Origin of the sequence: Paenibacillus tyrphae, assembly GCF_027925525.1 — a bacterium.
GTDB lineage: Bacteria > Bacillota > Bacilli > Paenibacillales > NBRC-103111 > Paenibacillus_G > Paenibacillus_G tyrfis_B.
The window spans coordinates 1-57,671 of the sequence record NZ_BSDJ01000024.1 but is presented as its reverse complement, the minus strand read 5'-3'; the positions used below and the strand labels follow the sequence as shown (position 1 = coordinate 57,671).

Annotated in this window: 43 protein-coding genes (1 of these 43 running past the window's edge); 33 read left to right on the top strand and 10 right to left on the bottom strand. The window is 50.7% G+C overall.

Translation table 11 applies throughout. The features are described 5' to 3' along the window. Together QMG93_RS24440 and QMG93_RS24435 are read left to right on the top strand one after the other, a co-directional pair. Positions 1-506: the 3' portion of a hypothetical protein gene (locus QMG93_RS24440; protein ID WP_281941125.1), read on the top strand. Its footprint begins 46 nt before the window's first position; the window shows 506 of its 552 coding nt (coding positions 47-552); the start codon falls outside the window, past its left edge; it ends in the stop codon at positions 504-506. 39 nt (positions 507-545) lie between these two features. Then, entirely contained in the window at positions 546-1,106 is a 561-nt protein-coding gene (locus QMG93_RS24435) for a hypothetical protein (protein WP_216793805.1), read from the top strand. 63 nt (positions 1,107-1,169) lie between these two features. On the opposite strand, the gene QMG93_RS24430 is transcribed toward QMG93_RS24435, so the two are convergent. After that, positions 1,170-1,655 carry an SMI1/KNR4 family protein gene (locus tag QMG93_RS24430; protein WP_281941122.1) on the bottom strand — a complete coding sequence of 162 codons (486 nt, stop codon included), beginning with the start codon at positions 1,653-1,655 and terminating at the stop codon, positions 1,170-1,172. Positions 1,656-1,873: 218 nt separating this feature from the next. Between QMG93_RS24430 and QMG93_RS24425 the strand changes: the two genes are divergently transcribed. Beyond that, entirely contained in the window at positions 1,874-2,263 is a 390-nt protein-coding gene (locus tag QMG93_RS24425; protein ID WP_281941120.1) for an HAD domain-containing protein, read from the top strand. Between the two features lie 98 nt (positions 2,264-2,361). Further along, positions 2,362-2,706: a hypothetical protein gene (locus tag QMG93_RS24420; RefSeq protein ID WP_281941118.1), complete on the top strand. Its 345-nt coding sequence runs from the start codon at positions 2,362-2,364 to the stop codon at positions 2,704-2,706. A 103-nt stretch (positions 2,707-2,809) separates the two neighbouring features. Here QMG93_RS24420 and QMG93_RS24415 read toward each other — a convergent pair whose 3' ends face one another. The 3 genes from QMG93_RS24415 to QMG93_RS24405 are packed head-to-tail and all read right to left on the bottom strand — an operon-like array spanning position 2,810 to position 3,888. Next, positions 2,810-3,280, bottom strand: coding sequence for an SRPBCC family protein (locus QMG93_RS24415; RefSeq protein ID WP_281941116.1), 471 nt, complete (start codon positions 3,278-3,280; stop codon positions 2,810-2,812). A 30-nt stretch (positions 3,281-3,310) separates the two neighbouring features. Then, positions 3,311-3,517, bottom strand: a complete 207-nt coding sequence (locus QMG93_RS24410; RefSeq protein ID WP_413789332.1) for an SRPBCC domain-containing protein — start codon at positions 3,515-3,517, stop codon at positions 3,311-3,313. Next, entirely contained in the window at positions 3,421-3,888 is a 468-nt protein-coding gene (locus tag QMG93_RS24405; protein WP_413789329.1) for a MerR family transcriptional regulator, read from the bottom strand. The genes QMG93_RS24410 and QMG93_RS24405 overlap by 97 nt, the downstream gene beginning before the upstream one ends. Before the next feature lie 760 nt (positions 3,889-4,648). Between QMG93_RS24405 and QMG93_RS24400 the strand changes: the two genes are divergently transcribed. From QMG93_RS24400 to QMG93_RS24360, 9 genes are all read left to right on the top strand, one after another. Continuing rightward, entirely contained in the window at positions 4,649-5,461 is an 813-nt protein-coding gene (locus QMG93_RS24400; protein WP_281941226.1) for an enoyl-ACP reductase, read from the top strand. A gap of 89 nt (positions 5,462-5,550) precedes the next feature. Beyond that, entirely contained in the window at positions 5,551-7,011 is a 1,461-nt protein-coding gene (locus QMG93_RS24395) for a class I adenylate-forming enzyme family protein (protein WP_281941114.1), read from the top strand. Between the two features lie 49 nt (positions 7,012-7,060). Beyond that, entirely contained in the window at positions 7,061-8,284 is a 1,224-nt protein-coding gene (locus tag QMG93_RS24390; protein WP_281941112.1) for an aldehyde dehydrogenase family protein, read from the top strand. Beyond that, entirely contained in the window at positions 8,281-9,966 is a 1,686-nt protein-coding gene (locus QMG93_RS24385) for a thiamine pyrophosphate-binding protein (protein ID WP_281941110.1), read from the top strand. The genes QMG93_RS24390 and QMG93_RS24385 overlap by 4 nt, the downstream gene beginning before the upstream one ends. Before the next feature lie 33 nt (positions 9,967-9,999). Beyond that, positions 10,000-11,244 (top strand): beta-ketoacyl-ACP synthase II, encoded by a 1,245-nt coding sequence (gene fabF, locus QMG93_RS24380; protein ID WP_281941109.1) that lies wholly within the window; start codon positions 10,000-10,002, stop codon positions 11,242-11,244. Between the two features lie 22 nt (positions 11,245-11,266). After that, positions 11,267-11,674: a 3-hydroxyacyl-ACP dehydratase FabZ family protein gene (locus QMG93_RS24375; protein ID WP_281941107.1), complete on the top strand. Its 408-nt coding sequence runs from the start codon at positions 11,267-11,269 to the stop codon at positions 11,672-11,674. 46 nt (positions 11,675-11,720) lie between these two features. Continuing rightward, on the top strand, positions 11,721-35,462 hold the full coding sequence (locus QMG93_RS24370; protein ID WP_281941106.1) for a non-ribosomal peptide synthase/polyketide synthase: 23,742 nt from the start codon (positions 11,721-11,723) through the stop codon (positions 35,460-35,462). 320 nt (positions 35,463-35,782) lie between these two features. Next, a complete protein-coding gene (locus QMG93_RS24365; RefSeq protein ID WP_281941104.1) occupies positions 35,783-36,322 on the top strand; it encodes a hypothetical protein in 540 nt (179 codons plus the stop codon). Positions 36,323-36,760: 438 nt separating this feature from the next. Then, entirely contained in the window at positions 36,761-37,243 is a 483-nt protein-coding gene (locus QMG93_RS24360) for an NUDIX hydrolase (protein ID WP_281941102.1), read from the top strand. 119 nt (positions 37,244-37,362) lie between these two features. On the opposite strand, the gene QMG93_RS24355 is transcribed toward QMG93_RS24360, so the two are convergent. Both QMG93_RS24355 and QMG93_RS24350 read right to left on the bottom strand, forming a co-directional pair. After that, entirely contained in the window at positions 37,363-37,851 is a 489-nt protein-coding gene (locus QMG93_RS24355) for a histidine phosphatase family protein (RefSeq protein ID WP_281941101.1), read from the bottom strand. Between the two features lie 100 nt (positions 37,852-37,951). Then, positions 37,952-38,275, bottom strand: a complete 324-nt coding sequence (locus tag QMG93_RS24350; RefSeq protein WP_281941224.1) for a dihydrodipicolinate synthase family protein — start codon at positions 38,273-38,275, stop codon at positions 37,952-37,954. Between the two features lie 205 nt (positions 38,276-38,480). Between QMG93_RS24350 and QMG93_RS24345 the strand changes: the two genes are divergently transcribed. From QMG93_RS24345 to QMG93_RS24320, 6 genes are all read left to right on the top strand, one after another. Further along, on the top strand, positions 38,481-39,068 hold the full coding sequence (locus QMG93_RS24345) for a DUF4375 domain-containing protein (protein WP_281941099.1): 588 nt from the start codon (positions 38,481-38,483) through the stop codon (positions 39,066-39,068). 65 nt (positions 39,069-39,133) lie between these two features. Continuing rightward, complete coding sequence (locus tag QMG93_RS24340; protein WP_281941097.1) at positions 39,134-40,336, top strand: MerR family transcriptional regulator; 1,203 nt, start codon at positions 39,134-39,136, stop codon at positions 40,334-40,336. After that, positions 40,333-41,295 (top strand): GDP-mannose pyrophosphatase NudK, encoded by a 963-nt coding sequence (gene nudK / locus QMG93_RS24335; RefSeq protein ID WP_281941096.1) that lies wholly within the window; start codon positions 40,333-40,335, stop codon positions 41,293-41,295. The genes QMG93_RS24340 and nudK overlap by 4 nt, the downstream gene beginning before the upstream one ends. A gap of 36 nt (positions 41,296-41,331) precedes the next feature. Next, positions 41,332-41,916 (top strand): hypothetical protein, encoded by a 585-nt coding sequence (locus QMG93_RS24330; protein ID WP_281941094.1) that lies wholly within the window; start codon positions 41,332-41,334, stop codon positions 41,914-41,916. A 132-nt stretch (positions 41,917-42,048) separates the two neighbouring features. Next, positions 42,049-42,606 (top strand): O-acetyl-ADP-ribose deacetylase, encoded by a 558-nt coding sequence (locus QMG93_RS24325; protein ID WP_413789331.1) that lies wholly within the window; start codon positions 42,049-42,051, stop codon positions 42,604-42,606. Next, a complete protein-coding gene (locus QMG93_RS24320) occupies positions 42,603-43,097 on the top strand; it encodes a hypothetical protein (protein WP_281941091.1) in 495 nt (164 codons plus the stop codon). The genes QMG93_RS24325 and QMG93_RS24320 overlap by 4 nt, the downstream gene beginning before the upstream one ends. A gap of 29 nt (positions 43,098-43,126) precedes the next feature. Here QMG93_RS24320 and QMG93_RS24315 read toward each other — a convergent pair whose 3' ends face one another. Next, on the bottom strand, positions 43,127-43,723 hold the full coding sequence (locus tag QMG93_RS24315; RefSeq protein ID WP_281941089.1) for a pentapeptide repeat-containing protein: 597 nt from the start codon (positions 43,721-43,723) through the stop codon (positions 43,127-43,129). Positions 43,724-44,057: 334 nt separating this feature from the next. Here QMG93_RS24315 and QMG93_RS24310 point away from each other — a divergent pair, with 334 nt between their 5' ends. The 4 genes from QMG93_RS24310 to QMG93_RS24295 all read left to right on the top strand — a co-directional run bounded on the left by QMG93_RS24310 (position 44,058) and on the right by QMG93_RS24295 (position 47,434). After that, a complete protein-coding gene (locus tag QMG93_RS24310) occupies positions 44,058-44,387 on the top strand; it encodes a hypothetical protein (protein ID WP_281941087.1) in 330 nt (109 codons plus the stop codon). Positions 44,388-44,910: 523 nt separating this feature from the next. Next, positions 44,911-46,404 carry a hypothetical protein gene (locus QMG93_RS24305; protein ID WP_281941085.1) on the top strand — a complete coding sequence of 498 codons (1,494 nt, stop codon included), beginning with the start codon at positions 44,911-44,913 and terminating at the stop codon, positions 46,402-46,404. A gap of 132 nt (positions 46,405-46,536) precedes the next feature. Next, positions 46,537-47,025 (top strand): cysteine hydrolase family protein, encoded by a 489-nt coding sequence (locus QMG93_RS24300; RefSeq protein WP_281941083.1) that lies wholly within the window; start codon positions 46,537-46,539, stop codon positions 47,023-47,025. A gap of 4 nt (positions 47,026-47,029) precedes the next feature. Beyond that, the gene (locus QMG93_RS24295) at positions 47,030-47,434 is read left to right on the top strand and encodes a RidA family protein (RefSeq protein ID WP_281941081.1); all 405 of its coding nucleotides are present in this window, start codon (positions 47,030-47,032) and stop codon (positions 47,432-47,434) included. Between the two features lie 64 nt (positions 47,435-47,498). Here QMG93_RS24295 and QMG93_RS24290 read toward each other — a convergent pair whose 3' ends face one another. Then, positions 47,499-47,831 carry an antibiotic biosynthesis monooxygenase family protein gene (locus QMG93_RS24290; RefSeq protein WP_281941079.1) on the bottom strand — a complete coding sequence of 111 codons (333 nt, stop codon included), beginning with the start codon at positions 47,829-47,831 and terminating at the stop codon, positions 47,499-47,501. Between the two features lie 132 nt (positions 47,832-47,963). On the opposite strand from QMG93_RS24290, the gene QMG93_RS24285 reads away from it, so the two are divergent. From QMG93_RS24285 to cyoE, 5 genes are all read left to right on the top strand, one after another. Beyond that, the gene (locus tag QMG93_RS24285; RefSeq protein ID WP_281941222.1) at positions 47,964-48,857 is read left to right on the top strand and encodes a LysR family transcriptional regulator; all 894 of its coding nucleotides are present in this window, start codon (positions 47,964-47,966) and stop codon (positions 48,855-48,857) included. Positions 48,858-49,106: 249 nt separating this feature from the next. Then, the gene (locus tag QMG93_RS35235; protein ID WP_309299685.1) at positions 49,107-49,382 is read left to right on the top strand and encodes a hypothetical protein; all 276 of its coding nucleotides are present in this window, start codon (positions 49,107-49,109) and stop codon (positions 49,380-49,382) included. Continuing rightward, entirely contained in the window at positions 49,383-51,176 is a 1,794-nt protein-coding gene (locus QMG93_RS24280) for a HelD family protein (RefSeq protein ID WP_309299684.1), read from the top strand. Between the two features lie 90 nt (positions 51,177-51,266). Further along, the gene (locus QMG93_RS24275) at positions 51,267-51,959 is read left to right on the top strand and encodes an MOSC domain-containing protein (RefSeq protein WP_413789328.1); all 693 of its coding nucleotides are present in this window, start codon (positions 51,267-51,269) and stop codon (positions 51,957-51,959) included. 28 nt (positions 51,960-51,987) lie between these two features. Continuing rightward, positions 51,988-52,854 (top strand): heme o synthase, encoded by an 867-nt coding sequence (gene cyoE, locus QMG93_RS24270; RefSeq protein WP_281941077.1) that lies wholly within the window; start codon positions 51,988-51,990, stop codon positions 52,852-52,854. A 35-nt stretch (positions 52,855-52,889) separates the two neighbouring features. Here the strand turns inward: cyoE and QMG93_RS24265 are convergent, their stop codons facing one another. After that, positions 52,890-53,474, bottom strand: coding sequence for a LysE family transporter (locus QMG93_RS24265; protein ID WP_281941075.1), 585 nt, complete (start codon positions 53,472-53,474; stop codon positions 52,890-52,892). 201 nt (positions 53,475-53,675) lie between these two features. Here QMG93_RS24265 and QMG93_RS24260 point away from each other — a divergent pair, with 201 nt between their 5' ends. Beyond that, positions 53,676-54,206, top strand: coding sequence for a PadR family transcriptional regulator (locus tag QMG93_RS24260; protein WP_281941073.1), 531 nt, complete (start codon positions 53,676-53,678; stop codon positions 54,204-54,206). Next, positions 54,203-55,468, top strand: a complete 1,266-nt coding sequence (locus QMG93_RS24255; protein ID WP_281941071.1) for an acyl-CoA thioesterase/bile acid-CoA:amino acid N-acyltransferase family protein — start codon at positions 54,203-54,205, stop codon at positions 55,466-55,468. The genes QMG93_RS24260 and QMG93_RS24255 overlap by 4 nt, the downstream gene beginning before the upstream one ends. 147 nt (positions 55,469-55,615) lie before the next feature. On the opposite strand, the gene QMG93_RS24250 is transcribed toward QMG93_RS24255, so the two are convergent. Continuing rightward, positions 55,616-56,176, bottom strand: coding sequence for an NAD(P)H oxidoreductase (locus QMG93_RS24250; RefSeq protein ID WP_281941069.1), 561 nt, complete (start codon positions 56,174-56,176; stop codon positions 55,616-55,618). Between the two features lie 210 nt (positions 56,177-56,386). Here QMG93_RS24250 and QMG93_RS24245 point away from each other — a divergent pair, with 210 nt between their 5' ends. From QMG93_RS24245 to QMG93_RS24235, 3 genes are all read left to right on the top strand, one after another. Then, on the top strand, positions 56,387-56,755 hold the full coding sequence (locus tag QMG93_RS24245; RefSeq protein ID WP_281941067.1) for a winged helix-turn-helix transcriptional regulator: 369 nt from the start codon (positions 56,387-56,389) through the stop codon (positions 56,753-56,755). Then, complete coding sequence (locus QMG93_RS24240) at positions 56,742-57,161, top strand: DUF2809 domain-containing protein (protein ID WP_281941065.1); 420 nt, start codon at positions 56,742-56,744, stop codon at positions 57,159-57,161. Before QMG93_RS24245 ends, QMG93_RS24240 begins: the two co-directional genes overlap by 14 nt. A gap of 141 nt (positions 57,162-57,302) precedes the next feature. Continuing rightward, a partial coding sequence (locus QMG93_RS24235; RefSeq protein ID WP_281941063.1) for a helix-turn-helix domain-containing protein occupies positions 57,303-57,671 on the top strand: 369 nt, incomplete at its 3' end.

Sequence of the window (57,671 nt, the reverse complement as noted above, 5' to 3'; positions counted from 1 at the left end):
ACCCATTTCAAGCGTCAAGCATGTTTCCTAATGGCAGCGTCGCATCTGAAGATATTTCTGAAATTTTGATCACCCGATGTCCTCCCGAAGTCAGATTGAAAAGCGGCGAAGTCCTTTTTGTCTCGGCCGTACATAAAGAAAGCCTGGAATTGTTTGCGAAAAGCAATAAGATCCCTATCGTTTCGAGGGTGGATACTTGGAGCTTCATCTGCGAGGAGTTTCTGGATACGGAGTTTTCAGACGAGGATAAAGAAAGAGTGTATCGGCTCTTAGAAACTGAAGGGCTGGATCGAAACTTTGTCAGTGAAACGAGACAAATTTTGTACATCCCTATGATGGCCTACAATTCGATTATGTGGGATTGGGCGCACCTGGGTTTATATGACGTCTTGACGGCCATAAGCGGACAATTTCCGTATGGGGAAAAGGTTAAGTTCACGGAAGAGGCCTTTCATGATTTTTATTGGAAAGCGATGAAATTGGCCATGCGCGAGAGGAATAGGTAAGGTTGGTAATAAAATTGATCCTAGAAAGGAAAGCAGCATATGTCTAACCAAAAATCGCATCGCTCTGGACCAGCTTATCTTGAAGGAATTACCATAGCAGAAAACCCGGAAACATGGATGGAGCAAGAATGGACAGGTAAATTGCAGACAAAAGAAGGCCGGACCCAGTTTCGTATTTATTATTACGGAGAGCTGATGGATGACCTGATTGCAGTGACCGATTTCGCTCCTCAACTGATTGTTGCCGAGGATCCGGTTGACGGTGAACGTTACCTTTTGTTCGACGGTTGCAAACACGGTTATAACGCCATGTTATGCGATACCTATACGGCCGAGCAGCAAAACAACCGGACGCCCTTATTGCCCTATCTGGGCAAGGATGGTGAGGATACCTTTGAGGTTTACATCACGGCTTTCTATAATGTCGATTGGGACGAAGAATTTGCGGATGATGTGGACGAAGACGGGCTGCTTGAATTGATTAACGGCGAACGAGTCGATTTTGACGAGGCGAAGCGCAACGGATATGATGCGCTGGGGATAAATATCGTAAATAACAAGGGAGAAAAAATCGAAATTGTGCAGGAAGAGCTTGCCTGAATGCACGCGGGCCCAATTTTTTGATGAAATTGGGCCTTTGCTATTTATTGGCCAAGCTGGCGACTAATCTTCCTGCAGCTGCAAGGCGCCGCGCAAGATTTCAAATGAGCCGCATAAAGCGGTCAAATTTTCTTCTAACACTTCTTCTACCGTTTTATTGACTTCCCTTGCGCATTCTTCTGCATCCTCTTTAACTACCGCGATTTCATGATCAATATACATAATCGGGGGCTCCGTATCCGCCTTTCGGTAGTCGAACACGAGCCAGTTGCCGCTGCTTACGCTCCAAGCGAAAGGAATGATTGTATAAGGTTCCGGGACCAATTCGTTCACCATCTCGATACTATCCATGTAGGACAAGCACGGCCGGATGAAGCGAATCGACCACTCCGTGTACCCGTTAAAGTCCTCCAACCGGTACTCTTTCAGCCAGCCGTTATCGCTGTTTTCGAGGTCCTGAAGCATTTGTTTATAGCTAGCGGGGAATACGATTCCCAATTTCGATTCGATTTCTTCGATCGACAAGGACTCTTGCGCTGATTCCGTCATCGGATTTTTTCCTCCCGTTTTTCATGTTCGTTGTTATTATACTCCAGAAGTCTGTCCTAGAAAAATAAGGACTTTCATCGAAAAAAAATGTGCTAGAATGGGAGAAGAAGATTTTGGAAAGGCAGCGGCGAACCTTAAACATCCGGTAGAAATTCGAGGTAAACAATGAAAATAATTTTTTTGGATATTGATGGGGTGTACTGGTTACTTCAAGACATATGGTGCAGAGCAAGAAATATTTTGGACATGAGTTTGATCCGGCATGCGTCAGGAGTTTACAAGAGATACTTGAAAAAACTGAAGCTAAGATTGTAGTCAGCTCGTCCTGGAGAGAAGGTAGGACTTTAAAACAATTACAATCTATTTTTGAAATCAACGGAATAAAGAATGTGGTTGGCATGACGCCAATTATCGAAGGGGCAATACGGGGCAAAGAAATTAAAGAGTATTTAAACCAAATTTTGAATATTGGTTTGGAAGTCGACAGGTTTGTGATTATTGACGATGAAGAAGAGATGGGGGAGCTAGACGATCACCTGGTGGAAACAAGTTTTGAGACCGGGATAACCAGGGAAGTAGCGGACAAGGTCATTCATTTTTTAGTTTAATGGCAGCTCGTGAAAGTCGTATCAAGCAGACAGTGTTTCAAGATAGGACTAATAGGTAAACAAGTTTTTGAATAAAATTAGTTAAGGAAATATAATCGATGAGCACTATTTTTGAAGAATTAAAAATCGAAGTATCTAACTTCTTAAATTGGTCTAAATCGTTTGAGTATGATGAAAATGAGTGGGAGATAGGATATCCTCATTGGTTTAGAGTATTTGCATTAATTGGTAAACTATTGAGCAGCTACAAATTTATTGAACTTACTCCTGAAGTAAAGGAAAATATTTTCTATTTACTTGCAAGAGATAACGAAGTGGAGGAAATAGCTGCTTTGTTATCAGAATATCCAGATTACATAATTTCGCTTGCCAAAGAGGGATTAGACTATCATGATTATGAGGCAAGATGGCAGTCAGATAAGAAATTCGTTATTCTAGCATAGCGTAACACTGTGGTCCTGCTGTTTTACGTTCTTTGGTTTATCTGCACATGAAAAAAACGGCCTTTCGGCCGGCCATGATCTCGCGGAAAAGGTACTCAGGTTCTCAGACGGACATCTTCTGCAAATGCGCTTCGAGCCGATCAAGATTTTGCTCGTTGGCTGGAACTGCGATTTTCTTGATGGCGTTGAATACACCAGCGTTTTCGAAAAGCTGGCGCCAAGTCAGTCTGGTTTTACTGCCAAGATCCTCGAAGGTTGCCGTGAGCTGATAATGAGGTGCACAAAGATGCCGCAGCACGATCCGTTCAGGCCCAATTTCGACAAATTCGCTTTTGTTGTCATAATTCATTCCGTTCGGTCCGTGCATCACAAACTCCCATATTCCTCCCGGCCGTAAATCAAATTCGTGAAACGTGTTCGTAAACCCGTTCGGACCCCACCACTGTGCCAAATGCTCGGGTATTGTCCAGGCTTCGCAAACGAGAGTAGAGGATGCATTCATCAGCCGCGTTGTTACCAATTCGTATTCTTCCGTTGCGATGATTTCGTTGTTTGCCGCATGTTTTTCCGTCATGCCCGTTCCTCCTCTGCATGTTAAAGTAGGTTAGCCGATCTCCAACTGCACACCCAGCTTGCCCAGCATCTCCTTGGTACCGTGTTTGCGCAGAGCCGGCGTGTCGTGGCCGTCCAGGAAGACGCCTTGCTCGGTGAAAATCATTTTTGTGCCTCCGCCTTCCGGCTTGAACTCGACGGTCGTCGCGGAAACGGAAATACGCGTCTCGCCCATATCCAAAGTATAGGTATAAACGATGCGTTCGTCCGGCACAATGTCGTGGTACCGGGCATCGAAGGTAAACACCGGTCCACCGGGAGGCCCTCAGACAAGAGCTTTTGCTGCATCCGGATAGTTTCTTTCAGACGGGTGATTTGCAGTGACACGATTTCTAGCGGACTGAAGTGCCCGCCGGTTACGACGGACTTAATCTCCTCCAGCGATAAGCCGAGCTCTTTTAACGACAAAATTTGCTGCAATCTCGACAGGTCGGCTTCGTTATACAGCCTGTGCCCCGAATCGGAATGCGCCGACGGAGAAAACAGGCCGATCTGGTCGTAAAACCTCAATGTTCGTATCGTGAGTCCCGTGAGCTTAGCAAGCTCTCCCACCTTCCAAAGTCGTTTCATAATCACCTCTTTTTTGTTGCGCATCTGTTTACCGGTAACTATATATAAAACATGACGTTACGTCATGTGCAAGTGTTAAAATGCATGAGAAAATATCAAGATGAGAGGAAGTCATATTATGCTCTCAAAAGTTTCAGATAGACAGTAAAACGGACCGCGAATAAATAATGATAATCTTGCAAACAGGCTGCTCCTTATACAATAGGATGCAGCTTTTTTTGTCTAAAAAGGTCGATTAAAAACATGATTTTCTTTATTTATTGCTTTTAGATCAAGCCTTAAGTCCTTGAATTTATAAACTTTTATATTCATTTATTTGCGTTTTAACTACCTCATACCATGATGGTAAAAAATATTTCAAAAGGTTTATTATGGTAATAATTCAAAAGTCCGGGTTTACTTGTGGAAATCGTGTTCGCTCAAGAAGCGATCGCTATGAAAGCCTTCTTACCAAAAGCTGCTGGACTGTATGATTTTGCCATACTGGAGCTTTAGTACGGGATGTTTTGAAATAATTGTAAATTATAGTCTGAAATTTTCATAGGTCCTAGGCTTCAATTGAGCATCGCATGATTACCTAATTACTTTCAAAGTGAATCTATAGACCTAATATTTATTAAAATTAACAAAAACTATAAAAAAAGATGCATATCAACAGTTTTCAAATTAATTTCCTCATGCTATTATGGTAAATATTATTCCAAAAGGTTCATGGTGGAAATAATTCAAATCATTGAATTATGGTTCTCTACTCCTTGAAATGACAAGGATATCATCTCAACATTGGAAGGTGAGTCGTTTGGCTTCTCAACTGTTAACTGGAAAAAATATTTTGATTATGGGTGTCGCCAATAATCGAAGCATCGCTTGGGCAACGGCGCAATCCTTGGCAAGTCAAGGGGCTAAACTTATTTTCACCTATGAAAACGAGCGGGTGGAAGAGCGGGTCCGCAGTCTGATTGCGGCCTTGCCAGGAGCCGAGGCCTATCCCTGTAACGTAACCGTCGACGAAGAAATTGACGCTTTAGGGCAAATTTTGCAAGAAAGTGTCGGTGTCCTGCATGGGTACGTTCATAGTGTGGCGTACGCCAAGGGCGAGGATTTGGACGGGATGTTTGTCGAAACATCGCGGGAAGGCTTTGGCATAGCGCATGAAGTAAGCGCTTATTCATTGGCAGCCGTCGCCAAAAGAATTTATCCGTTAATGACGGAAGGCGGAAGCATAGTCACGATGACCTATATCGGGGCTGAACGCGCCATTAAAAATTACAATGTCATGGGGGTGGCGAAAGCGTCGCTGGAAGCTTCGGTACGCTACCTCTCCAACGACCTGGGGCAATTTAACATTCGGGTTAATGCAATTTCCGCGGGGCCGATTCGTACCTTAGCCGCCTACGGCATAAAAGATTTCAATACGATGTTGAAAAAGATCGAAGAAATAACGCCGCTCCGTAAGAGTATCGACGCCTCCGAAGTTGGCGATACGGCACTATTCCTGCTCTCCGGGCTTTCGAGAGGGATTACGGGAGAAGTGATCCACGTCGACGCCGGTTACCATATAGTCGGCATGTAATACGAAGAAAAGGAGGGATACTCGAAAACCGTCGAAGACAAAGTCCGGTCATTCGTCCTACCGACAAAAGATCATAGGAGTGAAATATATTGATTGTTGCCCAATCCGAAAGTCAGATCATTACTTCTGGCCATACTTATAACAAGGATCGGTTTGAAAAAGATGTTCAAGTGTTCTCTCGAATGTTAGGTGTTCGAGGACTCTCCGCGGGTGACAGAGTTATTCTGAAATCGGAAAATTCGTATTGGTTCGTTGTGACGTTGTTTTCCTTGTGCCAGCTTGCGGTTTCTATCGCCGTGGTGGATGAGCAAGTCCAAGCGGACGAGCTGGGTCAAATTTATGCAGATATCGGGGCCAGCTGCATCTTGACCGATGTGGCTACGGATATCCCGGACGCGACGATTTTAATCATCGAAAGTATGATTCAGGAGGAGGCGATTTATGAATATTGGGCCGGGGAGGTAAGCTCCTCGCCGATACATATCGATAAGTGGACGGAAATGAAGGATGCGCTGATTCTTTTCTCTTCGGGAACGACAGGCAAGCCCAAAGTCATAGTGAAATCGGGCCGATCCTTTATGGACAATATCAAGTTAACTGTAGAGGCCATGAACTATGTGTCGAGCGATCGTTTGCTCCCCATTGTTCCTTTCTCCCATTTTTACGGAATCTCCCTTATTTTTTCATGGTGGTTGACGCAATGCTCCTTGATCATTAGCAACCAAAAAAATCTCTGGAGTATCGTTACCAGTGTTATCAAAGAAAAAGCTACTGTTGTTGATGCAAATCCCTCTGCTTTTTACGCCTTTATTCGTATGTTATTAAGAAAACCGGATCAATTGGAACAAGTGAAAAATACCTCGGTGCGCATGTGGTGTGTAGGCGGTTCGCCTCTGACGAAGGATTTGGAGGAGAAATTCGCGGAAGTATTCGGACACCGCCTGCTGAACGGCTACGGATTGTCCGAGCTTGGCAATGTCACCTTGGGGACGTTGGAAAATCCCGAAGGCTGCGGCAGGCCTCTTCCCGGAGTGGAGACTAGCGTCCGGGATCAACAAGGTATCGAGCGCAATGAAGGTGAAGTCGGCGAGGTCTGGGTACGTACGCCCGGATGCATGGAGGGGTATCTCCATCAGGAGGAGTTTACCCGCTCGGTCATTCAAGACGGCTGGTTCAAGACGGGCGATCTGGGCTTTCTGCAAGAAGGGAACCTTCATGTGATCGGCCGGAACGGCAAGTCCATCAACCGAATGGGATACACGTTCTCTCCGGTTTATATTGAGAATCAAATCAGCCGGTTAGGCTACCGTTCTTGTGTCGTTCCCTTGGACGATGAGAAAAAAGGCACGCTGCTCGTCGTATTTGTAGAGAACGAATCGACGCAAGAATTGCCCCAGTTCCGCAAAAATATAAACCGAATGCTTCCCACTTACATGTATCCCGATTTGTTGCTGCTTGTCACCCAGTTCCCTTTGAACCGGAACGGAAAGCTCGACCGGCTGGAACTTGAGCGTATGGCGCAGGAACGGGTTATAGCACAAGAGGTGTGATTCACAAAATTATTTTCATACCCCAAAAAACAGGAGGAAAAGCGAAGCGATGACGATCAATCTGGGAACGAAGGAAAATACTTTTTTTGCCGAAAGATACGAAAGCATTGAAAAGTGCGTGGATTATTTGACGACCCATCGAAGCGAAATTTTAAGCATTTTATCCAATATCTCGTCCTATCGTGCGGCCAATGCCGAGATCGATTCCACGATTAAAACCTTGCAAGGCGCTATGCGGGAAGTGGAGACGTATCGTCCGGCTTGCCAGGATTCGATGGCCGTCTTTATGCCTTCCAACGTAATTTTATATTCCTATGCGCTGTATTTGCTAATTCCTTCCTTGTTTGTGAACCGAATTGAATTCAGAGCTTCCTCGCACGTCGCGGAATATGTCAGCCTGCTGCATGATAAGCTGAAAGAGGTGCATCAGCTGCCGATCAGCAATCTTAAAGTAAGTCAAAAGGCTTTTATGACGAATTCCGTTAGCCAAGCCAATATTGTCGTGTTTACCGGTACCTATCAGAATGCGGAACAAATCAAGAAGCAAATGAGTAGGGAGCAGCTCTATATCTTTTTCGGACAAGGCATCAATCCGTTCATTATCGGTCCTGACGCGGATTTGTCGCTGGCTGCCGACGATGTGATTCGGATGAGGCTGTTCAATTCGGGACAAGACTGCTTGGGACCGGATATTATTTTGACCCACGAAAGCATTGCGGAAAGCTTCAAAAATCTGCTGCTGGAAAAAGTGGAAGTACTGACCTTCGGAGCCAATGACGATCCGAACGCCAACTATTCGCCTATTTTTTATAAAGATATTCTGACGGCCATGTCGGAGTATTTTAACAATAACGACAACTACATCATTTATGGCGGGGGCATTGATTTTCGCACGAAGAAGATGGAGCCGACAATTTTATACAGCAAGCTGGAAGACCGGCTGGAAATTGCGGAGTATTTCTCCCCGGTATTCAATGTCGTCAGCTACCCGAACGATGAGCAGCTCATGAAATTGATCGGTTCCAGCTACTTCAGCGAACGCGCCATGGGGTGCAGCTTGTATGGCTCGGAGCATTTGGCCGACAAGCTGCGCAGAAAACATACGCTTACGATCAACCAAACGTTGGAGGACGTGGAGCAGGGTAATAAAGCTTTCGGCGGGCACGGAACGATGTCGAACTATGTTTTCTACGATATGCAGTTGGTCTCGAAACCGATTCTGATTTCCGAGGTTGTTGCGGAATTCCTTTCCGAAAAGAGGATCGAAGTATGAAAACACGAATGGGGGCCTGGGACGTCATCGTCCGTTATCTTCAATTTCTAGGCCTGGAAACGATATTCGGTCTGCCGAGCGACGATTTGAAAATACTGTCCTCGCTTCAATCATCGGACATTCGTTTGATCATTTGCAAAGACCAAAGGAACAGTTTATTCATGGCCTCCGGTTATGCGCTGACATCCGGTCAATTGGGTGTATGCGTTGTAGGGAAAGGGCCGGCTCTCACCAATACGGTAACGGGATTGCTGGAAGCTCATCATCTGGGAGCCCCCTTGTTGTTGATCGCGCTTGGAACCGGCAGCGATAAGCTGGGAACGAAAGCTTTTCAGGAAGCGGATCAGCTTTCGTTGGTCAAGCCTCTGGTGAAATGGGCGTATCGGGTCGAGCATCCGGACCGGTTGGTATGGGCATTGGAGAAAGCGGCGTTTATGGCTGTTAACGGGGGAAAAGGCCCGGTGTATCTTGAACTGCCGGAACACATCGCGGATCAAGCCGTGGAGGTAGACTTTCCGTTCCAACCGCTGGAAAGATTGAGCAGTTCCCCTTCGGCGAGCGATCTCAACACGGCTTGGGACGTGATTTCGCAAGCAAGTAAACCGGTGCTTCTGGTCGGCGGAGGGATGAAACCGGGGGCACAAGGGCTTATTGAGTCGTTGGCCGTCAAATGGGGTGCGGCCATTTTTACGACCGCATCGGGCAGAGGAGCGGTCGATGAGGAACATCCTTTATTTTGCGGAGTAGCGGGTCTGTATACGGATAAAAGCATGAGAACCATTTGGCAAGAAGCCGATGTCGTCGTATCGCTGGGCAGTCGGTTGGAGGAAACTGCGACATTCGAGTGGGATGTGATGTTGGCGCATACGCCGATCGTTCAGGTGAATGTCCATTTGGACGACTTCTCGCATCAGTACCGTGGCGTAAAGGTGCTGGGAGACGGGTACTTGGCGGTCGAGCACTGGTTGTCGCGATTCCATCGTCAGCCCGATCGGGATTGGCTGGCTCGAATCGCAAGCTGTAAAGAAGAAGCGTTCCGCAGCAAAGAGGCGTATATCCGTCAAGTCGGGACGATGCCCCATATTCATGTATCGGAAGTGCTGGATGTCATGCAGGCGGAATTTCCGGAGGATTGCATCCTGGTGCAAGAAAACGGTCTTCAGGATATGTGGTCGTATTTTTACCCGTATTACCGGTTTACGGGGAACCGCTTTTCCATCGTCCCCAGCGATCAAACCAGCTTGGGGTTCGGCGCAGCCGCAGCTGTCGGGGCAAGTCTGGCTGACCGCCGTCCGGTCGTGGCGCTTGTGGGGGACGGAGCCTTCAACCTGTTCCAGTCCGATCTGATTACGGCTGTCCGGTATCGCATCCCGCTCATCTACATCGTGATGAACAACGGAGGCTACGGCTGGCTGCAGTATCAACTGAATCAACTGGATCTTGCAGGAGAGCCGTTTCGGTTCGTATCGGAAACGCCACTCGAGCACATGAACGTCATGAAGCATGACTATGTGGAACAGATCGTCATTCAAGAGAAGCAAGAGTTGATCGAGAAGTTGCGGTTGGCTTTTGCCCAGTATCAAGCGAACAAGCTGGTCGTGGTGATCGTTCCTGTGGCGATTGAGGATGTGCACGATAAGATTCAGCATATTTACGGCGATTTTCCGGTTTACGAAAAATAACGGGCTAGAATACTGCAACAGAAGGTGGGGATCGTGTTGAAGAGACGCGTAGTGGTAACGGGACAAGGGGTAATCAGTCCGGTAGGACTGAATGTGAATGAATTCTGGACATCGCTGATTGAGGGGAAAAGCGGGATCGGTCCTGTCACCGTGTTCGATACGAAAGACATACCGACCAAAATTGGAGCGCAAGTCAAAGGATTCGATCCTTTGCAGTATATGAGCAAGAAGGATGCGAACAAAGTAGCGCAGTTCACCCAGTTTGCTTTGGCGGCCGCCAAGCAAGCCGTGGAGCAGGCGCAGCTGCGCATCGATGAAACCAATGCTCCGCGCGTTGGCGTCGTGGTCGGATCGGGAGCCGGGGGCTTGGATGTGGTGGAAGAGAATTACAATAAGCTCAATCAGAGCGGTCCCAAGCGGGTGAGCCCGTATTACGTTTCATCGATGATGATCAATTCCGCACCAGGAGAAATTTCGATTGCACTGGGGGCAAAAGGCCCGTCTTATGCTGTCGTTACGGCGTGCGCGACCGGAAGCAATGCGATCGGCGAGGCGCTGCGTACGATTCAGTACGGCACGACGGACGTCATGATCGCAGGCGGCTCGGAAGCTAATTTCAGCCTGCTGGATTTGGCGTCGTTCGCTAATATCCACGCTCTGTCAAGACGAAACGATGAACCTCAGAAGGCGAGCCGTCCGTTTGACCGCAATCGCGACGGATTTGTCATCGGCGGAGGCGCGGGAATCGTGGTGCTTGAAGAGCTGGAGCATGCGTTGAAGCGCGGGGCCCCTATTCTGGCCGAATTGGTGGGTTATGGCTGTACGACGGATGCGCACCATATCACCGCTCCCGATCCGACGGGGTTCGGCGCTGCGGAAGCCATCCGAATCGCATTGAAGGACGGAGGAGTGCCCCCGCAAGAGGTCGGCTACATTAATGCGCATGGGACGAGCACTCCGTTCAACGATCAAATGGAAATCAATGCGATCAAGACGGTGTTCGGCGAGTATGCTCCGGACTTGGCGATTAGCTCCATCAAATCGATCACCGGGCATTTGATGGGCGGTGCAGGCGGCGTCGAACTGATTGCCACCGTATTAAGCATCGTTAACAGCAAAGTGCCGCCAACGTTAAATTGCGACGATCCGGAAGATCCGGAATTGAATTTTGTGCCACATGTTGCTCAGGAACGGGAAATCGAGGCTGCCATAAGTAATTCGTTCGGATTCGGCGGCCACAACGTATGCTTGGCTGTTCGCAAATGGCGGGGACATTGATTCGCAAGGAGTTGAATAATACATGTTCCATATTCCTGATGTGCTGCCTCATCGCGCTCCTTTTCTTATGATCGATAGGATTGTCGAAGCTGAGCAGTCCGTCTATGTCAAAGGCTACAAACATATCACGTGGAATGAATGGTATATTTCTCAAGATTGCCCGTACATGCCTTATACGCTTGTCGTTGAAGCATTGGCACAGTTGAGCGCTTTCGCTGCGATCGATGAAAAAGGCATTTCCTTTTTATCCTCGCTTAACCAAGTCGAGATGCATTCCTTGGCACGACCTGGGGACCGGCTGGATCTATATTTCGAGGTGACCAAGCGAAGAAAAGGGTATCTTCTTGGCAAGGGATTGGCCACTGTGGGGGAACGGGTCATTGTCAAGGCGGAAGAAATCGTAGCATTCACCCAAAAAACAGGAAAATGAACTCAACCAAATTGATTGTAATACTAACATGGGGAGTTGAAGACGCATGGATGACAAACAGTTGTTTCCTTTAACGAACGCTCAACAGAGGATTTGGTATACCGAACTGCTTTATCCGAACGCGTCCGCATCGCTGCTCTCGGGCACTGTAAAGATGAAGGGCAAAATGGACATCGATGCGTTCAAGCGGTCCATCAATATGGTGATTGAGCAATACGATGCTTTCCGGATCCGCATTACGTCTGAGGACGGCATACCTAAGCAATATGTCGTGCCTTACGAGGAGAAGGAATTCGAGGTCCTGGATCTGTCGGATTTTGATAGTTTGGCCCAAGCGGAGGAATGGTTGGAGCGTCACAAACAGACACCTTTCGAGCTGTTTCATTCGGAGCTCTTTCACTTTCTGTTTCTTAAAGTCAGCGACGAAGAGTATTGGTTGAATACGAAGGTCCATCATATCATTTCCGACGGTATTTCCATGGTGCTGTTCGGAAACCAGTTGACGGAATATTACATCGATATGATTCGCGGACAGGAACCCAAACTTGGCGAAGAACATTCTTATATCGAGTATATCCAGACCGAGCAAGCTTATGAGCAATCCGAACGTTTTCAGAAAGATAAAGCGTATTGGGTCGATAAATTTTCCGATTTGCCCGAGCTTACCGGGCTGAAGTCCTATAATCCTTTGTCGTTAAGCACTGCAGCGAAAAGGGAGCATTTTACCGTCCCCGACGGTCTTTATAACGAAATTCAATCGTACTGCCAAGAAAATAAAATCAGCTTGTTTCAATTTTTTATGGCTGCGACGTACATTTACATGTACAAAGTCACCAACCAGCAGGACGTGGTCATCGGCACTTCCTTCGCCAACCGGGCATCGAAAAAAGAAAAAAATACGGTCGGCATGTTCGTGAGTACGGCGGCAGCCCGGGCTTTCGTCGAACCGGAAACCGGCTTGACCGCTTTCTTGCAAAGCGTGGCGAAAGAGCAGCTTTCCATTTTGCGCCATCAGAAATACCCTTACAATCAATTGATTCAAGACTTGCGGGATATCCACCGCAACAAGGATATTCAGCGGTTGTTCGGCATTTCGATGGAATACCGGCCGGTAAGCTGGGTCGACTTGGACGACGTCCGAATTCATACGGACTACGATTTTGGCGGAGATGAAGTAAACGATTTCGTTCTTCATATCGTTGAAATGTTGGACGACCGGCAGCTCGTGGTGCATGTCGATTACCGGATTCATTTGTTCGAACAGCAGGAAATACAAAGAATGGTCCAGCAGCTGCTCACCGTTGCTGAGCAGATCGTTCGGGCGCCTCACCAAACCATTGCGGACGTATCTCTTCTGCTAGAGGAAGAGAAGCAGATGATTCTGACGTCCTTTAACGATACATCAGCGGACTATCCGCGCGAGAAGACGATTCATGGGCTGTTCGAAGAACAGGCCATGCGGACGCCGGAGCATATCGCGGTTGTTATGGATGACAAGCAGCTGTCCTATCAAGAATTAAACCGGCGGGCCAACCGGCTTGCCTGGACGCTGCGGGCCGAAGGGGTGCAGGCCGATCAACTCGTCGGCATCATGGCCGACCGTTCCTTGGACATGATCGTCGGCATCCTGGGCATCCTGAAAGCCGGCGGTGCGTATGTTCCCATTGACCCGGAATATCCGCAGGAGCGCATTCAATACATGCTGGCCGACTCCGGCGCGGGGCTGCTGCTGACGCAAAACCATCTGCTGGAGCGGATCGACTTTGCAGGGAAGCTGCTGGACCTGAATAACGAGGCGATTTACCAGGAGGACGAGTCGAACCTGGGTACGGCTGTCCGTCCGAATCACTTGGCGTATGTCATCTATACTTCGGGAACGACCGGGAAGCCGAAAGGTACGTTGATTGAGCATAAAAACGTTGTCCGTTTATTGTTTAACGATCGAAATGTATTCGATTTCGGGGCTTCCGATACGTGGACGCTGTTTCACTCGTTCTGCTTCGATTTCTCGGTGTGGGAAATGTACGGGGCGCTGCTCTACGGCGGGAAGCTGGTCATTGTCCCTCCACTGACGGCGAAAAGCCCGGAGCAATTCCTGCAACTGCTGAAAACGCAGCAGGTGACGATTTTAAACCAAACGCCGACTTATTTTTATCAGCTACTGCAAGAAGAACTGGGCCACGCCGGAGCGGAGCTGCAGCTGCGCAACATTATCTTCGGCGGAGAAGCGTTAAGTCCGGCTTTATTGAAAGACTGGAGAGCGAAATATCCGCACGTCAAGCTGATCAATATGTACGGTATTACGGAAACGACCGTACATGTCACCTATAAAGAAATTACGGAAACGGAAATCGCGCAGGGCAAAAGCAACATCGGGACGACGATACCGACCTTGCGAGCATATATTTTGGACGAGCAGCGCCGAATTCAGCCGGTCGGGATCGCGGGAGAGCTGTATGTTGCCGGCGAAGGCTTGGCGCGAGGCTATTTGAACCGGCCCGAGCTGACGGCCGACAAATTCGTGGACAATCCGTTCGAAGCCGGAGAGCGGATGTACCGTACCGGGGATTTGGCCCGCTGGCTGCCGGACGGCAATATCGAATACTTGGGCCGGATCGACCATCAGGTCAAAATCCGCGGATACCGGATCGAGTTGGGCGAGGTGGAAGCGCAGTTGCTGAAGGTCGCCTCCGTACAGGAGACGGTCGTGCTCGCGCGTGAAGATGGCAGCGGGCAAAAGTATCTCGTCGCGTACTTTGTGGCGGACCAGGAGTTTATGGTGAGCGAGCTGCGCGGAGCATTGGCGCAAGAGCTGCCCGGCTACATGATTCCGTCCTACTTCGTCCAGCTGGAGTCCATGCCGTTGACTTCGAACGGGAAGCTGGACCGCAAAGCGCTGCCCGAGCCGGAAAGCAGCCTGCAAACGGGCACAGAATACGTGGCCCCGAGAACGCCGGCCGAAGCGCAATTGCAATTGATATGGAAAGAAATACTGAAATTAGACGGTATTGGTGTTTTGGAAAACTTCTTTGAAATCGGCGGTCACTCTTTACGGGCAACGCTTCTGGTGTCCCGGATTCAAAAAGAGATGAACGGCACGATTTCCTTGCGGGACGTATTCCAGTCGCCGACGATCGGCCAGATGGCCGAGCTGCTGGCGAACCGGTCTGAATCGGGCTACGATTCCATTCCGCGCGTGGAGGAGCGGGCGTTCTATCCTGTATCTTCGGCTCAAAAACGGTTGTATATTTTGAGCCAGCTGGAGGGCGGAGAGGTCAGCTATAACATGCCGGGAGTTCTGACGATTGAAGGGGCGTTGGACCGGGATCGTTTGGAAGAAGCATTCCGACAGTTGATCTGGCGCCACGAAACGCTACGGACGAGCTTTGAAATGATGAACGGAGAGCCGGTCCAGCGGGTGCAGCGGGAAGTGCCTTTCGCGGTGGAGTATGCCAAGGGGCGGGAAGAGGAGGTGGCCGAGCGGATTCGCAGCTTCGTGCGCCAATTTGATCTTTCACAGGCACCGCTGCTGCGAATCGGGCTGTTCGAGCTGGAAAAGCAGCGCCATCTCTTGTTGTTCGATATGCATCACATTATTTCGGACGGTGTGTCCATCGATATTTTGGTCACGGAATTTTCCCGGCTGTACGAGGGGGCGGAACTGCCGCCACTGCGGATTCAGTACAAGGATTACGCGGTATGGCAGCAAGCGGAAGTACAAAGCGAACGCCTGAGCAAGCAGGAGGCGTATTGGCTGGACGCTTTACAGGGCGACATCCCGGTGCTCGATCTGCCGACGGATTATGTAAGACCGGCGGTACAAAGCTTTGAAGGGAACACGGTTGCCTTTGCGATCAGTGAACAAGCAACCGAAGCGTTAAAGCGGCTTGCGGCCCAAACGGGATCAACCTTATATATGGTTTTCATGGCGGCGTATACGACTTTGCTGCATAAATATACGGGGCAAGAGGACATGATCGTCGGCTCTCCGATCGCAGGCAGACCACATGCGGACTTGGACAGCGTGATCGGCATGTTTGTCAACACACTGGCGATCCGGAATCGTCCGTCGGGCGACAAGACGTTCCTGCAGTATGTGCAGGAAGTGAAAGAAACGGCGTTAAAGGCGTATGAAAATCAAGATTATCCGTTCGAGGAATTGGTTGAAAAGCTTGATTTGAAACGGGATCTGAGCCGCAATCCGTTATTTGATGCGATGTTTGTCCTGCAAAATACGGAGCAGGGGGAGCACGAAATCGCGGGGCTGCAGTTTAAGCCATACGAGCATGGGCATCACGTGGCGAAGTTTGATCTGACGTTAATTGTATCGGATGAAGCCGATGGGCTGACCTGCCGTCTGGAATATGCCACTGCGCTGTATAAGCAGGAAACGGTGGAGCGGATGGCGCAGCATCTGGTGCAGCTGATCGGCGTTATTGCGGAGGAGCCTCAGACGATATTGTCGTCGATTGAGATCATAACGCCGCAGGAAAAAGCGCAGATTGCGGAGCGGTTCAATGCAACTGCAGCCGATTACCCGCGCGACAAGACGATCTCGCAGTTGTTCGAGGCGCAGGCAGCACAGACGCCGGATCACGTGGCGGTCGTATTCGGGGATGCGTCGCTGACTTACCGCGAGTTGAACGAACGTGCGAACAGACTGTCCCGGACATTGCGGAACCAAGGCGTTGTTCAAGATCAGCCTGTTGCGATTATGGCCGAGCGCTCGATCGAGATGGTCACAGGCATGGTCGCGATCCTGAAGGCCGGAGGCGCCTACGTGCCGATCGATCCCGATTATCCGGAGGAGCGTATCGCTCTCCTGCTGGAGGATTCGGGCGCTAAGCTCTTGCTTGTGCAGCGGAAAGAGCTTGTGCAGGTTGGCTTCGCCGGCAGCGTCGTCAATCTGAGTGACGAAACGATTTACGCCGAAGACGGTTCGAATCCGGGCTGGGCCGGTACGGCAAGCGACTTGGCTTACATCATGTATACGTCGGGAACGACCGGCCGGCCGAAAGGCGTCATGGTTGAGCATCGCAACGTCGTCCGGTTGGTGAAAAATTGCAACTATGTTGCATTGGATGAAACTACACGCATTTTGCAAACGGGCGCGGTCGTTTTCGACGCCTCCACGCTCGAAATTTGGGGAGCGCTGCTAAATGGCGGCCGGCTGTATCTCGTGAACAACGAGGTTATTTTGAACGCGGATAAATTGAAGGAGGCGATCCGGAGCTGCGGGATTACGACGATGTGGCTCACCTCGCCGCTCTTTAATCAATTGTCGCAGCAGGACAGCAGGCTGTTCGGCGGCTTGCAAACGCTGCTTGTCGGGGGAGACGTCCTCTCCGTGCCGCACATCAACCTTGTGCTGCGCGACAATCCCGGGCTGGCTATCGTGAACGGTTACGGCCCGACGGAAAATACGACGTTCTCCACGACGCATCTGATCGAAGGCGAGCAGACGGATGCGGTGCCCATCGGTCGGCCGATCAATCATTCGACGGCTTACGTGACAGACCGTTCGATGCAGCTGCTTCCGATCGGGGTATGGGGTGAGCTGATCGTCGGCGGAGACGGTGTCGCGCGCGGGTATTTGAACCGTCCGGAGCTGACGGCGGAGAAGTTCGTCGAAAGCCCGGTTCGCCCGGGAGAGCGCTGTTACCGCACGGGGGACTTGGTCCGCTGGCGCGCCGACGGTACGCTGGAATACAAAGGACGGATCGACGAGCAGGTGAAGATTCGCGGGTACCGGATTGAATTGGGCGAGGTGGAAGCGCAGCTCGCGAAAGTGGAAGCGATTCGGGAAGCCGTGGTGATCGCCAGGGAGGACGAAAGCGGGCAGAAACAGCTTTGCGCTTACTTTGTGGCGGAACGCACGCTCGCCGCAGGCGAGGCGCGAAACGCCTTGGCGCAGGAGCTGCCCGGCTATATGATCCCGTCTTACTTCGTCCAGCTGGAGCAAATGCCATTAAACGCAAACGGGAAGGTAGACCGCAAAGCGCTGCCGGCTCCGGAAGGAAGTATGCAGACGGGAACGGCATACGCGGCGCCGAGGACGGCGGCCGAGCAGGCGCTGGCGTCCGTTTGGGAAGGTGTGTTGGGCGCTCGGCCGATCGGCATTTACGACAATTTCTTCGAGCTTGGCGGCGATTCGATCAAATCGATCCAAGTGTCTTCGAGGCTGTTCCAAGCGGGCTACAAGCTGGAAATGAAAGACTTGTTCAAGCATCCGACGATCGCGGAGCTAAGCCCGCATCTTCAAGCGGCCACCCGCATGGCGGAGCAGGGAGAAGTAAGCGGAGCGACGAAGCTGACGCCGATCCAGCATTGGTTCTTCGCGCGGCAGACGGCGGATCTCCATCATTTCAACCAAGCGGTGATGCTGTACCGGGAGGAGAGCTTCGACGAAGCGGCGCTTCGTCAAACGATCCGCGCCATCGCCGAGCATCATGACGCGCTGCGTCTGGTATTCCGTCAGACGGAACATGGCATCGAAGCATGGAACCGCCAGGTAGAGGAAGGCGAGCTCTACAGCCTGGACGTCTTCGATTTTACGGAGGAGGTGGATTGCGCTGCCCTCGTGGAAGCCAAAGCGTCGGAAATTCAAGGCGGCATCAGCCTGAGCGAAGGACCGCTGATGAAGCTCGGATTGTTCCGCTGCGCGGACGGAGACCACCTGCTGATCGTCATACACCATTTGGCGGTCGACGGGGTATCGTGGCGTATTTTGTTCGAGGATCTTGCCGCCGGTTATGAACAAGCCGTAAGCGGGCAAGTCATTCGTCTTCCGCAAAAAACGGATTCCTTCCAGCTCTGGGCGCAGCAGTTGTCGCTTTATGCGGGCAGTCCGGCGATGGAAAGCGAGCGAGCCTATTGGCAGCACATCCGGGAGCTTGCAGTCGCAGCGCCGCTGCCGAAGGATGACGCTCAGGAGCAAGTTTTGGTTCGGGATAGTAAAACAATTACGATCCAGTGGACCCCGCAGGAAACGGAACAGCTGTTGAAGCAGGCACACCGCGCGTATAACACGGAGATGAACGATCTGCTGCTGACCGCCCTGGGGATGGCGATTCACACGTTGACCGGAATCGGGCACGTACCGGTCAACCTGGAAGGACACGGCCGGGAGCCGATTATTCCCGACATCGACATCACCCGTACCGTAGGTTGGTTCACGAGCCAATATCCGATCGTTTTGGACATGGGGGCGGATCGGGACGTATCGCGCCGAATCAAGCGGGTGAAGGAAGGCCTGCGCCAAATTCCGCATAAAGGAATCGGCTACGGCATCCTGAACTATTTGTCTGCACCGGAAGAGAAAGGCTCCTTGGAAGTAAGGCCGGACATCAGCTTCAACTATCTGGGCCAATTCGACCAAGACCTGCAAACGAATGCGCTGCAAGTCTCGCCTTATTCGACCGGTACGGCGGCAGGCGAAAGCGCGGAGCGGCATTATGCGCTGGATATCAACGGGTTGATTTCCGGAGGAGCGCTGACGCTGACCATCGGCTATAACGGCAAGGAGTATCGCCAAGAAACGATCGAGCGATTCTCAGGGTTATTCCGGACAAGTCTTCAAGAGATCATTCAGCATTGCGTAACGAAGGAACGGGCGGAACTGACCCCAAGCGACGTTCTGCTGAAGGGACTGACCGTTGACGAACTGGATGATTTGGTCGAACGGACGGGACATCTTGGCGACATTGAGAATATATACAAGCTGACGCCGATGCAGAAAGGCATGCTGTTCCACAGCCTCCTAGAGCCCGATTCGGGATCGTACTTCGAACAAGCGACGTTCGATCTGCGGGGAACCTTCGATGTGGAAGCTTTCGCTACAAGTTTAGACGCCTTGGTGCAAAGACATGCCGCCTTGCGGACAAACTTTTACAGCGGTTGGAAGGACCTGCCGGTGCAGATCGTCTATCGCGACAAAAAGAGCGGATTTGCTTATGAGGATTTGCGCGGGCTGGATGAAACGCAGCGGAAGACGCATATCGAGACGTACGCCGCAAAGGATAAAGCCAGAGGATTTGACTTGACTCAAGATGAGCTGCTGCGCGTATCGATCCTGCGTACAGGAGAAGACAATTATTACCTCCTGTGGAGCTTCCACCATATTATTATGGATGGCTGGTGCATCCCTCTCATTACCCGGGAAGTATTCGAGCACTATGCGGCCGTCATGCAGCAAAAACAACCGGAGCTTGCCTTGGCCTTACCGTACAGCCAGTACATCGAATGGCTCGATCGGCAAAATGACGATGAAGCCTCCCGGTATTGGCGCGAGTATCTGGAAGACTATGAACAGCATACGACGCTGCCGTTAGCCGACACTTCCGGCAAGGCGAAAGGCCATGTTTCGGAGCAGTTCGTTTATGATCTGGACAAGGACCTGACCCTGCGTATAGAACGCATGGCGAAGCAGCATCAAGTGACGGTCAGCACGTTGATGCAAGCGGTATGGGGGATTGTGCTTCAGAAATACAACGGTCAGCGGGATGTCGTCTTCGGAAGCGTCGTATCGGGAAGGCCGACGGAAATACCGGGCATCGAAAGCATGATCGGGCTTTTCATTAATACGATCCCGGTACGTGTCCGGACGGAAGAGCATGCAACTTTCGCGGAAGCGGTCAAAAAGCATCAGGAGCGGTATTTGGCTTCGCATGCGTACGATACGTATCCGCTCTATGAGATTCAATCGCAAACAGGGCAAAAGCAAAATTTGATCACGCATATTATGGTGTTCGAAAACTATCCTGTCGAACAGCAGATACAGCAGTTGGGAAGCGGCGAGCAAGCTGCGTTTGAGATTACGGACGCCGAATTGTTTGAGCAGACGAACTATGATTTTAACCTGATTGTCATGCCGGGCGAATCGTTTAAGATTGTTTTCCGTTACAATGCAATCGTTTATGATCGGGCAAGCATCGAACGGATTCAGGGACATCTGGTTCATATGCTGGAACAAGTAGCGAACAATCCGCAAGTCCGATTAAGCGAGCTGGAGCTGATCACGCCGCAAGAAAAAGCGCAGATGCGGCAAGTATGGGACGATACGACGACCCGTTATCCGAAGGACAAGACGCTTCAGCAACTGTTCGAGGAGCAGGTGGAGCGTACGCCGGATGCCGTGGCGGTGATATTCGGGGACGAACAGCTGACGTATGGCGAGCTGAACGAACGGGCCAACGGGTTGGCGCGCACGCTGCGGACCGAAGGCGTAGAGCCGGATCAGCCTGTCGGCCTCATGGTGGAGCGTTCCTTGGAGATGATCGTCGGGGTCTTCGGCATCTTGAAAGCCGGAGGAGCTTATGTGCCGATCGATCCGGAATATCCGGAGGAGCGGATCCGTTATATGCTGGAGGATTCGGGCGCGAAGCTGCTGCTGACCCAGCCGGAAGTGCGGAAGAAGGTACAATTTACCGGACTTGTACTGGATTTAACGGACCGGCAGATGTATGAGGGAGGCAAAGATAACCTTATGCCGGTTCATGGCTCCGAGGCGCTGGCATGCATCATCTACACTTCCGGTTCTACAGGCAAGCCGAAAGGCAACTTGACGATGCATTACAACATCAGCCGCGTGGTCAAGGAAACGAACTACATCGGGTTCACGGCAAAAGACCGGGTTCTGCAGTTATCCAGCTTCTCGTTCGACGGTTCAACGTTCGACATTTACGGAGCGCTGCTGAACGGAGCTTCCCTTGTGCTGATCACTCGCGATGAGGTGATGGACGCTCGGGAGCTGTCGCGCGTGCTGCGCACGCAGCGGATCACGAAATGTTTCATGACGACCGCCCTTTTCAATACGCTGGTGGACATCGACGTCGATTGCTTCGAAACGCTGGAAGCCTTGCTGTTCGGCGGGGAGAAGGTATCCGCAGGCCATGTGCGAAAAGCGTTTGCGCGTCTGGGCCCCGGCCGGTTGATCCATGTCTACGGACCGACGGAAAGCACCGTATTTGCTACCTACCACCGAGTCGACGATATGGACGAGAAGGCGGATACCGTGCCCATCGGCAAGCCGATCAGCAATACGTCCGTCTATGTCTTGGATCGTGATCAGCGCCTGCTGCCGGCAGGTATTCCCGGAGAATTGTATATTGCCGGGGATGGTTTGGCCCGAGGTTATTTGAACTATCCGGAACTGACGGACGAGAGATTCATTTATTCCTCGTTGGCGCCGGGCGGCAGGATGTACCGGACCGGGGATTTGGTAAAATGGCTGGAGGATGGAAGCATCGAATATATCAGCCGGATAGACGCCCAAGTGAAGATTCGCGGCTATCGGATCGAGCTTGGCGAGGTGGAGGCGCATCTCCTGAAAACGGAGGCGGTGCAGGAAGCCGTTGCGATCGCACATGAAGACGAGACCGGGCATAAGCGATTGGGCGCGTACTTCGTGGCGGACCGAACCCTGACGGCGGGTGAGCTCAGAGCCGCGCTCTCTCAAGAGCTGCCGGAGTATATGATCCCGTCCTACTTTGTACAGCTCGAGCGGATGCCGCTGACGCCGAATGGCAAAGTCGACCGTAAGGCGCTGCCTGCGCCGGAGGCGGACTTGCACGCAGGTACGGAACTCGCGGCTCCAAGAACGCCGGCGGAAGCGCAGCTCGCGCAAATCTGGCAGGAGGTGTTGGGGCTACCGCAAGTTGGGGTGAAAGACAACTTTTTCGACATCGGAGGCCATTCTCTACGGGCGACATTGCTGGTATCCCGGATTCAAAAAGAGATGAGCGGGGAGATCTCCCTGCGGGAAGCGTTCCAATATCCGACGATTGAGGAAATGGCGCAATTGCTAGAAGAGCGGGAGAACACGGCTTACGCCTCCATCCCGGTCATCGAGGAGCGGCCGTATTATCCGGTTTCTTCAGCCCAGAAGCGGCTGTACATTTTGAGCCAGCTGGAGGGCGGGGAAGTCGGCTACAACATGCCGGGCGTCATGACGGTCGAAGGGGCGCTGGACCGGGAGCGGCTGGAGGAAGCGTTCCGGCAGTTGATCCGGCGTCACGAAACGCTGCGCACCGGCTTCGAGACGGTGAACGGCGAGCCGGTGCAGCGAGTGCACCCGGAGGTAGCGTTTGCGGTAGATTATGCCCAGACGGGAGAAGAGGAAGCCGAAGAGCGCATCCGCAGCTTCGTGCGGGCGTTTGAACTGGCGAAGCCGCCGCTGCTGCGCGTGGGATTGATCGGGCTGGAGAAAGACCGCCATCTGCTGCTGTTTGACATGCATCATATTATTTCCGACGGCGTGTCCATGAGCATTCTTGTCGAGGAGTTTATCCGGCTATACGAGGGAGCGGAGCTGCCGCCGCTGCGAATTCAGTACAAGGATTACGCGGCATGGCAGCAAGCGGAAGCTCAAAGCGAACGGATGAGCAAGCAGGAAGAGTATTGGCTCGATGTCTTTCGCGGGGAGCTTCCGGTGCTCGGTCTGCCGACCGATGAGGTAAGACCGGCGGTGCGCAGCTTTGAAGGGGACCGGATGGAGTTTTCCCTCGGCCAACATCGAAGCGACGCGTTGAAGCAGCTTGCGGCGCAAACGGGATCTACCTTGTACATGGTATTATTGGCAGCTTATACAACCTTGCTGCATAAATATACAGGTCAAGAAGACGTTACGGTCGGCTCTCCGATTGCGGGCAGGCGGCATGCCGACTTGGGAAGCCTGATCGGGATGTTCGTCAATACACTGGCGATACGCAATTACCCGGCAGGAGAGAAGACGTTCCAAGACTACGTGCAGGAAGTGAAGGAAACGGCGTTAAAAGCGTATGAACATCAAGACTATCCGTTCGAAATGCTGATCGATAAGCTGAATCTGAAGCGCGACTTGAGCCGCAACCCGTTGTTCGACACGATGCTTGTGCTGCAGAATATGGAGCAAGGGGCGCAAGAAATCGAAGGTTTGCAGTTTAAACCGTACGAGCATCGGCATCCGGTGGCGAAGTTCGACTTGATGCTGACAGTGTCGGAGGAAGCGGGCGAACTCGTATGCAGCCTCGAATATGCGAGTGTGCTGTATAAGCAAGAATCCGTAGAACGGATGGCGAAGCATTTCATGCAGGTGATCGATATCGTCACGGAGGAGCCGCAGACGCTGCTGTCGTCCATCGAGATCATTACGCCGCAGGAGAAAACGCAAATTTTGGAGCTATGGGGCGAGTGCAAGGCGGACTACCCCCGGGATAAAACGATTCATCGGTTGTTCGAGGAACAGGCGGAGCGAACGCCGGATCTGGTGGCCGTCGTGTCCGAGCGAAGCGAGCTCACGTACCGGGAGCTGAACGAACGGGCGAACCAGCTGGCGAGAACGTTAAGCGCCGAAGGGGTGAAATCCGATCAACTGGTAGGCATTATGGCCGACCGTTCCCTCGAAATGATCGTGGGGATGCTCGCCATTCTGAAAGCCGGCGGCGCGTATGTGCCGGTGGACCCGGAATATCCGGAAGAACGGATTCGCTATGTACTGGAAGACTCGGGTGCCGGGCTGCTGCTGACTCAGACCCATTTGATGGAACGGGCGTTCTTTGACGGAAAGGTCGTGGACTTGCATAACTCCGCCGCGTACCATGAGGACGCATCAAACCTGCGCACAGCGGTCGGACCGAACCATCTGGCTTATGTGATCTATACGTCGGGAACGACAGGCAAGCCGAAAGGGACGTTGATCGAGCATAAAAACGTAGTCCGCCTCTTGTTTAACGACCGGAACCTGTTTGATTTCGGGCCTGCGGACACGTGGACGTTATTTCATTCGTTCTGCTTCGATTTCTCGGTATGGGAAATGTACGGGGCATTGCTCTACGGAGGCAAATTGGTCGTTGTGCCTTCCTTGACCGCGAAAAATCCGCAGCAATTCCTGCAATTGCTGAAAGCGCAGCAGGTTACCATTTTGAACCAGACGCCGACGTATTTCTATCAGCTGCTGCAGGAAGAGCTGAGCCATGACGGCAAGGAACTGAAGCTGAGACAGATCATCTTCGGCGGAGAGGCGCTAAGCCCGGCTTTATTGAAAGAATGGAGAACGAAGTACCCGCATGTCCAACTGATCAACATGTATGGAATCACCGAAACGACCGTGCATGCCACGTATAAAGAAATTACGGAAACGGAAATCGAAGAGGGTACAAGCAACATCGGGACAGCGATTCCGACGTTGAGCGTCTATATTTTGGACGAGCAACGTCATCCGCAGCCGATTGGGATTGCCGGGGAGCTGTACGTGGCCGGAGACGGGCTGGCGCGCGGCTACTTGAATCGCCCGGATTTAACCGCGGAGCGATTCATGGATAACCCGTTCGTGGCCGGGGATCGGATGTATAAGAGCGGAGACTTGGCCCGCTGGTTGCCGGACGGCACGATGGAATATTTGGGCCGCATCGACCATCAGGTCAAAATTCGCGGGTACCGGATTGAGCTGGGAGAGGTGGAAGCAAAGCTCTTAAATGTGGCGTCCGTACAAGAAGTGATCGTGCTTGCGCGCGAAGACGTTAGCGGGCAAAAATATTTGTGCGCCTACTTCGTAGCGGATACGGAGCTGACGGTAAGCGGGCTGCGGGGAGCGCTGGCGCAAGAGCTGCCAGGCTACATGATCCCGTCCTACTTCGTGCAGTTGGAGCGGATGCCGCGGACGCCGAACGGGAAGATGGACCGCAAAGCGCTGCCGGCCCCGGAAGGAAGCGTGCAGACGGGAGCGGAGTATGCCGCGCCTCGGACGGTCGTGGAACAAACTCTGGCTTCGGTTTGGGAAGGCGTTCTGGGTGCCGCACGGGTCGGGATTCGCGACAACTTCTTCGATCTTGGCGGCGACTCGATCAAATCGATCCAGGTCTCTTCGAGGCTGTTCCAGGCGGGCTACAAGCTGGAAATGAAAGATTTGTTCAAGTATCCGACGATCGCCGAGCTAAGCCCGCATATCCAAGCGGTCAGCCGAATCGCCGAGCAAGGGGAAGTGACCGGAGCGACCAAGCTGACGCCGATCCAGCATTGGTTCTTCGAGCGCCAGACAGCGGCTCCGCATCATTATAACCATGCCGTTATGCTGTACCGGGAGGATGGCTTTGAGGAAGAGGCGCTTCGCGCGTTGATGACCAAGCTGGCCGAACATCACGACGCGCTGCGTCTGGTCTTCCGCTGGACGGACCATGGCATCGAAGCATGGAACCGCGGAGTGGACGAAGGCGAGCTTTTCACCTTGGATATTTTCGATTTCAAGAATGAAGCGGACTGTGCCGCGGCGGTTAAAACCAAGGCGAACGAAATCCAAAGCGGCATCGACCTGAGCGAAGGGCCGCTGATGAAGCTGGGATTGTTCCGCTGCGCCGACGGGGATCATCTGCTGATCGTCATTCACCATTTGGCAGTCGACGGGGTATCGTGGCGCATTTTGTTCGAGGATTTTGCAGCCGGGTACGAGCAAGCCGCAAGCGGACAGGCCATTCAGCTTCCGCAAAAAACGGACTCGTTCCAGCTCTGGGCGGAGCGGCTGTCGCTTTATGCGGAAAGTGCGGCCTTGGAACGCGAACGCGCCTACTGGCAGGAGATTGCAGCGGTTGATGCGGTTACGCTGCCGAAGGATCAAGCGCAGGACAGCTCGCTGCTCAGGGATGTCGAATCCGTCACGGTCCAATGGAGCGAACAGGAAACGGAGCAGTTGCTCAAGCAAGCGCACCGTGCATATAACACGGAAATGAACGACCTGTTGTTAACGGCTTTAGGGATGGCGATTCACGAGTGGTCCAGTATCGGGAAAGTTCTGGTGAACCTGGAAGGACACGGCCGGGAGCCGATCGTTCCGGACATCGACATCACCCGCACCGTGGGATGGTTTACAAGCCAATATCCGATCGTGTTGGAGGTGGGAGCGGATCCGGAGATCGCGCGCCGGATCAAGCGGGTGAAGGAAGGGCTACGCCAAATTCCGCATAAGGGGATCGGCTACGGCATCCTGAACTATTTGTCCGCTTCTTCCGAGGGCGTCCAATGGAACATCGAGCCGGAAATCAGCTTTAACTACCTCGGTCAGTTCGATCAGGACCTGCAAAGCAATGCGCTGCAGCTTTCTCCGTATTCGATCGGCGAAGCGCTAAGCGGACAGACGGTGCAGAACTACGCTCTGGATATCAACGGCATGATTTCCGAAGGCGCGCTGGCGCTGACGATTAGCTACAATGGCAAGGAATACCGCCAAGAAACGATCGAGCGCTTGGCCGGCATCATCCAGGCTAGCCTGCAGAAAGTCATCACGCATTGCATCACGAAGGAACGGTCGGAATTGACGCCCAGCGACGTCTTGCTGAAGGGACTCACGATGGAGCAGTTGGAGCAGCTGGTAGAACAAACCCGGCACGTGGGCGAGATCGAGGATGTGTACAAGCTCACGCCGATGCAGAAGGGAATGCTGTTCCACAGCTTGATGGAGCCGGGCTCGGCATCGTATTTTGAGCAAGCGGAGTTTGGACTGCGGGGCAGCCTGGATACGGAAGCGTTCGCGCAAAGCTTCGATGCCTTGGCGCAAAGACATGCCATCCTGCGGACGAACTTTTACAGCGGTTGGGGAGATTTGCCGGTACAAGTAGTCTTCCGCCAGAAGAGCATCGAATTTGCGTATAAAGATCTGCGCCAAATGAACGACGCCGAGCGGCAGGCTTATCTCGAAACGTACGCTGCCGAAGACAAGGCGAGAGGTTTCGATCTTGCCCGGGATGCGCTGATGCGCGTAACGGTTCTGTGCACGGGTGAAGAGAACTACCGGGTACTGTGGAGCTTCCACCATATCATTATGGACGGCTGGTGCATTCCGCTCGTTACCGGGGAACTGTTCGAGCACTATTCCGCCATCCGCTGGAAACGTCAGCCGGAGCTTGTCGAGGCTCAGCCGTACAGCCGGTACATCGAATGGTTGGAGCGGCAAGACGATGCTGCAGCTTCCGATTACTGGAGCCGCTATTTGGAAGGCTATGAACACCAAACGATCGTACCGGAAGGGAAACCTCAAGGCAAGGCGGAAGCCTATGTATTGGAAGAGCTCGCTTGCGATTGGGGCCAGGACTTGACCCGGCGAATCGACCTCGTGGCGAAACGTCATCAGGTTACGGTCAACACGCTGCTGCAGACGGCATGGGGAATTGCCCTGCAATGCTATAACGGCCATCGGGATGTCGTTTTCGGAGGCGTCGTATCCGGAAGACCGGCCGAAATACCGGGCATTGAAAGCATGATCGGTTTGTTTATTAACACGATCCCGATACGGGTCCAAGCGGAGGAAGGCGAGACCTTCACGGAAGTGATGGCTCGAACCCAGAAGGATTCCTTGGCCTCACATGCGTACGATACGTATCCGCTCTATGAGATTCAGGGGAAAACCGAACAGAAGCAGGATTTGATCAGCCATATCATGGTGTTTGAAAACTACCCTGTCGAGCAGCAGGTGGAGCAGACGGGAAGCGGCGACGGCGAAGCGCTTGAGCTTACGGATTTCGCCATGTTCGAGCAAACCAACTATGATTTCAACCTGATTGTTATTCCGGGCGATGCGCTCCGCGTAAGCTTCCGTTACAATGCTTGCGTCTACGAGCGGGCCAGCGTCGAACGAATCCGCGGACATCTCATGCGAATCATTGAACAGGTTGCGGACAATCCGAACATTCGTGTGGATGAGCTGGAGATGGTAACGCCACAAGAGAAAGCGAAATTGCTCGATTGGGCCGGCCACAAGGTCGAGTACCCGCGGGAGAAGGCGATTCATCAGTTGTTCGAGGAACAGGCGAAACGGACGCCGGAACGTATCGCGGCGATTTACGAAGAAAGCCGGCTCACGTACAAGGAATTGAACGAACAGGCGAACCGGCTTGCGCGTACGCTGCGCGCCGAAGGTGTTCAGTCGGAACAACTGGTCGGCCTTATGGTCGAACGTTCCTTGGAAATGATCGTAGGGATTCTTGGGATTCTAAAAGCCGGCGGGGCCTTTGTGCCGATCGATCCGGAATATCCCGAAGAGCGCATCGGGTACATTTTGAAAGATTCAGGAGCAAAGCTGCTGCTCACCCAAAGCCATTTGCGGGAACGGGTATCCTTTGAAGGCAAGCTCATCGATTTGAACGATCCGCAGCATTACGCTCAGGATGGCTCGAATCTGGAACTGCCCATGCATCCGAAGGAACTGGCTTATCTTATTTACACATCGGGCACGACGGGATTGCCGAAAGGCACGATGATCATGCATCAAGGCCTGGTCAACTATATCTGGTGGACCAAGGATGCGTATGACATCGCGGAAAATTACGACTTCCCCTTGTACTCGTCGATTTCGTTCGATTTAACGTTTACGTCGTTGTTCACCCCAATCCTTACAGGGAATAAGATCCGCATTTACGAAGGGGAGGACAAGACGACGCTCATTCAGCGCATCATCGAAGACAATCAAGTGGACATCGTCAAGCTGACGCCGGTTCATCTCGGTCTGATCAAGGAAATGAAGCTGCCAAGCGAATCGAGAATCAAGAAGTTCATTGTGGGCGGCGAGAATCTCAGTACGAATCTGGCGAAAAGCATTTCGGAGAAATTTAACGGGCAAGTGCAAATTTTCAATGAATACGGTCCGACCGAAACGGTTGTCGGCTGCATGATTTATTTGTACGATCCCGTGAGGGATACGCGCGAGTCGGTGCCGATCGGCGTGGCGATGGACAACGTGAGCATTTATTTGCTTGATGCGAAGCGTAACCTTGTGCCGCAGGGCGTGCCGGGCGAGATGTATATTGCCGGGGACGGCGTAGCCAAAGGCTATTTGAACCGTCCTGAGCTGACCGCCGAGAAATTCGTGGATAACCCGTTTGCAGCGGGAGAGCGGATGTACCGGACCGGGGACCTTGCACGCTGGCTACCGGACGGCAATATTGAATTTTTGGGACGGATCGACCATCAAGTTAAAATTCGCGGGTACCGGATTGAGCTTGGCGAGGTGGAAGCGCAGATCTTGAACTTGGCAGCCGTGAAGGATGCCGTCGTCATCGCACGCGAGGACCACAGCGGGCAGAAAGTGCTGTGCGCGTACTTGACGGCCGACCGGCCGCTGACGTCGGGCGAGCTTCGGGCGGCGCTGTCCCAAGAGCTGCCGGGCTATATGATTCCGTCCTCTTTCGTCCAACTGGAGAGCATGCCGTTGACATCGAACGGGAAGCTGGACCGAAGAGCGCTGCCCGCCCCGGAAGGCGGTATGCAAACGGGAACGGAATACGAGACGCCGCGAACCGTAGTGGAACAGACGTTGGCTTCCGTCTGGGAAAGCGTGTTGGGTTATCCGCGGGTCGGCATCCGGGACAATTTCTTCGACCTTGGAGGCGACTCGATCAAAGCGATTCAGGTGTCTTCGAGGCTGCTTCAAACGGGACATAAGCTGAAAATGAAAGATTTGTTCAAGCATCCGACCATCGCCGAGCTAAGCCAGCATATCGAAACGGCCAGCCGGATCGCGGAACAAGGAGAAGTGGCCGGGCCGACAAAGCTGACGCCGATTCAACACTGGTTCTTCGAGCAGCGGCTTGCCGATCCGCATCATTTCAATCAGGCGGTCATGCTGTACCGTGAGGAGGGCTTCGACGAAACGGCACTTCGTCAGGCGATCCGCGCCATCGCCGAGCATCATGATGCGCTGCGCCTTGTTTTCCGCAAGACGGAACATGGCATCGAAGCATCGAACCGCCGGGTAGACGAAGGCGAGCTCTACAGCTTGGATATCTTTGATTTCAAAGGGGACGCGGATTGCGTTGCCGCGGTGGAAGCGAAAGCGTCGGAAATCCAAAGCGGCATCAGCTTGAGCGACGGGCCGCTGATGAAACTGGGATTGTTCCGCTGCGCGGATGGCGACCACCTGCTGATTGCCATTCACCACTTGGCGGTTGACGGGGTATCGTGGCGGATCTTATTCGAGGATCTCGCTGCCGGCTACGAACAAGTGGCGAGCGGGCAAACGATCCGGCTTCCGCAAAAAACGGATTCCTTCCAGCTCTGGGCACAGCAGCTGTCTCTTTACGCGAATAGTTCTGCGGCGGAACGCGAACGGAGTTATTGGCAGCAGATTGAAGAGGTTGGCCCGAGTCCGCTGCCGAAGGACTACGTTCAGGCGAACGCTTTGATCCGGGACAGCCAAGCCGTTACGGTCCAATGGACCGAGCGGGAAACGGAGCAGTTGCTGAAGCAGGCGCACCGCGCGTACAACACGGAAATGAACGACTTGCTGCTAACCGCGCTGGGCATGGCGGTACACAAGTGGACCGGCATCGAGCAGGTTCTGGTCAATCTGGAAGGGCATGGACGGGAAGCGATCCTTCCGGACATCGATATTACCCGCACCGTGGGATGGTTTACAAGCCAGTATCCGGTCGTCTTGGAGATGGGAGCCGAACTGAACGTGTCGCGCCGAATCAAGCGGGTGAAGGAAGGTCTGCGGCAAATTCCGAACAAAGGAATCGGCTACGGCATCTTGAACTATTTGTCCGCTTCGACGGAGGGCGTCCCGTTTGAAACGAAGCCGGAAATCAGCTTCAACTACCTGGGGCAGTTCGATCAGGACCTGCACAGCAGCGGACTGCAAGTCTCACCTTATTCGACCGGTGCGGAGGTGGGCGAACGGACGCCACAATCGTATACGCTGGGGATCAACGGTATGATATCCGAAGGCAAGCTATCGCTGACGATCAGCTATAGCGGCAAAGAATACCGCAGCGAAACGATGGAGCGGTTCGGCGATCTCGTCCGCGCGAGTCTTCAAGAGGTCGTTCAGCATTGCGTGACGAAAGAGCATGCGGAGCTCACGCCTAGCGACGTCTTGCTAAAGGAACTCACCGTCGAAAAACTGGAGCAGTTGGTAGAAGAAACCCGCCGCTTGGGCGACATTGAGAATGTGTACAAGCTGACGCCGATGCAGAAGGGGATGTTGTTCCACAGCCTGTTGGAGCCGGAGTCGGTAGCGTATTTTGAGCAAGCCAAGTTCTACCTGCGGGGAACCTTCCATTTGGAGGACTTTACGCGCAGTTGGGATGCGTTGGTGCAGCGCCATGCAATTTTGCGAACAAGCTTTTACACCGGGTGGAGCGAGCTGCCGGTTCAAGTTGTCCTGCGAAGCCGGAAGATCGACATAGCTTATGAAGATCTGCGTGCGACGAATGAGGCGCAGCGCGAGAAGCATATCGAGAATTATCTTGGTGCGGACAAGGTCAGAGGATTCGATCTGACACAAGATGCGCTGCTGCGTATGACGGTTTTGCGTACAGGCGAAGAAGACTTCCTGCTCCTATGGAGCTTCCACCATATTATTATGGACGGTTGGAGTTTGCCTCTCGTGATCCAGGAACTGTTCGAGCATTATTATGCGATCCGGCAGCATAGGCAGCCAGATCTTGCCGCAGTCTTGCCGTACAGCCGATATATGGAATGGCTGGAGCAACAAAATCACGAAGAAGCGGCCAACTATTGGAGCGGGTACTTGGAGGGCTACGAAGAGCAGACGGTGCTGCCGCAGCGAAAAGCGGAGTCCCCTGAAAAAACGGAGGGTTATGTCTCCGAGAAGCTGCTCTACGATCTGGACCCGGGGTTGACTCAGCGTCTGGAGCTTGTGGCGAAACAATATCAGGTGACGGTCAATACGTTAATGCAAGCGGCCTGGGGAATCGTGCTGACAAGATACAACGGCATCCGGGATGTGGTGTTCGGTAGCGTCGTATCGGGAAGACCGGCGGAAATCCCGGGAATCGAAAGTATGGTCGGCTTGTTTATTAACGCGGTTCCGGTACGGGTGCGTACAGAGGCTGGCGACACCTTTGCCAAAATCATGAAAGAGCGCCAGGAGCAATACTTGGCATCTCACGCCTACGATACGTATCCGCTCTATGAGATTCAAGCGCAGAGCGAACAAAAGCATCATTTGATTTCGCATATCATGGTCTTTGAAAACTACCCGCTCGAGCGTCAGGTGGAACAGGTCGGAAGCGGTGAGCGGGCGCCGTTGGAAATTGTGGACCTCGAGATGTTCGAGCAGACGAACTACGATTTCAACCTGCTTGTCTTGCCTGGCGAAGACATGAAGCTTTTCTACCGGTATAACGCTTCGGTCTACGAGCAGGCAAGCGTAGAGCGGATTCACGGACATCTGGTTCATCTCATGGAACAGGTTGCCGCCAATCCGAACATCCGCGTGGATGAGCTGGAGCTGATCACTCCGCAGGAAAAAGCGCAGATCTTGGACATCTGGAACGATACGGCGGTTGACTACCCGAGGAAGAAAACGATCTATCAAGTGTTCGAGGAGCAGGCGGCGCGAACACCGGACCGAACGGCTCTCGTATTCGAGGATCGGCAGCTGACATATGCCGAGCTGAACGAGCGGGCCAACCGGCTGGCGCGGACTTTGCAGGCCGAAGGAGTGCAGCCGGATCAACTCGTTGGGATCATGGTCGAGCGTTCCCTGGACATGATCGTAGGCATCCTTGGCATCTGGAAAGCCGGCGGCGCGTACGTGCCGATCGATCCGGAATTCCCGGAGGACCGCATCCGCTACATGCTGGAGGATTCGGGTGCGAAAATCTTGCTCACCCAGGGTCATCTGCCGGGACATCCGGCCTTTGGCGGAAAAGTGGTGAACCTGGACGATCCTCAAGCTTACGACGGGAACGGGGCGAATCCGGACCCCGCGGCGGGGCCGTATCATTTGGCATACGTCATCTATACGTCGGGATCGACCGGCAAGCCGAAAGGCGTTATGGTCGAGCATCAATCGGCCGTTCATACCTTGAGCCAATTGGAATGCGAATATCCGCTGCTCGCAGGCGATGCGTTCCTGCTGAAGACCACCTTCACGTTCGACTTCTCGGTGCCCGAGCTGTTCAGTTGGTTTTTCGGTCAAGGGAAGCTGGTGATTTTGCCGCAAGGCGCGGAAAAAGACCCGATTACCTTATTGAAGGCCGTGGAGGACAATCGGATCACCCACTTGAACCTTGTGCCTTCCATGCTCAGCGTATTGGTTCATTACATGAAGGATACCGGCGCCGACTGCATCCGAAGCCTGAAATATGTGTTCGCTTGCGGAGAGACGCTCCCGGCGAAATTGGTAGAAGACTACTACAGATTGTCTCCGGGCGCCGTATTGGAAAATATTTACGGACCTACGGAAGCGACGGTCTATGCTACCCGGTATACGACAAGTCCGGAGACGGGTAAGCTGGCCAGTGTGCCTATCGGTAAACCGTACGGCAACGTGCAAGTGTGGATGATGGATAACGCATCTCATTTGTCGCCGATCGGCGTAGCCGGAGAGCTGTGCATTTCGGGAGAAGGCGTCGCGAGGGGTTACTTTAACCAACTGGAGCTGACGGCCGAGAAATTTGTGCCGAACCCGTTCGTCCCGGGACAACGGATTTATCGGACCGGCGACCTCGCCAAATGGCTCCCGGACGGGAATATCGAGTACCTGGGCCGGATCGACCATCAAGTCAAGATCCGCGGCTACCGGATCGAGCTTGGCGAACTGGAGGCGCAGCTTCTGAAGGTGCCCGCCGTTCAGGAAGCGGTCGTTATCGCGCGGGAGGACGAGTCCGGGCAGAAGCAGCTGTGCGCGTATTTCGTAGCAAACCGGGAAATGACGGCAAGCGAGCTGAAAGGCACATTGTCCGAGGAACTGCCGGCTTACATGATTCCGTCTTATCTTGTCCAAATGGAGCAAATGCCGTTGACGCCTAACGGGAAGCTGAACCGCAAAGCGCTGCCGGCCCCGGAAGGAAGCGTGCAGGCCGGAGCGGAGTACATCGCGCCGCGAACTTCGATGGAAGCGCAACTGGCTCAGATTTGGCAAGAAGTACTGGGACTTCACAAAGTAGGAGTGAAGGAGAACTTCTTTGATCTGGGAGGCCATTCCTTAAAAGTGCTTCAATTGATTCAAAAGGTCCGCACCGACATCGGCATCGACGTTCCTCTGCATACGGTATTTAAGCTGCCGACGCTCGAAGATCTGGCTCAAGAGCTGTTTAAGTACAAGGTTGGAGAAGGGTACGGCAATGCGGAGAGCGATACGATCCGGTTGAATGACCATGGCCCGATCAACGTGTTCTGTTTCCCGCCAAGGGTCGGCTATGGCTTGGCTTATTACGAAATGGCCAGACAGCTCGAACAGCATTGTGTCGTCTATGGAATGGAATTTATAGGAGATAATTTCCAAGGCGAAGAGATGCTTGAGCAGTATGTCAACACCATCGTAAGCATTCAAGAGAACGGGCCTTATGTGTTCCTGGGGTACTCGCTCGGAGGGAATCTGGCGTTCGAAGTGGCCAAGGCAATGGAAAGCCGGGGATATGAAGTATCGGACATCATCATGGTCGATTCGATGAGAAAGACGAGCAGAGACGAGTCCTCACCGGAAGAAACGGAAGCTCTCGTTGAGGCGGTGCTGGAAAGCATATCTGACACGTATAAAGCTTATTTATCGGATGCGTCCGACAGGGAGAGAGTCCGACATAAAATGCACGTCTACACGATGTACCGTAATGAGCTGATCAACGAAGGAACCGTTCAAGCCAGCATCCACGCCTTGGTCGCGGAAGGCTCAACAGCCGGAGCTGTGGAACCGAAGGATGCGCTGTTGTGGCAGCAGGCTGCGCCGAACGGCTATGCGGAATATGAAGTGATCGGAACTCACGATGTGCTGCTCGATGTCGGATTTATCGAGGAGAACGTGAAGGTGCTTCAACGCATAATAAAAAGCATCGTCGAAGAGAAGGTTCAATTTAGTTGAATGTGACTCGTTCGTAAAGAAATTAAATAGAAAGTCAGCCGGAAGTTCCGATGCCCGGTTGAAAATTCAATGCGCCGCTATCGCCCAATAGCGGCTTTTTTTCTAATGAAATTGAAATTTTTTCAATAAAAAGAAGTGATAGTTGAATAATTTTCAACATTCTTTTGAAGAAAGTTCAAGTCCCGTATACTTGAAATCAGAGTGGGGCTGATGATTCGAATTAAGATATTACGCACCAAGGATTAAATGACATCATGACCTGCCCGGAGAAGGTAGATGAACGATGACATTTTTCATGATGACTTAAGGGGGAAATTAAGTTGCGCAAAGCGTTGAATTCCAAGACGATAAATTGCTTAATTCATTTAGACGATGAGTTGAGGAAAGAACATAACCTGTCTCTTGGGCATTACATAGGCATTGATATTTGCAGAGATGAAGGGTCTAAATACCACTGTACGCCGGATGACGCCATTGTTTTTGCTTTCACTGGCATGGGCGGCGATCATTTTGCCTTTGATACGAAGAACGGGCGTATTGAAGACCTGGAAGCGGCTTCAATATTATTTATTCAACCGATGATGTTTGACAATCCTGTAAGGCCGGTTGCACATCATATTCGAGATCTTTTTTCCATCTTTCTTACGCTTAAAGAGTTTTATATTTTAGAAAGGTTCGATAGGTATCAAAAAGAGTCCGATATGTTAGAAGATATAGAGAAATATTATAAAGAAAGTATCGTCGCAAGACAGCATGAGATTAATTTCATTTCGGAACGGTTACAAGAGCGATTAAGTATTGCGCCAATTCCAAACGTATTTAAGTACATAACCGAAATAAAAGGTGAGTGCACTTTATGAAATGTAAACGACATCTAAAGTATATTTACCATGACGCTGTAATTACTGCATTAGAACTTCGACACGATCGCACAGTTTGTTTTCATATAAATCTTAGTACTCTCTTTTTACAAGGAAATAAAAAATAAAGTTATTTTGGAATTGCATCAGATTTTAAACTACGAAGATTTCTTCGAGTACTTAGGTATTAACGAATCGAATTCATTTCAATTGGAATGCGCACACAGGCTGGACAAATTTTTGCGAATAGATGGAGTTATGCTTGCAACGAATACTATCCATGGAAACCTGTTAATTACAATAGATATAGATCACTTGGGGGTATTTGGATTGTGTTTGAAGGCAGTGCATGAAGAGGGCAACGCAGAGACTAACGACGAATACGGGTTCTAGAAAAATCCTGGAAAACCATCCAGAAACCACGAAAGGACTATAAAAATGCCGATTACCTTAAAGAAACAGAATGAGGAGTTCTTGCTTCGCGTTGCCGGAGTATTGATTAAGGAAAATAAAATATTGCTGCATAAGACGAAAAAAGGTAACGCGTGGGTATTGCCTGGCGGAAGAGGAGAAATCAACGAGGAGACGGGGAAGACGGTTATTAGGGAATTTGCCGAAGAGTTAGGATTGAATGTTAAAGCTGTCCGGCTGCTATGGATCATTGAAAATTTCAATGCTTATGGCGAGAAAAATCTTCACGAATACGGGGTTTATTATTTGGTAAAGGCTGAGGAATCGGAAATAACTCGTCCAGAAGAATTTATTGGATTGGAAAAAGAAATAGGAATCGTCTATAAATGGATTGAACTGCAAGAATTACACAACATAAATATCTACCCAAGAGCATTAAAGCAACTTATACAAGACATATCCGAAGACAATGCAATTAAACATATTATAAATACCGAAGAATTATCGTAAGTAACTCAGGAAAATAAAAAGTCGGCAGCTTCCGGAAATACCTCTTTACTTGTAGAAAAAACGTTCCGGTCGCCGCCGCTTGATTTCGAATGTTTTTATTGCGAGCTTGACCAGCCGGATTATTCCCGGTAGTGAGAGGTGTCGCCGTACAATTTGACCTTGGGCACATCATTATCCAAAATAATTTTGCATAAGGCGGTCGGGTGGATATCGGGCATGCCTCCGATCTCATGCAGCGGCTTCCCCAAAAAATAACTCATGATGACTTTTAAAGTGATCCGGTGAGTTACAATAAGCACTTGCTGGCCTTGATGCTCTGCAAGGATATGGTTAAATGCAGGGATCGTTCTTTCGAGCAATTCCAAATAGCTTTCTCCACGGCCTGTGGGCCGGTACAAATGCGGCTCGTTAAAAAAACGATCGAACGGAGTGGGATATTGTTGCTGAATATGGTCGATTTGTTGACCTTCCCACAGTCCCATATTTATTTCTTTGAGCGAATCAAGCGTTGAGATTTGTACCGGACGATTTCCCGATACAATTGGGGCAGTGTTTAATGCCCTTGGGCTGGAGCTGGAATAAATGGCGTCAAATTGGATATTCTCCAAGCGCTCCTTCAACCATTCGGCTTGCCGCATCCCGTAGTCGGTCAGAGCGGATATATCCGCGCTGAGTGAGAAGCCATTTCAATGGAGCGGCAGTCGGCTCCTAGAACAGAAATCGAACAAGCGGCAGCAACTGATGAAACAACTGTTTGGAATCATCTATTTTCACTGCCCGGAAAAGCTCGTACACCCGCACAAACTGCTCGCTATCCAGGTTGGTGCTTGCCACAATTCCTCCCTTGGCGCGGCAGCATAAAGAAGCGAAAAAAAGCTCGTCCTCCCCGTATAAGTCCGGCTTGGTCATGCTTCGGGCCAACCGAAACATACGCTTTATACTGCCTGGAGCCTCCTTCAGACCAATTACATGCTCCATTTCCATAATAATTTTTACCGTTTCCAGGTCCGCGGTTTTAAGAAATGGAGACATTTTGGTAAATAAAGTAAACACGGAACAAAAAATTGAAGTGAACGTTGTTGAAATGTTAAATTACGGATTAGCATCAAGAAAGCTGAACCATATTGGGTTTTTGACCGACATTTCAGACGTAGCGGCAAAAGCCTTAGTCGGAAAAAGACTGTGTAAAGAATAAAAGACTGCGCTGTATTCACGCGGCGGAACAAGGAGAAGGCAAATGGAAACCCATCAAACTATCTTACGAAGATTGCTGCCCGATCATAAAGAGTTAATAGATGCATCCGCTGATGAAATTATGGATCACGTCGGTATAAATAGGTACAGCCAGGAAAACATTCAACTGAAGGATGAAGAGGTCTTCTTTAAGCTTCCGGCTCTACTTCAGGACATCGTGCTGCTTATCGATTTCGATACGGAACTAATTATGAACGGCATTCTGGGGTTTTTGGAAAACTCGACTGGAGAATATCTCAACGAGACAATCGAAGCGCTGGAACGCATCGGAGCGGTTCGTGACGCGAACGCTTTGAAAGATATCAAACGGATTCTGGAAAACTACAATTTGAGCACCGGACAGCTGCATCGCGATCTGCAAGACTTGGAGCCGTATGAAATCAATCATTTCAGGCAAGTCCATACGATTGCGGATGATGAGTTTTTCGAAGAAATCCAGTACGCCGCCGAGAAATTAACTAACGGCAGTCAGGAAGAAAATATATTCGATCATTTACTTGCCTACATCGAGGCTAATAAAAGGAGCTTCGTCGAAGACGTGCAGGCTGTGCTCTCCGAAAATAAAGCTTGAAGGTGACGTGACGTAACCGGATATAATCGCCTTAGGGTTTATTTGGGTGATGGAGGAGGGCTATTGTGAAAAGCGGCGACTATGCAACGACAGGACAAATTGCCAAAAAGACAGGGATCACGCTGCGAACGCTGCGGTACTACGACCAGATCGGTCTGCTGTCTCCTTCTCAGCACAGTCAGACGTCGGCGAGGCTGTACAGCAAAGAAGATCTGATTCGGCTGCAGAAGATTCAGACGTTGAAGTATATCGGTTTGACCCTTCAAGAGATCAAGGAGGTGATTCGCGAAGAATCGCTGTCCGGACATGACCTCCGAAGCTCGTTGACGGCGCAAAAAGAGACGCTCCGGCAGAAGCTCGCGCACATGGAAGTTGTGGTCAAAGCGATAAATCAAGCGTTGGTAATGATGAAGAACAAGCCTGAGGACGTGGAGTGGAGCAGTCTGATCGAGCTCATCCATGCGGTCCATTCGGAAAAAGATTGGGTCGAGCAGTACCATACCGCGACGCGTCTGCAAACGAGAATCCAGCTCTACGACAAATGCAGCGTCAATCCGATCGGCTGGCATCGCTGGCTGTTCGGGCATTTGATCGAGCAGTCTGGATGCACGGTGCTGGAAGTCGGCTGCGGCGACGGCGCTTTATGGACGCGGAGCGTGGACCGGATTCCTGAAGTCTGGAAGGTAACGCTCTCGGACTTTTCGCACGGGATGCTTGAGGAAGCGCGAAGCAGCTTAAGGGAATGTAAAAAGCAATTCAAGTTTGTGGTGGCCGATGTGCAGGACATTCCTTTCCATGACGAACAGTTCGATATCGTTATTGCCAACAACATGCTTTACCATGTGTCGGACATGCCCAAAGCGTTTTCCGAAATACATCGCGTCCTAAAGCCCGGAGGACGATTGTTCGCTGCGACGATGAGCAAGCGGCATTTGCAGGAAGTCGAGCAGCTCGCTGTGGCGTTCGATCCCGAGATCCGTGTGCTGGACCCCGTCATCGAGCGGTTTAATTTGGACAACGGTGAGCGGATGTTATCCCCTTGGTTTTCCGAGGTTCGGCTGTATACATATGATGACCACCTGCTTGTGAGCGAAGTCGGGCCGCTCCTGGATTACATCACCTCGACTCCGATGAATGCCCGCCAGCGGTTGACGGGAGCTGCGCTGCATCATTTTGAAAGCTTTTTAAATTCCATGATCGAACGTGAAGGGAAAATCCGCATTTCGAAGGATTCCGGATTTTTCTTAGGGAGGAAGCGATCCATATGACAAGACAAGGCAACCCAAGAGTACGTATCCTGAAAGAAGAGATGTTATCGGACAACTGGTACGTTTTGAAGAAAATGACCTTTGAATATCAAAAAAAGGACGATACTTGGGAGACCCAAGCGCGTGAAGTATACGACCGCGGCAATGGAGCGACGATCCTGCTGTATAATCGGGCGAAGCAGACAGTGGTGCTGACCAAGCAGTTTCGGATGCCGACCTATGTGAACGGAAACGAAACGGGAATGCTTATCGAAACGTGCGCGGGCCTGCTGGACCGGGAAACCCCGGAAGCGAGCATTGTACGCGAGACGGAGGAGGAGACGGGGTACCGCGTCAGCGAGATTGTCAAAGTCGGCGAGGCTTATATGTCTCCCGGCTCCGTGACGGAGATTTTGCATTTTTATACGGCTGAATACAGTGAGGGCATGCTGTCTGGAGAAGGCGGAGGGATGGAAGAAGAGCAGGAGCATATCGAGGTTCTTGAGCTCCCGTTCATCGAGGCGGTCGAAATGGTGCGAACCGGCGAAATCTGCGATGCCAAAACGATTATGCTGCTGCAGTATGCGCAAATTCACGGACTTCTTGAGCCGGAGGTCAAGCCCCTGCACATTCTTATCGCCGGACCGTATCGCTCGGGAACCGGGGACGATCCCGAGCTTCTGGAGCAAAACGTCCGCTTGATGAACGAAATTGCTTTGCAGGTGTACGAAGCGGGACATTTGCCTGTTCTGGGCGAGTGGTATGCGCTCCCGTTGATCGCGACCGCAGGGTCCAAGACCATCGGAGACGATGTGTTCCATCGCATGTTTCATCCGTCTTCCATTCGGCTGCTGGATTGCTGCGATGCGGTGCTCCGGGTTGGGGGACCGTCTCAGGGGGCGGACGAGATGGTCAGAGTGGCCGAGGAGAAAGGCAAGCTGGTTTATTGGCATCTGGACGAATTGCCGAGCGTTGGGTGAAGCTGAAGAGGCCGAGAAAACCTAAAGGAGTTACCGATGAAACGATTGATTTCTCAGTACCTGTTTTTAATATTGGGCGGCGCCATCATCTTATTGGGGATGGTGTTTGCCGGGATTAACTTCTTGAATCATAATCCCGTAAACGATAGAGTCGTGATAAGCGTTCCCGGTGCAAAGGAAGTGTTTTTAAAAGCAGGGAAGCATCATGTGTTCTACGAATTCGATTCGAAACACCTTAATTTGGGAGTGCTCCAGCTTAAAAAAGAGGAGAAATTCAACAATATATCGAGTCTGATCGCAGTAAAAATAGTTAAAGTATCGGACAATAAGGAAATTGTGCTGGCAAAGGATTCTTCCATGAATTTTACTTTTAACGATACGAGAGGCGAGTCGCTGTACAGCTTTGAGATCGTCGAAGAAGGAGATTACAGGGTTGAAATTAGTCCTACGATCGAATTGCCGAAGGCGATTACGTTTAGTATCGTGGGAGATTTGGCAAACAGTCTGCTTGGCGTCTTTAAGCACGCGGGGATCGTTGTGTCCATGTCGATTCCATTTCTGCTGATCGGGTGGTACATGTACGCCAGAGAAGCAAGAAGGCAGAAACTTTTAACACGTTAAACCGGTTATAGATTATAATAATAACAGAAACTAGCAAACTAGCACGTAGCCATAAGCATAGACTTCATAAAAAACATCGGGATCTCGAAATACGAGTACTTTCCATGATGTTTTTTATTGCTTGGAGGTTCAATTGTGGAAGAGATAAAGCTGCAAACGACGATCGTAAAGGTACTCCAAGGAGATATTACCAAAATAGCCGCGGATGTCATCGTGAATGCCGCCAATACAAGCTTGCTCGGCGGGGGCGGCGTTGACGGGGCTATCCATAGAGCCGGCGGCAAGCAGATTTTGGAGGAATGCAGAAAGATTAGAGCTCAGCAAGGCGGCTGCCAGGTCGGCGAAGCCGTATTGACGACAGCGGGAAATTTACCGGCGTCCTTTGTGATACACACCGTAGGGCCGGTCTGGAACGGCGGAAAGAGCGGCGAGGAACAGAAGTTGACGAACTGCTATGTAAACACATTGAATCTGGCCTGCAAAAATCATGCCCACAGTATCGCTTTTCCTAATATCAGTACCGGCATTTATCGATTTCCGAAGGCTTTAGCAGCTAAAATTGCTTTAGAGGCAGTCTCCGATTTCGTCCGCGGCCATCACGAGTCGAATCTAGAGCAGATTTTGTTCGTCTGCTTTGATGAGGAGAATTACGGGATTTATCGGGAGTGTTTGCGTGAGTATGTGATATGAAATATTTTGAATTATTTGGAAAGGGCGCTAACTTGATTATACAAGCGATAACCTTAAGATGGGGCAAAGATGTGAGAGGTGCCCCATATTCCTCATTAAGAAATCGATACAGCAAAGCTTTCCGTCTTCCGGAATCCATAGTAAATCACGAATCATCGCACGGAATTCCATACCATAGTCTTCTGATTGTCCAGGATAAATCCGGTTTCCGAAATATAAGTAATCAAACCGCGTTTCTCGAAGCGAGTGAAGCCGACTTTAAGATTGGTTGTGTTGAAATCGTCCCGAAGGAAGAAAAGTATGAATTTACCTTTAAGTACTCTCATTATTGCGGAAAGCCTGCTAGATATGATAAAAAATATCATTTATTAGTGGAAAAAGCATTCGAGCTATGGCCTAACGAATATGGAAGAATACTTTATAATGGACGACATATCGCTACGGATACGGGAGAATGGTACTACGAGTTGCACATTTTATTGTCGTTTTAACAAAGGGCAGGCGGGACTATAGGCTAAGGTTAGTCGCCGTCAATCAATTGGATATCCATGCAATAGAGTAAAGATATCGCTTCGGGCAGCGTAAATTTGGCTTTCCGGATTGGATTGAGCCCCGGGTCGATCATATAGTTGGTTGCAAAGGAGAAGTCCGCGGCCGTCAAGTTCGTCCGGTCAAACAGACTTTCGGAGAAATCCGTATAGCTCATGTTCGCTTCCGTAAGGTCGGCTTCCCTGAAATCTACGTTTTTTGCCGTGCATTTTGTGATTACGCTCTTCGGCAGCGTCAATCCGATGAAAGTGGAATGACTTAGGGTACATTCTTCGAACCGCAGCAGACCGGACGCGATTTTTCGGGGCGGAGCCATCTCGGACCAATTGATACCGATCAATTTGGAATGGGTAAAAGAAACCTGAGAGAAATCGCAGTCGAGCACTTGAATTAAACTTAAATTACAGTTTTCAAAGGTGCATCCCGAAAATTTGCAATCCTTAAAGACCGTCTCGCTGAAATCGCATTTGGTAAATGTGCAATCGTAGAACCGGACCGAGGTTACTTCCTTCTGCGAGTATTGAGCCTCCAAAAAGCGCTCGTCGTAATATTCTTCTTCTATAAACAAAACGCATCACGTTCCTTAAAGGTGTTAGAATCCTAAATTCTTCCCCAGTATATCATACTTTAATCCATCTGGAGCAGACGGGCTCTTCGTATGAGTATACCTTTAACTGAATTGCCCTAAGAGGAAAAAATGATGTCAGAATATTATTGGGATCATAAGATTGAATATCTGAGAAATACTCGTTGGATTGTTGACTAACTTGGTCAATCGTGGATTAACGCTCGGCGAAGCGCGAAAAAATTACATTTGGTATTGTAAAACGGTAGATTCAAAGATAGATGAAATGTACAGCTGCCACCGTGCTCACATCTGCAGCTAACTTAATGGAGGAATTATGGAAGAGTCCGATTTTATCTCTTATGTAGGCGATTACAGAGTCCACGACAGCACGATTGTCAAGATTCAGGATAATGGACAGGAGCTTGTCATTACATTACATGGCATGGAAGGCGAAAATTTAACCCTTTATTTAAGGGACGTTTTAACAATAAATATGCATGAAGCGGAAGGCATGATGCTCTACGCGATAAGTGAATACAAGTATCCGGCACCGTACAGAAAGTTTATTTTTGCTAATTGGAAAGACAACGATGACGCCTTCTTAGAAGTGATCGCCAAAGATCTTGTATTAGAGCCTGAATTAACAAATCCGCTGGAAGGGTGATGCCGATGTCGGAACAAAACGAGGTAAACATGGAAGACCTTTGGACAACCAGAAGAGTGAAAGAAGGCAAGAGGCTTTCGTTGGAGTACAAAATCAACTGCCTCAATCCTATGAGGATGAACAGAGACTTTTCGCTACGCTCAAGGCCCCGTGGAATGACGGAGATTTATTCCCCAAAAGCATAGAATCAAGGAGACAACATGAAACCTCGAATCTTAGCATCGAGGTCCGTCGTATGATTGACCAAGATTTTATTGACTGATTTTGTTACTCGGAAGAGCTTGTCGCCAGGTATGGGCAAGAATTAAACATTCTTGTTACTTATTCTGGACAGCTCGTGCAAATGATGTCCAACGAAGCTTCGAAAGAAAATGCTGTGCAGTACGCAGTACATACTTCAAACGTTAGGGTTAACGATATCGCAAATGAAATCACGGAAACCAACGATAACGTTGGCGTAAAGTTAATTTGGAGAGATTCGCCGGAAACTAGGAATAGGAATATATGGGAGGGAAGTCCGTTCATGAGAGGGAGCGAAATATTGCAACGGGTTCCTTCTTCAAATGCTGCGTCATCGAAACGTAGCACGGTGAGCCCCCGGGCGGCTGGTCCGGATTGGTTTCTCAACATGTCGAAGACGGTAGGGAATCAGGCTCTTCAACGTTATCTGATTTCAGGCTTTTCGAGAAAACAACCTTCGAGGCAAGGCAGCAGCGTCATTCAGCGTGCCATTGGGGTTGAATTGGAGGCCCCTAATTGGGAAGTGACAACTTCAAGAGGAAAGTCGTTTAAGAAGTATGCGCCGCTGGTTCGTGATGACGAGAACGGCTTTACGTTGTCTTCGGATCAATATTTGATGCCGACTGGGAAAAGCTCGAATCTCGAATTTGTGTCCGATGCCCACGCTGGCAAAGACAATTTTCTAAGGTCCGTCAGAAGCATGGACAAGTTGGCTCAGTACTTGGAAGAAGAGGCGGCAAACCAAAAGAACCCAATCGTGTTAAGCGATACGCTAGAGAAGGTTCGTAATTCCGAAAAGACATCGCCGTATAAGCTGAGGAATCAGGCGCATATTACTCCCCGGGAGACGATCTTGCCTTCCGTCCAAGTTACAATGGGCGTTCCGCTTGGGAAAATCACACCCATGCTCTATAAGATGGCAAACAAACTGGAGAATCCGGAAATGGAAATATCTAACGATAAAGCCTCGGTTAAAATGCCGAATATGTCCTCCTATGAAAATCATGTCGGAGAGCTATTGGCAAGGTTCGAACTCATGAAAAGCACGTTTAAGGATAGACATGCAGAGCTCGGACTTGACGATGTAGAGAAGATGAGCCCTCAGCTTGAGGGACTTTCCGCCATGGTCGCTTATTACCTGCGCAGCAGTTTTGTGCCGATGGGACCTCAGAGAAACCAGAAACGCCAATTTCCTAAGGGGCTTTTCCCTGTGTTGGCCAAAACACCTTTTCACCAAATGTTCGGACTGCTTCCCGTACATGAGCTTAAGGCGATACAGGACGGGAACGGCCAGATGAATCCTGCATGGGTGACATGGTTTCTGGAGGGAGCTCTGGGCGAATATATTACCAAAGCTAAGAACGAGGAGGAGCGAAACAAAGTATGGGACGATATCGCAAATGGCCCGATGCTGCCGCAAAGATTCGGGGAGCCGGGAGAAGAAGAGTACAGGATTGAATTAGGGCGTTCGGAGTGGCTGCGTAACCTGCCTACAGAGGATCTTTTAACGGAAAGTAACAATCCGAAGCTTGCGGGAATGGGTGTTTTTTCTGGAAAAGGAGATGTGCTCGCAGAGGAGGCCATGGATACTACGGAAGAGTTAGAAAAATATGCTCCGGTCTTTGAACTTCGGAGTATTAACGGCAGTCCGACGACAGGAACATGGGAATCATGGGCGGAAAGTTGCTGGAACTTCTACGAGGAGTTGGTTGGACAAGGGGTCCGGTACGAAACGCCAACACCTGACAAACGGAAGAAGCTCTGTATTCTTCAATAAGTTGGAGCCATGGGACTCGCAGTTGTCCGGCAATCGAACAATATATTCTGTTCTGACCATCCACAAGATATGCTAAAATTAATTATATCAAGGAAAAGTAAGAAAATTCATGAATAAAGGAGCAGAAAAACTATGAAAATAGCCCTGTTAATCGTGGATATGCAAACCGTCTTTCTGAAGGATAAAGAACAAGCGATTATCGGAAGAGCATGCGAATACATCAATTATACGGCAGACCTGCTTCGGTCAAAGGGTCATCTTATTGTCCATATTCAAGACATTGAAGGACGGCAAGAATCGAATAAGGAGCTCTTCGAAATCATACCCGAAATTAAAGCAGAAGAGGAGGAGAAGAGAGTCACCAAGGTATTCTCCAATGCTTTTTGGAAAACAGATCTGGAACAGCTCTTATTGGAGAACGAAGTCGGTCTAGTGATCGTGTCGGGATTTGCAGCAGAGCACTGTGTGCTGTTCACGTACAATGGGGCGCGGGAGAGAGGCTTTAAGACGGTCATCCTGCAAAACGGAATCGTCGGAGAGCGGGATGCCGCGGTTGAAGCGACGTACCGGGATCGAAATATCATCTCCTATCCGGTCATCGAATCTTTCGTAGGGGGCTAAAGCCATGCAAAACGATAAGCAAACGATTTTCAGGAATCCGCAATCGATGCCGCCTGTACATGGTTATACCCAAGTTGTGGAAGTGCGAAACGGAAGAACGATCTATGTTTCCGGGCAGGTGGCTGTGAACCAAAAAGGAGAATTGGTCGGTCCGGGAGATCTGGCCGCACAAACCAGACAGGTATTCGAAAACATCAAAGCTGCGTTGGAGGCTTCCGGCGTAAGCTACAACGATGTTGTAAAATTGACCTTCTTTGTAACGGACATTTCCCAAATGCAGATCGTGCGGGACATTCGGGATAGCTATGTGAATACGAAAAATCCGCCTGCCAGTTCGGCCGTTGAAGTGAGCAAACTGGTGAATGATCATTTCCTGATTGAAATCGAAGCCATAGCCGTAGGCGAATAGTCTTTCATCAAGCCGAGCATGATAGCCCTCATCTTGGACAAGATGGGGCTATACAGCGTTCCAATCATATTTCTTTTAAGCCGTATACTCTTTCAACCCGACAGATTCTGGTTATATAGTTTTCGTACCAGATCGTCTTTCCCTTTTCCTGTGCCCCTAAATGCTCTTCGTTTGCTTTCCAATTTCGAATGGCATCCAAGGATTCCCAGTACGATACGGTTATCCCGAAACCATCACCGTCCCGAGCACTCTCTACTCCCAAAAAGCCTGGTTGGTTAGATGCCAAGGTTACCATTTTCTCCGCCATGTTCCCGTACCCGCGATCCCCTTCCGAACGCTGACTTGAAAAGATAACGGCGTAATAAGGTGGCTGTGGTGTTTTTGCAAATGGTGTCATTCTCACGTTCTCCTTTTCTATACCTAAAAAAGTTTCATTCGTAAAAAGTATACATTTGGCGTTAAAATAAATAAAATGAATCTAATTTATATATTGCATAAGAGCTTTTTATGTAAGAGGGTGGCGATTTCTATAAATTTGACGAAATATGAAATATTTTGTACGGTGGTCGAATTTCAGAGTTTGACCAAAGCGGGGGAGAAACTAAACTTAACACAGCCGGCAGTGAGTCACGCGATTTCCAGTCTGGAGCAAGAAATAGGATTTCCTTTGCTGATTAGAAACCGTTCGGGTATCAGTTTAACCAGCAATGGCGAACGAATCCTAGATTCTATGCGTGAGATTGTCCGTTTAAATGAAAAATTGAAGCAAGAGTTTACTTCCATCAATGGTCTTGAAACAGGCACCGTATGCATCGGGACGTTCTCAAGTGTTTCCATCCAATGGTTGCCTGCGATTCTCAAAGAGTTTCAACAAAAATATCCATTGATTGAAATCGAATTATTAGAAGGAAACTACAACGATATTGAACAATGGGTTCTTAAGGGTTCGGTCGATTTGGGTTTTATAGCATTGCCCGTCTCGGGATCGTTAGAAGCGATGCCTTTAAAAAGAGATAAAATATACTGTATTGTGCCTAAAGACCATGTTCTTCAGAAAGAGGATAAAATCGATATCGACCAATTAAGAGAAGAGCCGTTTATCATGCCCAAGAAAGGGTGTGATTTGGATGTGAAGAGGATATTTTCAGAGAACAATATCACACCAAAGGTGAAATATGAATTAGGGGATGATCATGCGATTATTGCGATGGTGAATAGTGGTATTGGGGTAAGCCTGCTTCCTGAAATGATTTTATCGCATATCCCGGGCAATGTGAAAGTTCTTGAATTGGAAGGCGACTATTATCGCTCAATAGGGATCGCCATGACTTCCAGAAAAAATATCTCCCCTGCGGCTAAAAAGTTCATAGATTGTGTCCAATCCTGGGTAAAAACAGCGGAAGCGGAGGAACACAAGAAATAACGATAAAATATGATCCTGAATTTGATGCGAAAAAACCGCCTTTGTGAGGGCGGTTTTTTTTATTTTAGTCCATCGAAATTGGAAAATTTTAGCAATTCATCCATGGGGCGTACTCTATCATCAGAATAACTCATCGGAAAGAAAAAGTCTATTCTTTTTTTGCGCAATCTTTTATATTCTATATACCGCTTTTGCAGGGGATGTAAGGCAAGCTCTGCTTAGGCAACGATTCAGAAGGAGGCTGCACGGATGTTTAACCGTACGGAAGCGGAAGAAAGACGATATCTTGAGGCCATCGTTGGCAAGCTTCATCAAGCCTTGAAGGAGATGGACGATAAAGTATCGTCCACTTACGAAGCCGTCATTGAGGCCAAGAAATACCTGTGGGACAATGCGGCTGCATTGGACCCGGCGGAGCGGGCGGCGAACCGGGTGGACGTATCGCTAACCATCGATTTGGGAGAGAAAGCGATCGCCAAGCGAAGGCGGGTTCAAAAATTGCTGCAATCCCCTTATTTTGGGTGAGTGGACTTCAAGGAGGGACAGCAAACGAATCCGGATTCGTTCTATATCGGGGTACATTCCTTCACCGAAGAAAACGGCCACGATAATTTGATCTACGATTGGCGCTCCCCTGTAGCCAGCATGTTTTATGATTTTGAGGTGGGCCAAGCGTTCTATTCGGCGCCCGTCGGGGAGGTGCATGGCGAGATTGGCTTAAAGCGGCAGTACAAAATTAATCAAGGCACAATGGAATACATGATCGAAAGCTCGATGACCATCCATGACGATGTCCTCCAAAAAGAGCTCAGCGGCCCATCGAACGAGCGTATGAAAAATATCGTGGCGACGATCCAAAAAGAACAGAACGCCATCATTCGGAATGAAGCGGCTCACGAACTGATCATTCAGGGCGTTGCGGGTTCGGGAAAAACATCGGTCGCTCTGCACAGGGTTGCCTTTTTATTGTATCGGTACAAGGAAACATTAAGCTCCAGGAATGTCTTGATCATTTCTCCCAACAAAGTGTTCTCCGATTATATCTCGAACGTGCTGCCCGAGCTGGGTGAAGAAAAAATTATGGAAGTGAGCCTGGAAGAACTGGCGGCCAAGGAACTGTCGGGAATCGGCAAGTTTCAGACGTTTTACGAGCAGGTGTCGGAGCTGCTGGGGGGGACTGACGATGAAACGGACGATACCGTGATCGAACGGATCAAGTATAAAGCTTCCGCTGAGTTTGTCCGTCAGATGGATGCTTTTATCCAATATGCAGATGAGCAGTATTTCTCGCCTGAGGAGTTGACCATTGATAAGGTGACGATTTCTAAAGAGGCTCTATTCGGCAGTTATCAGGCTTCCGGAAGACTGCCTGTCAAAACGAGATTGGAGAAGACCGCAGCCCATGTTATGGCCAACTGCAAAGACGAAGACGGAAATCGGGTCTCCGCATCGGCTTCCAAAAAAATCAAAACGGCCGTCAAAAAAATGTTCAAATGCCAAAACGTTCTTTCTTTGTACAACGAATTTTACCGATATTTGGGCAGGCCTGACCTGTTCAAGCTAAAGCGGGACAAGAAGCTGGAATATTCGGATGTGTTTCCGCTCATTTATTTGAAAATTTATTTTGAAGGAGCGGCGCCGTTTGATTTCGTCAAGCATCTGCTGGTGGATGAGATGCAGGATTATACGCCGATCCAGTACGCGGTCTTATCCAAGCTATTCAAATGCAAGAAAACGATTCTGGGTGACAGCAGCCAATCTGTGAATCCTTATTCTTCGTCTTCGCTAGCCGAAATTAAGAAAGTATTCCCCGAGGCGGATACGGTCGAGATGTTAAAAAGCTACCGTTCAACCGTTGAAATTACAACGTTTGCCCGGAGGTTAAAGCCAAACAGCCAACTGATCCCGATCGAACGGCATGGCGAGGAGCCGCTCATCCTACCGTGTCACAGTTCAGAGGGTGAAATGAATACGGTAGGGAGGCTGACCGGCGATTTCTTGACGTCGGGACATCATTCGCTCGGGATCATCTGCAAGACGCATGCCCAAGCCGAAGACGTGTACGCGAAGTTGAAGGAGATGGGGCATAAGATTCATTTGCTGGATTTCAACAGCGAGCAGTTCCACGAAGGCATCGTCGTCACCTATGCGCATTTGGCCAAAGGCTTGGAGTTCGATCAAGTCATTGTGCCGTTCGCAGACGCATTGACCTACCGGACGGAGCTGGATAAAAGCCTGCTCTATATCGCTTGCTCCCGGGCCATGCACAAATTGATGGTGACGTGTGCCGGAGAAATCACTCCTTTTCTAAAACCATAGGTTATGCCTATGGTTTTTATAAAAACAATTGAATTGATAGAGGGAAGGGACGGGATTATACTCTAGTCATGCAGCAAGGTGAAAGTCGGGGTGGTTCGATTGAAATCAGTGGAAATTGTTTCGATCAATACGGGTAAGCCCAAAGAGGTGCAGTTTAACAGCAAAGACGTCTCTACCGGCATCTTCAAGACACCGGTCGAAGGCGAGCTGTTTTTATCGTGGGTGAATTTCGAGGGGGACGGACAGGCGGATCTTGTACATCACGGAGGCCGGGAGAAGGCGGTATGCGTCTATCCATACGAGCACTATCCGTTCTGGGAGAAGGAATTGCAAAGAACGTTGGCATACGGCGCATTCGGGGAAAATCTGACGATCCGGGGGCTGCTGGAGGAGGACGTTTGCATCGGCGATATGTTTAAGCTAGGAGAAGCGATTGTTCAAGTCAGTCAACCGCGTCAGCCATGCTACAAGTTGTCCGTACGGTACGGATTGCCCGACATGCCGTTGAAGCTTCAGGATACGGGGTATACCGGCTTTTATTTCCGCGTGCTGAAAGAAGGAGTCGTATCCCGGTGTGACGGGCTGACTCGTATTTTCGCCCATCCGAAGGGAGTTACCGTGTCCTACGCCAACCGGATCATGCACCGCGAGAAGGATCATATCGAGGGCATCAAAAAGATACTGGAAGTGGATGAATTGTCCGTCAACTGGAGGAGGACATTTCTGAAGCGTCTGGACGGGATCGCGACGGATACGACAGAGCGACTGACCGGCCATGCATGATATCCTTGAAAAGGAGGCGCAACAGGGATTGGCGAGCGCATGGAAAGATTGGATTTCCGTGATAAAGCCGCGAATTATGACCTCCAACCTGTTTTGCGCGTTTGCCGGGTATTGTCTTGCATCGCGGTGGGAGTTCGAATGGTCCGGCCTGGCCTTCATGCTGGTTGGGACGGCGCTCATTATAGCGGCCGCCTCGATGGCGAATAATGTCCTGGACCGGTTCCGGGATATCCACATGGAGAGGACAAGAAGCCGGCCGCTGCCCGGTGGACGACTGAGCCCTCGGATCGTTGCGGCGGTTGCTATCGCAGCGGGCTTGGTCGGCTTAGCCATGCTGTACGTATTCGTGAATCCGCTTAGCATGGCGCTGGGCTTCGTCGGCATCTTTGTTTACGTCGTGATCTATACGGCATGGCTGAAGCCGACGTCGACATGGAGCACTTCCGTCGGTGGAATTTCCGGGGCGATGCCGCCCATGATCGGCTACTGCAGCTATTCCAATGAATTGAACCTGGGGGCATGGCTGTTATTTCTTGTCCTGTTCCTATGGCAGCCGCCGCACTTTTGGGCGCTTGGGATCTTGAAGAAGGACGAGTACCGGGCGGCGGGCTATCCGCTGCTCCCCGTCGTAAAAGGCGTCCGCCGCACCAAATGGCAAATGCTGCCCTATGTCGCAGCTTTATTTCCGGTGACTTATTTGCTGTATGCTCACGACTGCGTCGGTGCCGCTTATTTGCTCATCTCTACCGTTCTGCTCGGCATTTGGTTTTTGCAATGCCTCAGCGGCTTATTTACGAAGGACGACCGGGGTTGGGCGAAAGCCAGCTTCAAGTTTTCTCTGTACTATTTAACGTTGTCATTTTTGATCATCATCGTTGAAACGTCTTGGCGATAGCCGCTGGAGGCGCCCCGAACGCTCGATCGCGCAGCCTATAGGAAAATGGAGATTGCGCTGTACAGCAGTAACAACCCCATGGCAATATGAAAGGGCCTTTCGTAGTTGGACAAAAACTTTTGAAACAGCGAACCGAACACCGCCCACATGAACGTGGACAAGAATCCGACAAACGCAAGCAGCACGGAAAAGAGCAGCAAGCTAAGGCCGGACTTGTAGAACGGAATGACGAAGGTGGAGATGGCCGTAATCCCGTACAGAATTCCCTTGGGGTTAATAAATTGCAAAATAAATCCCGTAAAGAACGAGTTTAACGTGTCGTTAGCTTGTTCTTTATTTTGCGTTTTGTTCGTTTTCATAATTTTGAAGGCGAGGTAAGCCATATACAGACTTCCCAACAGGTTCATCACAAACTTAATCCGCGGAATGTAATTGTATAAAACGAGATTGAAAAAGCTGGACAACAGCATGATGGCAAAAAAACCGACGGTGACGCCAAAAATAAACCGAAATGTTTTTCTTAGCCCGTGTTGATTCGCGTTGGACATCGCCATGATGTTATTGGGGCCGGGCGTGAAGCTCGTCGCAATGATGTACGACAGGAAAGGAAGGATAAGCATCGTTCGCACCTCTTATGTATGTTATAGTAAAACGTATGTATGTTATGACATATGTTTGTGCGTTATGATTATACAATAAGAGTGCGATGTTGCACAATCGTTATTTCAAGGGAGTTTGTTTGCTTGCGTTTTTTCGCGGTACATGCTATTTTTTAGTTAAATTTACTTATTCAAATTTGAATAAAAATTGAGGTGACTGCGATGATCCGCCTAATCGTGCTGGGCATGCTGGCAAGACAATCGATGCACGGCTACGACCTGATACAGCAGCTGGAAAAGGACCGTGTCGACTTATGGTCGAACGTGCTGCCGGGGTCGATTTATCATGCGCTGCGGCAGTTGGCCAAGGAAGGCTGCGTGCAAATCCGGGATACGGAGAGAAGCGGCAATAAGACGAGAGCGGTGTACGAAATCACGCCGCAAGGCAGCGAGTTGCTGCTGGGCTTAATCGCCGAAGCGATGAGCGTCCCGTCCACCGAATTCCCTTCGGCTTTCTATGCGGCTCTATTCATGATGGGCCGGCTGCCGAAAAAGGAAGTGATCCGGTGCCTCGAGCAGCAGATCACAGGGCTTGAGCACAAAATTGCGCTTTGGAACAAGGGCGAGCCGGGTAAAGCGGAGCTGTCCGGCAATCCCCGGCTTGTGCGGCAGGTGTTTGCCAATGGCATCGCCCATATGGAGCTGGACCTTCAGTTATTGAAGCAAATTAAACAGGACTTGGAGGAGTCATGATGGAGCCGGTATGGAGCATCGGGCAGGCGCAGAACAGGATCGACGGAACTTTGGAGCTGGGGATCGGGCATTTAACCCCGGGGCGAAAGGTTATGTTGGAAGCATTCGCGCAAGACGATCTGGGGCAAGTGTGGCATTCCTTCGGCATATATCGGGCCGACGATCTGGGGACGGTGAACACGGCGGAGACGGCTCCCGAAGAGGGCACGTACGACGGGATCGACGCGAACGGTTTGCTTTGGTCGATGCGTCCGGTCCAGCGTGCGGACGGTTCCGTCTCCGTTTACTTTATGAAAAGCGGCAGTGCGCCGCATGCGGTCACCTTCCGGTTGACCTCCGACGGCGTCTTGCTTGGTGAACGCACCGTTGACCTTCATTTTGTATCCGCCGATGTTCGGGTAACGGAAATTTCGGAGCCGTTCGCGGGCAAATATTTTTGCCCCGAGGCTTCGGATCGCGGACCGCTTCCTGCCGTGCTGGTGCTGGGAGGATCGGCCGGCGGCTTGCTATGGTCCGAGCAGATGGTCGCTCTCCTGAGCGCGCACGGCTTTGCGGCGTTGGCGCTGGCCTACTTCGACTGGCAGGGCCGCTTGGGTTTGCCGAACCAGCTTGCGGAGGTACCGCTTGAGGCTGTGGATCGCGCGATGCGCTGGCTGCAGGCGCAGCCGGGGATCGACGCCGCTAGAGCGGGCGTCATGGGCCTTTCCAAAGGAAGCGAGCTGGCACTTCTCTACGCTTCCCTGCAGCCGCAGGCTGTCCGGGCCGTCGTCGGCTATTCGCCCGCGTCTCATGTATTTGAAGGCATTAGCATGGCGCCTGTCAGCCGCCGATCCTCATGGACGCACGAAGGCAGGCCGCTTCCGTATCTTCCGTACCCCGGCGGGCCGAAGAGCTGGACTCCTGCCGAGCTTGCTCAGTTGAGGAAGCTCCACGAGCAGGCGTTGGAGATTTCGACGGACGAGGAGCTGGAAGCGGCCCGAATCCCGGTGGAAGCGATGCGCGCTCCGGCGCTGCTGATTACGGGGGCGCATGATGCAACATGGCCGGCCGCCGAAATGGCAGAGGGAGTGCTGCAAATGCTGAAGAAATGCGGATACCGCTGGGAAGTGCGTCACGAGCATTTTCCAGAGGCGGGCCATCTCATTGACATTCCGAATCTGCCGGTGACCGCGGAGCATGGAGTCCGGGCCGAAGCAGCGGCTGCTGCGACCCGTGAAGCGTGGCAGACTGCGCTATCCTTTTTCCATAAGAACCTTGCCTGAGAGCAAGGTCTCAGGCTGTTGAGAAAGTGGTTTTTACAAAAATAGAGATGCAAACGGAGGTGGATACCCCACTGCTTCGTAACCTCTATTATCTTAATTGGCCACTTTCTCAACAAGCTCAACCTTGCCTGAGGGCAAGGCTTTTTATCATTCGTACTCGCGTCCCAACTGATAGGCGCGTTCCAGCAGACTCGCAATATGCTCCTTGGATTCTGACAGGGTATCGTATAATAGCTCGACTCTGGATTCCTGCACTCGGGCGTAGCCGGACACTAATACATTGAGATAATGCGTCAACGTTCCCTCGCGGTTGTATTTTGACATATGCTCTTGATTCCCGCCGGTCAGGCAGATCCACAGCACTTTCTTCTTACCCATTTTCCCGAACAGCCCCATGTTCCATACTTTGTCCAAGTACCCTTTAAGCATCGAAGGCACGCTGTACTGCCATAACGGGAACACGAAAACGAGCGTGTCCGCCGCCGCAATCCGGTCCATTTCCTTGCGAACCTCGGGAGCGTAGATTTTGTCCGGATTGATCCAATCTTTCTCATCTTCAGCCGTATACAAAGGGTTGAATCCGTCGTGGTCCAAGTCCAGCAGATCTACTTCGTGGTTGTTTTGCTTTAAGCCTTCGACAAATCGGTTCATCACAGCGTGCGTAAGAGAATTTTTGCGGGGGTGAGTGACGGTAACAAGAGCTTTCATGGGTTAACGACCTTCCTTTGTGTCATATTCCCGGCGGCTTCTATGGATCACTGTTCGACGCGGTAGTCAATGGCCGGTTACAGATGCTATTATGGGTGATATAAAATATCGTGTGAAGTACGCACTTCAAAGTACAGTAGGTACTTTCAGGTTCTGCAGTATCTTTTTTATACTGATCCTATTACGTTGGGGAGTCGGGAGAGTGTTACCTTGAAGAAATATCGCATTGGAGTAGAGGTCACGCTGGAGGTTATTGGGGGAAAATGGAAAAGTATCATCCTGTATCATTTGACAACCGGGAGAAAGCGAACCAGCGAGCTGAGAAAACTAATTCCCGCCATCACTCAAAAAGTGCTGACGCAGCAGCTTCGCGAGCTCGAAAAGGATGGCATCATTCACCGGACCGTTTACCACGAAATTCCGCCTAAAGTGGAGTATGAGCTTAGCGAATACGGCTTGAGCTTGAAAACGGTGCTGGACAGCTTCTGTGTGTGGGGAGAAAATCATTTGGACAAAGTGTATGGAGACAAATCGGCCGTCTTGGAGTGCTGGCCGGACGATGCTTATGAGCACATTTAACGACAGTACCGCGCGGCGATGGGGAGCCAGGGTCGCCTATATCGCGGCCGTTTTCGCCGCCATGGCATTGGGCTTAGGGTCCAGAGCGTTCGCCGACCGGCTGCCGGTCTTTGTGGCAGAGCATTTTGGCGATGCCTTGTGGGCCTGCATGATCTACTTCGGTTTTCGCGCCTGCTTTGCGCATAGGAAGATCTCATTCGCGCTGTGGTGTAGCCTTGCGTTTTGCTTTGCGATCGAGTTCAGCCAGCTGTACCAGACCGATTGGATCAATCAGATCCGGGCGACAACTCTTGGGGCTCTGGTATTGGGAAAAGGCTTTTTGGCGGCGGACCTCGTCCGGTATAGCGCGGGAATTGCCGTCTCTTCCCTGCTCGACGTTGCTTGGCCCTGGCGCAAGCGCTCGTGATTATGGCGGATGTCCGATTTATCGTTAAGGTTGAGAAGACTCCCTCTTCGATAAGGGGGAGATGAATCAGCATATCTTGTATACGAATGCGAACATACGTGCTATAATTATCATAAAATCACCAAATGAGGTAAATCTCGTATGTTGCATCATAAAGCTTTTCGCTTTCGCATCTATCCTACGGAGGAGCAAACGACGCTGATCCATCAGATGTTTGGATGCGCTCGCTTTGTCTTTAACCACTTCCTTGCGAGGTGGAACGACACCTTCCAAGAAACAGGCAGCGGCTTGTCTTACCAGACCTGTGCAACTGGGCTGCCAGCGTTGAAAAAGGAATGGCCTTGGCTCAAGGACGTGGACAGCATTGCTTTGCAATCCGCCGTTCGCAGCCTGGCAGATGCGTTTGATCGCTTCTTTCGAAAGCAAAACGATCCGCCTCGTTTCAAGAGCAAACGCAATCCCGTCCAAAGCTACACCACGAAGTTTACGAACGGCAATATTGCCGTTGCT

Excerpts from the sequence above, each read along its gene's own strand:
- QMG93_RS24435 (WP_216793805.1), top strand. The coding sequence starts at position 546 with ATGTCTAACCAAAAATCGCATCGCTCTGGACCAGCTTATCTTGAAGGA.
- QMG93_RS24430 (WP_281941122.1), bottom strand. The coding sequence starts at position 1,655 with ATGACGGAATCAGCGCAAGAGTCCTTGTCGATCGAAGAAATCGAATCG.
- QMG93_RS24425 (WP_281941120.1), top strand. The coding sequence starts at position 1,874 with ATGGTGCAGAGCAAGAAATATTTTGGACATGAGTTTGATCCGGCATGC.
- QMG93_RS24420 (WP_281941118.1), top strand. The coding sequence starts at position 2,362 with ATGAGCACTATTTTTGAAGAATTAAAAATCGAAGTATCTAACTTCTTA.
- QMG93_RS24415 (WP_281941116.1), bottom strand. The coding sequence starts at position 3,280 with ATGACGGAAAAACATGCGGCAAACAACGAAATCATCGCAACGGAAGAA.
- QMG93_RS24405 (WP_413789329.1), bottom strand. The coding sequence starts at position 3,888 with ATGAAACGACTTTGGAAGGTGGGAGAGCTTGCTAAGCTCACGGGACTC.
- QMG93_RS24400 (WP_281941226.1), top strand. The coding sequence starts at position 4,649 with ATGACAAGGATATCATCTCAACATTGGAAGGTGAGTCGTTTGGCTTCT.
- QMG93_RS24390 (WP_281941112.1), top strand. The coding sequence starts at position 7,061 with ATGACGATCAATCTGGGAACGAAGGAAAATACTTTTTTTGCCGAAAGA.
- QMG93_RS24385 (WP_281941110.1), top strand. The coding sequence starts at position 8,281 with ATGAAAACACGAATGGGGGCCTGGGACGTCATCGTCCGTTATCTTCAA.
- QMG93_RS24375 (WP_281941107.1), top strand. The coding sequence starts at position 11,267 with ATGTTCCATATTCCTGATGTGCTGCCTCATCGCGCTCCTTTTCTTATG.
- QMG93_RS24370 (WP_281941106.1), top strand. The coding sequence starts at position 11,721 with ATGGATGACAAACAGTTGTTTCCTTTAACGAACGCTCAACAGAGGATT.
- QMG93_RS24360 (WP_281941102.1), top strand. The coding sequence starts at position 36,761 with ATGCCGATTACCTTAAAGAAACAGAATGAGGAGTTCTTGCTTCGCGTT.
- QMG93_RS24350 (WP_281941224.1), bottom strand. The coding sequence starts at position 38,275 with ATGTCTCCATTTCTTAAAACCGCGGACCTGGAAACGGTAAAAATTATT.
- QMG93_RS24345 (WP_281941099.1), top strand. The coding sequence starts at position 38,481 with ATGGAAACCCATCAAACTATCTTACGAAGATTGCTGCCCGATCATAAA.
- nudK (WP_281941096.1), top strand. The coding sequence starts at position 40,333 with ATGACAAGACAAGGCAACCCAAGAGTACGTATCCTGAAAGAAGAGATG.
- QMG93_RS24330 (WP_281941094.1), top strand. The coding sequence starts at position 41,332 with ATGAAACGATTGATTTCTCAGTACCTGTTTTTAATATTGGGCGGCGCC.
- QMG93_RS24320 (WP_281941091.1), top strand. The coding sequence starts at position 42,603 with ATGAAATATTTTGAATTATTTGGAAAGGGCGCTAACTTGATTATACAA.
- QMG93_RS24310 (WP_281941087.1), top strand. The coding sequence starts at position 44,058 with ATGGAAGAGTCCGATTTTATCTCTTATGTAGGCGATTACAGAGTCCAC.
- QMG93_RS24305 (WP_281941085.1), top strand. The coding sequence starts at position 44,911 with ATGAGAGGGAGCGAAATATTGCAACGGGTTCCTTCTTCAAATGCTGCG.
- QMG93_RS24300 (WP_281941083.1), top strand. The coding sequence starts at position 46,537 with ATGAAAATAGCCCTGTTAATCGTGGATATGCAAACCGTCTTTCTGAAG.
- QMG93_RS24295 (WP_281941081.1), top strand. The coding sequence starts at position 47,030 with ATGCAAAACGATAAGCAAACGATTTTCAGGAATCCGCAATCGATGCCG.
- QMG93_RS24290 (WP_281941079.1), bottom strand. The coding sequence starts at position 47,831 with ATGACACCATTTGCAAAAACACCACAGCCACCTTATTACGCCGTTATC.
- QMG93_RS35235 (WP_309299685.1), top strand. The coding sequence starts at position 49,107 with ATGTTTAACCGTACGGAAGCGGAAGAAAGACGATATCTTGAGGCCATC.
- QMG93_RS24265 (WP_281941075.1), bottom strand. The coding sequence starts at position 53,474 with ATGCTTATCCTTCCTTTCCTGTCGTACATCATTGCGACGAGCTTCACG.
- QMG93_RS24260 (WP_281941073.1), top strand. The coding sequence starts at position 53,676 with ATGATCCGCCTAATCGTGCTGGGCATGCTGGCAAGACAATCGATGCAC.
- QMG93_RS24255 (WP_281941071.1), top strand. The coding sequence starts at position 54,203 with ATGATGGAGCCGGTATGGAGCATCGGGCAGGCGCAGAACAGGATCGAC.
- QMG93_RS24250 (WP_281941069.1), bottom strand. The coding sequence starts at position 56,176 with ATGAAAGCTCTTGTTACCGTCACTCACCCCCGCAAAAATTCTCTTACG.
- QMG93_RS24240 (WP_281941065.1), top strand. The coding sequence starts at position 56,742 with ATGAGCACATTTAACGACAGTACCGCGCGGCGATGGGGAGCCAGGGTC.